59 protein-coding genes, 1 tRNA gene and 1 riboswitch are annotated in these 57179 nt (G+C 61.5%); all 60 genes read right to left on the bottom strand.

Going from position 1 to position 57179, the window contains the following annotated elements:
• Positions 1–141: 141 nt before the first annotated feature.
• Positions 142–465, bottom strand: a complete 324-nt coding sequence (locus tag HY737_07250) for a hypothetical protein (GenBank protein ID MBI4598175.1) — start codon at positions 463–465, stop codon at positions 142–144.
• Positions 417–1592, bottom strand: coding sequence for a putative DNA binding domain-containing protein (locus HY737_07245; GenBank protein ID MBI4598174.1), 1176 nt, complete (start codon positions 1590–1592; stop codon positions 417–419). Before HY737_07245 ends, HY737_07250 begins: the two co-directional genes overlap by 49 nt.
• Positions 1593–1732: 140 nt before the next feature.
• Positions 1733–1806, bottom strand: a tRNA-Gln gene (locus tag HY737_07240).
• A 114-nt stretch (positions 1807–1920) separates the two neighbouring features.
• Positions 1921–2295, bottom strand: a complete 375-nt coding sequence (locus tag HY737_07235; protein MBI4598173.1) for a PilZ domain-containing protein — start codon at positions 2293–2295, stop codon at positions 1921–1923.
• Positions 2261–3565: a glutamate--tRNA ligase gene (locus HY737_07230; GenBank protein MBI4598172.1), complete on the bottom strand. Its 1305-nt coding sequence runs from the start codon at positions 3563–3565 to the stop codon at positions 2261–2263. The genes HY737_07235 and HY737_07230 overlap by 35 nt, the downstream gene beginning before the upstream one ends.
• The gene (locus HY737_07225; protein MBI4598171.1) at positions 3562–5529 is read right to left on the bottom strand and encodes a 1-deoxy-D-xylulose-5-phosphate synthase; all 1968 of its coding nucleotides are present in this window, start codon (positions 5527–5529) and stop codon (positions 3562–3564) included. The genes HY737_07230 and HY737_07225 overlap by 4 nt, the downstream gene beginning before the upstream one ends.
• Positions 5530–5608: 79 nt before the next feature.
• A complete protein-coding gene (locus HY737_07220) occupies positions 5609–6493 on the bottom strand; it encodes a polyprenyl synthetase family protein (protein ID MBI4598170.1) in 885 nt (294 codons plus the stop codon).
• The gene (xseB, locus tag HY737_07215) at positions 6450–6704 is read right to left on the bottom strand and encodes an exodeoxyribonuclease VII small subunit (GenBank protein ID MBI4598169.1); all 255 of its coding nucleotides are present in this window, start codon (positions 6702–6704) and stop codon (positions 6450–6452) included. The genes HY737_07220 and xseB overlap by 44 nt, the downstream gene beginning before the upstream one ends.
• Position 6705: 1 nt before the next feature.
• Entirely contained in the window at positions 6706–8079 is a 1374-nt protein-coding gene (gene xseA, locus HY737_07210; GenBank protein ID MBI4598168.1) for an exodeoxyribonuclease VII large subunit, read from the bottom strand.
• A complete protein-coding gene (locus HY737_07205) occupies positions 8051–8857 on the bottom strand; it encodes a TIGR00282 family metallophosphoesterase (protein MBI4598167.1) in 807 nt (268 codons plus the stop codon). The genes xseA and HY737_07205 overlap by 29 nt, the downstream gene beginning before the upstream one ends.
• Positions 8857–10407, bottom strand: coding sequence for a ribonuclease Y (rny, locus tag HY737_07200; protein MBI4598166.1), 1551 nt, complete (start codon positions 10405–10407; stop codon positions 8857–8859). The genes HY737_07205 and rny overlap by 1 nt, the downstream gene beginning before the upstream one ends.
• A gap of 52 nt (positions 10408–10459) precedes the next feature.
• On the bottom strand, positions 10460–10984 hold the full coding sequence (locus HY737_07195; protein MBI4598165.1) for a 5-formyltetrahydrofolate cyclo-ligase: 525 nt from the start codon (positions 10982–10984) through the stop codon (positions 10460–10462).
• A gap of 33 nt (positions 10985–11017) precedes the next feature.
• A complete protein-coding gene (locus HY737_07190; protein ID MBI4598164.1) occupies positions 11018–11530 on the bottom strand; it encodes an Rrf2 family transcriptional regulator in 513 nt (170 codons plus the stop codon).
• Positions 11531–11590: 60 nt separating this feature from the next.
• Positions 11591–12193 (bottom strand): hypothetical protein, encoded by a 603-nt coding sequence (locus tag HY737_07185; GenBank protein ID MBI4598163.1) that lies wholly within the window; start codon positions 12191–12193, stop codon positions 11591–11593.
• Positions 12190–12741, bottom strand: coding sequence for a hypothetical protein (locus HY737_07180; GenBank protein ID MBI4598162.1), 552 nt, complete (start codon positions 12739–12741; stop codon positions 12190–12192). The genes HY737_07185 and HY737_07180 overlap by 4 nt, the downstream gene beginning before the upstream one ends.
• Complete coding sequence (locus HY737_07175; GenBank protein MBI4598161.1) at positions 12723–13922, bottom strand: pilus assembly PilX N-terminal domain-containing protein; 1200 nt, start codon at positions 13920–13922, stop codon at positions 12723–12725. Before HY737_07175 ends, HY737_07180 begins: the two co-directional genes overlap by 19 nt.
• Positions 13919–15574 (bottom strand): pilus assembly PilX N-terminal domain-containing protein, encoded by a 1656-nt coding sequence (locus tag HY737_07170; protein MBI4598160.1) that lies wholly within the window; start codon positions 15572–15574, stop codon positions 13919–13921. Before HY737_07170 ends, HY737_07175 begins: the two co-directional genes overlap by 4 nt.
• Positions 15575–15588: 14 nt before the next feature.
• Positions 15589–16143 carry a hypothetical protein gene (locus HY737_07165; protein MBI4598159.1) on the bottom strand — a complete coding sequence of 185 codons (555 nt, stop codon included), beginning with the start codon at positions 16141–16143 and terminating at the stop codon, positions 15589–15591.
• A gap of 8 nt (positions 16144–16151) precedes the next feature.
• On the bottom strand, positions 16152–16559 hold the full coding sequence (locus tag HY737_07160; GenBank protein ID MBI4598158.1) for a hypothetical protein: 408 nt from the start codon (positions 16557–16559) through the stop codon (positions 16152–16154).
• Positions 16560–16653: 94 nt separating this feature from the next.
• Positions 16654–16731: riboswitch (cyclic di-GMP riboswitch) on the bottom strand.
• A gap of 57 nt (positions 16732–16788) precedes the next feature.
• Positions 16789–17817 (bottom strand): zinc-binding dehydrogenase, encoded by a 1029-nt coding sequence (locus HY737_07155; GenBank protein MBI4598157.1) that lies wholly within the window; start codon positions 17815–17817, stop codon positions 16789–16791.
• Between the two features lie 24 nt (positions 17818–17841).
• A complete protein-coding gene (locus tag HY737_07150) occupies positions 17842–18231 on the bottom strand; it encodes an ACT domain-containing protein (protein ID MBI4598156.1) in 390 nt (129 codons plus the stop codon).
• A complete protein-coding gene (locus tag HY737_07145; protein MBI4598155.1) occupies positions 18228–18809 on the bottom strand; it encodes a PilZ domain-containing protein in 582 nt (193 codons plus the stop codon). The genes HY737_07150 and HY737_07145 overlap by 4 nt, the downstream gene beginning before the upstream one ends.
• Positions 18806–20002 (bottom strand): thioredoxin domain-containing protein, encoded by a 1197-nt coding sequence (locus tag HY737_07140; GenBank protein MBI4598154.1) that lies wholly within the window; start codon positions 20000–20002, stop codon positions 18806–18808. Before HY737_07140 ends, HY737_07145 begins: the two co-directional genes overlap by 4 nt.
• A 32-nt stretch (positions 20003–20034) precedes the next feature.
• Positions 20035–21144, bottom strand: a complete 1110-nt coding sequence (gene waaF / locus HY737_07135) for a lipopolysaccharide heptosyltransferase II (protein ID MBI4598153.1) — start codon at positions 21142–21144, stop codon at positions 20035–20037.
• A complete protein-coding gene (locus HY737_07130; GenBank protein ID MBI4598152.1) occupies positions 21110–22105 on the bottom strand; it encodes a glycosyltransferase family 9 protein in 996 nt (331 codons plus the stop codon). The genes waaF (HY737_07135) and HY737_07130 overlap by 35 nt, the downstream gene beginning before the upstream one ends.
• A complete protein-coding gene (gene waaF, locus HY737_07125; protein MBI4598151.1) occupies positions 22095–23144 on the bottom strand; it encodes a lipopolysaccharide heptosyltransferase II in 1050 nt (349 codons plus the stop codon). Before waaF (HY737_07125) ends, HY737_07130 begins: the two co-directional genes overlap by 11 nt.
• Before the next feature lie 25 nt (positions 23145–23169).
• Positions 23170–24306: a glycosyltransferase family 4 protein gene (locus tag HY737_07120; protein ID MBI4598150.1), complete on the bottom strand. Its 1137-nt coding sequence runs from the start codon at positions 24304–24306 to the stop codon at positions 23170–23172.
• A gap of 9 nt (positions 24307–24315) precedes the next feature.
• Positions 24316–26424, bottom strand: a complete 2109-nt coding sequence (gene waaF / locus HY737_07115) for a lipopolysaccharide heptosyltransferase II (protein MBI4598149.1) — start codon at positions 26422–26424, stop codon at positions 24316–24318.
• 16 nt (positions 26425–26440) lie between these two features.
• Positions 26441–28399 (bottom strand): mitochondrial fission ELM1 family protein, encoded by a 1959-nt coding sequence (locus HY737_07110; GenBank protein MBI4598148.1) that lies wholly within the window; start codon positions 28397–28399, stop codon positions 26441–26443.
• On the bottom strand, positions 28359–29498 hold the full coding sequence (gene lpxK / locus HY737_07105) for a tetraacyldisaccharide 4'-kinase (protein MBI4598147.1): 1140 nt from the start codon (positions 29496–29498) through the stop codon (positions 28359–28361). The genes HY737_07110 and lpxK overlap by 41 nt, the downstream gene beginning before the upstream one ends.
• A 75-nt stretch (positions 29499–29573) precedes the next feature.
• On the bottom strand, positions 29574–30866 hold the full coding sequence (locus tag HY737_07100; GenBank protein MBI4598146.1) for a 3-deoxy-D-manno-octulosonic acid transferase: 1293 nt from the start codon (positions 30864–30866) through the stop codon (positions 29574–29576).
• Positions 30867–30878: 12 nt separating this feature from the next.
• A complete protein-coding gene (gene xerC / locus HY737_07095; GenBank protein MBI4598145.1) occupies positions 30879–31748 on the bottom strand; it encodes a tyrosine recombinase XerC in 870 nt (289 codons plus the stop codon).
• Entirely contained in the window at positions 31748–33865 is a 2118-nt protein-coding gene (topA, locus tag HY737_07090) for a type I DNA topoisomerase (protein MBI4598144.1), read from the bottom strand. Before topA ends, xerC begins: the two co-directional genes overlap by 1 nt.
• A complete protein-coding gene (gene thiS, locus HY737_07085) occupies positions 33865–34065 on the bottom strand; it encodes a sulfur carrier protein ThiS (protein MBI4598143.1) in 201 nt (66 codons plus the stop codon). Before thiS ends, topA begins: the two co-directional genes overlap by 1 nt.
• Positions 34049–35182, bottom strand: coding sequence for a DNA-protecting protein DprA (gene dprA / locus HY737_07080; GenBank protein MBI4598142.1), 1134 nt, complete (start codon positions 35180–35182; stop codon positions 34049–34051). Before dprA ends, thiS begins: the two co-directional genes overlap by 17 nt.
• Before the next feature lie 69 nt (positions 35183–35251).
• The gene (locus tag HY737_07075) at positions 35252–35680 is read right to left on the bottom strand and encodes a hypothetical protein (GenBank protein MBI4598141.1); all 429 of its coding nucleotides are present in this window, start codon (positions 35678–35680) and stop codon (positions 35252–35254) included.
• Complete coding sequence (locus HY737_07070; protein ID MBI4598140.1) at positions 35680–36411, bottom strand: shikimate kinase; 732 nt, start codon at positions 36409–36411, stop codon at positions 35680–35682. Before HY737_07070 ends, HY737_07075 begins: the two co-directional genes overlap by 1 nt.
• Positions 36412–36498: 87 nt before the next feature.
• A complete protein-coding gene (gene aroC, locus HY737_07065) occupies positions 36499–37620 on the bottom strand; it encodes a chorismate synthase (GenBank protein MBI4598139.1) in 1122 nt (373 codons plus the stop codon).
• A 6-nt stretch (positions 37621–37626) separates the two neighbouring features.
• Positions 37627–38526, bottom strand: a complete 900-nt coding sequence (locus tag HY737_07060) for a prepilin peptidase (GenBank protein ID MBI4598138.1) — start codon at positions 38524–38526, stop codon at positions 37627–37629.
• Positions 38526–39353, bottom strand: a complete 828-nt coding sequence (locus HY737_07055) for a shikimate dehydrogenase (protein MBI4598137.1) — start codon at positions 39351–39353, stop codon at positions 38526–38528. Before HY737_07055 ends, HY737_07060 begins: the two co-directional genes overlap by 1 nt.
• A gap of 17 nt (positions 39354–39370) precedes the next feature.
• Complete coding sequence (locus tag HY737_07050; protein MBI4598136.1) at positions 39371–40918, bottom strand: 2-isopropylmalate synthase; 1548 nt, start codon at positions 40916–40918, stop codon at positions 39371–39373.
• A complete protein-coding gene (locus tag HY737_07045) occupies positions 40915–41163 on the bottom strand; it encodes a hypothetical protein (GenBank protein ID MBI4598135.1) in 249 nt (82 codons plus the stop codon). The genes HY737_07050 and HY737_07045 overlap by 4 nt, the downstream gene beginning before the upstream one ends.
• A 14-nt stretch (positions 41164–41177) precedes the next feature.
• Entirely contained in the window at positions 41178–41801 is a 624-nt protein-coding gene (locus HY737_07040) for a hypothetical protein (GenBank protein MBI4598134.1), read from the bottom strand.
• Between the two features lie 225 nt (positions 41802–42026).
• Positions 42027–43076: a ketol-acid reductoisomerase gene (gene ilvC / locus HY737_07035; protein ID MBI4598133.1), complete on the bottom strand. Its 1050-nt coding sequence runs from the start codon at positions 43074–43076 to the stop codon at positions 42027–42029.
• Positions 43077–43104: 28 nt separating this feature from the next.
• Entirely contained in the window at positions 43105–43521 is a 417-nt protein-coding gene (locus HY737_07030) for a hypothetical protein (GenBank protein ID MBI4598132.1), read from the bottom strand.
• Between the two features lie 63 nt (positions 43522–43584).
• Complete coding sequence (gene ilvN / locus HY737_07025) at positions 43585–44064, bottom strand: acetolactate synthase small subunit (protein MBI4598131.1); 480 nt, start codon at positions 44062–44064, stop codon at positions 43585–43587.
• A 107-nt stretch (positions 44065–44171) separates the two neighbouring features.
• Positions 44172–45929, bottom strand: a complete 1758-nt coding sequence (gene ilvB / locus HY737_07020; GenBank protein ID MBI4598130.1) for a biosynthetic-type acetolactate synthase large subunit — start codon at positions 45927–45929, stop codon at positions 44172–44174.
• A gap of 83 nt (positions 45930–46012) precedes the next feature.
• On the bottom strand, positions 46013–46276 hold the full coding sequence (locus HY737_07015) for a hypothetical protein (protein ID MBI4598129.1): 264 nt from the start codon (positions 46274–46276) through the stop codon (positions 46013–46015).
• Positions 46277–46418: 142 nt separating this feature from the next.
• Complete coding sequence (locus tag HY737_07010) at positions 46419–47258, bottom strand: DUF3800 domain-containing protein (GenBank protein ID MBI4598128.1); 840 nt, start codon at positions 47256–47258, stop codon at positions 46419–46421.
• Positions 47259–47489: 231 nt separating this feature from the next.
• Positions 47490–47969: a hypothetical protein gene (locus tag HY737_07005; protein ID MBI4598127.1), complete on the bottom strand. Its 480-nt coding sequence runs from the start codon at positions 47967–47969 to the stop codon at positions 47490–47492.
• A 178-nt stretch (positions 47970–48147) separates the two neighbouring features.
• On the bottom strand, positions 48148–48864 hold the full coding sequence (tsaB, locus tag HY737_07000; protein ID MBI4598126.1) for a tRNA (adenosine(37)-N6)-threonylcarbamoyltransferase complex dimerization subunit type 1 TsaB: 717 nt from the start codon (positions 48862–48864) through the stop codon (positions 48148–48150).
• Between the two features lie 26 nt (positions 48865–48890).
• Complete coding sequence (gene tsaE / locus HY737_06995) at positions 48891–49427, bottom strand: tRNA (adenosine(37)-N6)-threonylcarbamoyltransferase complex ATPase subunit type 1 TsaE (GenBank protein ID MBI4598125.1); 537 nt, start codon at positions 49425–49427, stop codon at positions 48891–48893.
• Positions 49427–50335, bottom strand: coding sequence for a thiamine-phosphate kinase (gene thiL, locus HY737_06990; protein ID MBI4598124.1), 909 nt, complete (start codon positions 50333–50335; stop codon positions 49427–49429). Before thiL ends, tsaE begins: the two co-directional genes overlap by 1 nt.
• Positions 50335–51384: a CPBP family intramembrane metalloprotease gene (locus HY737_06985; GenBank protein MBI4598123.1), complete on the bottom strand. Its 1050-nt coding sequence runs from the start codon at positions 51382–51384 to the stop codon at positions 50335–50337. Before HY737_06985 ends, thiL begins: the two co-directional genes overlap by 1 nt.
• A complete protein-coding gene (gene metG, locus HY737_06980; protein ID MBI4598122.1) occupies positions 51381–52973 on the bottom strand; it encodes a methionine--tRNA ligase in 1593 nt (530 codons plus the stop codon). Before metG ends, HY737_06985 begins: the two co-directional genes overlap by 4 nt.
• Positions 52973–53821, bottom strand: coding sequence for a hypothetical protein (locus HY737_06975; protein MBI4598121.1), 849 nt, complete (start codon positions 53819–53821; stop codon positions 52973–52975). The genes metG and HY737_06975 overlap by 1 nt, the downstream gene beginning before the upstream one ends.
• On the bottom strand, positions 53818–54486 hold the full coding sequence (gene tmk, locus HY737_06970) for a dTMP kinase (GenBank protein MBI4598120.1): 669 nt from the start codon (positions 54484–54486) through the stop codon (positions 53818–53820). Before tmk ends, HY737_06975 begins: the two co-directional genes overlap by 4 nt.
• Positions 54487–54554: 68 nt before the next feature.
• The gene (locus HY737_06965; protein MBI4598119.1) at positions 54555–55979 is read right to left on the bottom strand and encodes a cysteine--tRNA ligase; all 1425 of its coding nucleotides are present in this window, start codon (positions 55977–55979) and stop codon (positions 54555–54557) included.
• Positions 55980–55984: 5 nt separating this feature from the next.
• On the bottom strand, positions 55985–56662 hold the full coding sequence (cysE, locus tag HY737_06960; protein MBI4598118.1) for a serine O-acetyltransferase: 678 nt from the start codon (positions 56660–56662) through the stop codon (positions 55985–55987).
• 60 nt (positions 56663–56722) lie between these two features.
• A partial coding sequence (ispF, locus tag HY737_06955; protein MBI4598117.1) for a 2-C-methyl-D-erythritol 2,4-cyclodiphosphate synthase occupies positions 56723–57179 on the bottom strand: 457 nt, incomplete at its 5' end.

Here is a 57179-nt window from a genome sequence, read left to right as displayed (position 1 = left end):
TGGCTGCCCCGCCTGATGGCGGGCTAACCGAGATTGCTGTTCGGTAGCCGGTCTCCTCGGTATTCCATGTAACATCGTCATAACCTATTGATATGCATTGTGTTATGTTTCACTCGGAATGAAGCATTCGACGTACCAGGCTCAGGGGTTTTTCACCTCCTGAGCATCGGGCAACTTGTACTTCGTGCCACGCACGAAACCGCTGGGTGGAACGATCTTGATGAGCGAACCCTGAGCGACCCATTTTTTCAACATGTAACTCATCTTATCCCGTTGCACGACGCCGGTCGCCTGTCGCGCTTCCTCATTCGTAATGTATTTATGCTCCTTTAGATACCCGCTGATCTTTTCCCATTCGGTCGCACGGTACTCATTGAGCAGTACTACCCTGACCGAATCCGCCAGGATGGGATACGTCAGAAAGACCGGCGGGTAGAGATGTTTGTCGGCCATGTCATGCCGCATGGCGCGCACACCTTCGTTCTGATCGAGGTTGGGCGGTGAGGGAAACTCCCGCAGGTGTTTAACCAAGAGATCGTTGCGATAGCTCTCGGCGCGCACCCAACCGATATTCGTGCGGGTGATATTGGACGGGAATAACCCAGGGCTCTCGATTCCACGCGATCTTCGTAGATCTTAACCTCGATGTCCCGTTTCATGTGATAATCGCGGTGGATAACCGCATTGGTGATGGCCTCCTTGACGGCTCGTTCCGGAATCTGATAGAGCGCCCTGAACCCGGAGGACATCTTGATGCCGGCGCGCAGCAGGGTGAGCACATAGTCGTGGGCCTCGTGGATTTGTTGGATGAGCGGGCCGCCGATGGTCCTTGGCAGGCCGATCAAATTCGGGGTCTCGCCGATATTCTCAATGGTGCCGCGGTATTGAAAGACCCGGATGGTGCATTTGGTCTCCGTCAAATCGTTGGGGGAGTCGGCAAATAACAACACCGCCGCCAGCGTCGGTTGCAACATCCCGTGGTCGTCACGACGCGCCAGCCCCGTCTTTTCCAACACGGCGTCAAGCGCCCCCCCGTTGAGACGGCGGGCTTCCCTCCACTCATCGAAACACCTCGTCTTCAGCAGCGAGAACTCCACTGCCACCAGTTTCGTATCGGCCTTCTCAAAGCCTTTCGCGTAGGCAAATTTCACCACTTCATGCGCCGTCAATTGCTTGTTGCCCCGCTCGGCGCGGACATGCACGTGATTATTCACTGAATGGAAGTTGTCCACCGCTTTCGGGACAAACACCAGCCCGACCCGTGTGTCTCGCTGGGGCACAGGAAGGATGGCTGGCGGCCACACGCCGACCAGGGGTGGGACAATGCGCTGGATCTCTCGCCCGATGGCATCAAACATGTCGATGCCTTCCTCGATGCCGAAGATGCGATCAACACCTTTCAGCCGCGTCGTCACCGGGTCATCAATGCCCAAGATCACGACGCCGCCATCGGTATTCGTCATGGCCACAACCGTTTCCACCGTCTTGGATACTACTGCGTCGCCAGAAAGACGCTTGAACTCAATCGTCTGCGTCTCCACCGGAATATCTAAAATGTTCTTCAGTACGTCCTGCTGTTCTGCCAGCTCCATCGCCTACTCCAACTGACAAATTGTAGCAAGGGCGGTAGGACCCCGAAAGCGAAAATTCCCCTCAGAAAAAATTTCCTCAACGCTAGGAAACGACGACGCCACCCCGATGGGAATCGGAGCCGCTGTGGGAGACATCAAGTTGGCTGCCCCGCCTGGACTCGAACCAGGATAACGTGATCCAGAGTCACGTGTCCTACCATTAGACGACAGGGCATTGTCGCGAAGGCAATATCAGATATGATTGAGCCTTTTGATATCTGATATGGCTCTATCATAGGCAATATCAGATATGAAATGGGCTTTTCATATCTGATATCGGGTTAGTATATCACACGCGGCGGCGGAAGAGATCGAGGAGGTGGCGGTTGAGGCGCTGGCGGTCGGGATCCTCGATCCAGCGGAAGCGCACGCCTACCTCATACTGAATCTCCCCCAGGCGCGCCACTTCCCGGATCCACATGACCTCGCCGGTCGCGTGCATCGTCGCGTTCGAAAACGGCATCTGCAGGGCCAGGGGCAGCTGCTGCCCGACCGACAGTTTCACCGTCGTGGGAAACCGCAGGCCGGTTTCGCTCACATCCTGCGTGAAGCTGCGCTCGGTTTTCATGGTCGCGGGATTGGGAAATTCCACCATCACCGGAACCTGAATCCGAATGCTCGCGCGCCGCTCATCCATGTTCGAGTGCAAGGGTCGTGGCCGCATCGTCGAGTCGTTTGAGCACTTTGTCTTTCCCTAGCACGGCCATCACTTCAAACAGCGGCGGACTCACGGCGCGGCCGGTCACCGCCACGCGCACCGGATGGATCAGCTCCTTCGAGGCGAAGTGCTGCTCGGCAATCATCCCGCGCGTGGCCTGCTCGATCGACGCGGCGTCAAATGACGCCAGGCGGCTGAGGCGATCGCGCAGTGCGAGCAACCGGGGCCCAACACCGTCTTGGCGGAGGAATTGCGCCACCGCCTCCTCATGATACTGCGGCGGGTCCTGAAAGAAAAACACGTGCTCTTCTTCGATATCTTCGAGCACGCGCAGCCGATCATGGATGATCGCGGCAACCTGCTCAAGCCATGCGCGGTCATAGGCGGCCGGCAGCAGACCTTTGGCGATGAGCCGCGGAGCCAGCATCTCGGCGAGCTTCGGCACCGGTGTTTGCTTGATATATTGGCTGTTGAGCCAGTCCAGTTTTTTCAGATCGAAGTAGGCCGCCGATTTGCGCACCTTGGCCAGATCAAAGAGCTGGATGATCTCCGCAGGCGGCACGAACTCGCGGTTGCCGCCGGGCGCCCAGCCCAACAGGGCCAGATAATTAAACACCGCCTCCGGCAGATAGCCGGCCTGGCGATATTCCTCAACGGACGTCGCTCCCAAGCGTTTGGAGAGCCGCGCGCGGTCAGCACCCACGATCAGCGGAATATGGGCGAAGGCCGGCAGCGGAAATCCCAGGGCCTGATACAGCACCACCTGCTTGGGCGTGTTGGCGATGTGATCATCGCCGCGAATGACATGGGAGACGCGCATCAGCGCATCATCCACCACACACGCGAAATTATACGTCGGCGTACCGTCGGACTTCATGATGACCAGCGTCTCAAACAAGCTGGTGTCGACGGTGATATCGCCGCGCAGCGCATCCGTAAAGGTCACCTGCTGCGGCGGGATCTGAAAGACCACGGCCCCCTCGCGCTCGATGGCCGCACCGGCCGAGAGCATCTTCTTCGCGTGCTCCTGATAGATCGCCTGCCGCTGGCTTTGAAACACCGGCCCCTCATCGGCCTGAATGCCGAGAAACGCCAGGCTGGCGTAGATATCCTCGAGAAACGCCGGGTTGGAGCGCTTCTGATCGGTATCTTCGATGCGCAGGATGAAGGTGCCGTGGTGGTGTTTGGCAAAGAGCCAGTTAAAGAGCGCGGTCCGCGCCGATCCGACGTGAAGCTTTCCCGTAGGGCTTGGAGCAAATCGCACGCGCACGCTCATGTGAGCGAAGATTCAGGCAAGAGCGAGTCCGGGGTGGGAGCGAGCGTACGGTGCCACGCCTTGATGCGGACGGTGAGGCTGTGCGGATCCAACCCGCATTGGCGCAGGAGCTCATGGCGCTTGCCGTGCTCCACAAACCCATCGGGCAGGCCGATGCGCAGATGCGGGATGGCCGACGCCTGCAGCGCATCCAGCGCCTCGGAGACAGCGCTGCCGAAGCCACCGGCGATCTGCGCTTCTTCGAGCGTGACGAGGCGGCCGATCTGGGCGGCATGCTTGACCATCGCTGCATCCAGCGGTTTGATAAAGCGCGCGTTGATCACCGAGGCGTCAATGCCCTCTTCGCCGAGCCGCCGCGCCACCTCCAGGGCCGGATAGACCATGCTGCCCAGGGCGAGCAGTACAAGCTCTTTGCCCTGCCGCAGCGGCTCGGACTTGCCGAGGAGGAGCTTGCCCGGGCGGCCGAGCGGCTCCCCGCAGGTGATCCCTCCGCGGCTGTAGCGGATCGCCACCGGCTGATCCTGCTGCAGCGACCACTGCAGCATCAGTGATAACTCCGCCGGATCTTTCGGCGACAGCACCGCGATGTTGGGCAGCACCCGAAGATACGCGAGATCGAAGACGCCATGATGCGTGGGCCCGTCTTCCCCAACCAGGCCGGCGCGATCCAGGGCGAGGGTGACTGGAAGGTTCTGCAGGCACATCTCATGCATGATTTGATCAAACGCGCGCTGCATGAACGTGGAGTAGATGGCCACGACCGGCCGGGCCCCGCCGCGCGCTAAGCCCGCCGCCAATCCGACGGCGTGCTGCTCGGCCATGCCGACATCGACACAGCGCCCCGGGAAGCGCTTCGCGAATGCTGCGACACCGGTTCCCTCAGGCATCGCCGCGGTGATCGCCACCAACCGCTTGTTCGCCTCGCCAAGACGGACGAGCGAATCGCTGAAGGCCTCGGTAAACGTTGCTGGGGGCTCGGGGCTCCGGGCTGCGGGCCGTGCGTTTTTGCCCTGAGCCCTGAGCCCTGAGCCCTGAGCATCTCTTGGTTGTCCTGTGGCAATGTCAAACGGCTCGGTCTTGTGAAACCGCTCCGGATCCTCTTCGGCAAACCGGTACCCCTTGCCCTTCAGCGTCGAGACATGCAGCAGAATCGGCCCGCGGATCCGCTTGACATTCCGCAGGGTGCGGATCAGCTCCGGAAGATTGTGGCCGTCAATGGGCCCGATATAGCGAAAGCCGAGCTCTTCAAAGACGACGCCGGGGACGAGCATCCCTTTAAGGGATTCCTCAATCTTATCGCCCAGCCGCACCAGTGCGACGCCATGCGGCAAACGCTGGACCATCTCCTTCAGGTCGAGCCGCAGCCGATTGTAGGTGGGATTCGTGATCAGGCGGTTCAGGTAGCGGCTTAAGCCCCCCACCGGCTTGGCGATCGACATGCGATTATCGTTGAGAATCACCAGGAGATTCGGTTTGGCATGCCCGATATAGTTCAGGGCTTCCAACGCCATCCCTTCGCCTAAGCTCGCATCGCCGATGATCGCGATGACCTGGCGGCTGCCCTTGACCTGATCGCGCGCCATCGCCAGCCCCATCGCCGTCGACAGCGCGGTGCCGCCATGCCCGGTCGTAAACAGATCGTAGGGGCTTTCCTCTTTATTGTTGAATCCGGAGAGGCCGCCGAACTGTTTGAGCGTGTTGAAGCGGCTGCGGCGCCCGGTGATCAGCTTATGGGCAAACGCCTGATACCCCATATCCCAGACGAGCTGGTCATCGGGCGCCTCGAAGACGTAATGCAGGGCGAGGCACAACTCCACGGCGCCGAGGCTGGAGGCGAGATGGCCGCCGAGCTCGGCCACCGTCGCGATCAATGTGGCGCGGATCTCCTGCGCGAGCCGGAGGAGCTGGGGCGCGGCGAGCGCCTTCACATCCGCCGGCCGATCAATCGTCTCGAGCACACCCATCGAATGTTTCAGGTTTCATGTTTCAAGTTTCAGGTTCAGCGTCAACGTGAAACCTGAAACCTGGAACTTGAAACGGTTGTTATGCGGTGGAAGCCAGCCATAACGCGAGATCACGGAGCCCGTCCGCCCGAGTACCAAACGGCTCAAGGCAACACACCGCGCCGTCGATGGCGCGGTGGGCCTGGCGGAGGGCCGGCCCCATCCCCATGGCGCGAGCCAGCCCATCCTGATCGTGGACGTCATCGATCAGTTGAAATGCCAGCCCCATATTGTGCCCATACTTCCGCAGGCGTTGCAACTGTTTTGACGTCGCTCCGCCGGCCAATCCGCCCGCCTCAACGCTCGCGGTGATGAGCGCGCCGGTCTTCTGTCGTGCAATGGCTGTGAGTTGTCCCACTCCGCATTCCGCGCTCCCCCGACCCGACCCGTGCCGGGGCGGGCGCGCTCCGCACTGCAGATCTAGCACTTGACCCCCAATGAGTCCGGCCGTGCCGCATGCGCGGCTGATCGTGCGAATCACCGCCAGGCGATCCCCCCTCCCCTGCCGACTGAGCAGCTCAACGGCGTAGGTCAACAGCGCATCGCCGATCAAGATCGCGTGGCCTTCTCCGAATCGCCGATGACAGGACGGTTTGCCACGCCGAAGGGCGGCGTTATCCATCGCGGGTAAATCATCATGGACCAGCGAGTAGGTATGGATCAGTTCGATCGCGCACGCCGCCGGCAGGGCCCCAGCGGCTCGCGCGCCAACGGCTTCGCAGGCGGCCAGACACAACAACGGCCGAAACCGCTTGCCGCTGCCCATCACGCAGTAGCGCATCGCCTCATGGATGATCGCTGGCGATTGCGATCGCGGGGGCAACGCGCGATCCAAGGCGCGCTCAATGAGATGCGACAGGCGCGCGAGATGGGGTGGCGGTTTAGGAGGAGGGCTGATCCTCTGTTGACGTGTCGTCGTTTGCATCGTCATCAAAAGGGACGAGGGTCGCCTCACCGACGTTCGTTTTGACCAGCAGCTCGACTTTCTTCTGAGCCTGCTCCAATTTCTTCAGCAGCAGCCGGGCGAGCTTCGTCCCCTCTTCGAACCTCTTCAGCCGCGTTTCCAGATCGACGTCGGATTTTTCCAGCTCGGCGACGAGTTTCTCAAGCCGTTTCAGCGCGTCTTCATATTTCAGCTCATGGGTCTGAGACATCATCTGCTCCATTGTCGATTGTCGAATGTCGAATGTCGAATTGAGTGACCGCGCTTCGTATGCGACCTTTGGAGAGAATCGTCTCCATTTCATCACCGACCTGGACTTGCTCTGCGCTGGTCACCACACGATGCTCGGGAAACGTGAAGGTCACGCTGTAGCCGCGGGAGAGCACGGCGAGAGGGCTGAGGGCCTGCAGCGTGCCAGCCAATCCCTGAAGGCGCCGCGAGTGGCCGTTCAGCGTAAACCGCATGGTCGCCGTCAGCTGGTTCGACAGCTCCTGCGTGCGCGCGAGATACCGATCCATCTGCGCCCGCGGATGGAGCAATCGTAGCTGGCTCTGCAGCGCATCGAGCGCTTGCGACTGCTCATCCAGCCAGCCCTGCATCGCCTCGAGGAGCCGCTCCACCAATTGCTGCGACTGCTGGGCTCGCGTCTCCTTTTCCCTGACGAGCAGCTTGGCCGCGTCGGTCGGGGTGGAGGCGCGCAGATCCGCGACATAGTCGGCGATGGTCCAATCGTCCTGATGCCCCACGGCGGAAATCACCGGCGTGCGCGAGCGGGCGATCGCGCGGGCCACCGGCTCCTCGTTAAACGCCCACAAATCTTCCACGCTGCCGCCGCCGCGCCCGATGATGAGCACCTCGGCGAGGCGCAAGCGATTCGCCAGATCAATGGCGGCCGCAATTTCCCTCGAGGCGCCTTCGCCCTGCACCTTCACCGGCAGGATCACGACCCGAAACCACGGGCGGAGCTTGCTGACCATGTCGTGGATCGCCGAGCCGGTGGGCGAGGTAATGATGCCGACGCGCTCCGGCATGACGGGAATCGGCTGCTTACGCGCCTCATCGAACAACCCCTCGGCCTGCAAGCGTTTCTTGAGCTGCTCAAAGGCGAGCTGCAGCGCGCCAATACCGCGCGGCTCCACGCGCAGCACGCGCAGCTGGTATTGCCCTTGGCGCTCATACGTGGTCAGCTGGCCCAGGCAGAGCACCTTCATGCCGTCGGCGAGCTTCAGCTTGAGGTGCTGATTGGCGCCGCGGTAAAACGCGCACGGCAGCACCAGGCGCTGGCCGAAGCGATCCGTCGCCTGCTCATCGACGAGGCTGAAATAGATGTGGCCCGAGGCGGGATAGCTGCAATTGGACAGCTCGCCTTCGATCCAGAGGGGCCCTGGAAATTGCCGCTCAATCAGCCCGCGGATCTGGGTCACGACCTGGGCGACGGTGAGGGTCTTCGGCGGCGGGGCGAGACGTCGCGCGTCAATCGCCCCTCCGCCTTCGGCTACGGGATTCCTTCGCCCACCCAGCTTCGCTGGGTTCCCGGGCTCAGTCTCCGCTGCTTCGGACGGGTCCATCAAGGGTTCTCGTGAGCCGTTCAATGGAGAGGGCTTTGCCGGTCGTGGGATGGACCTCGACGATCAGGCCGCGGAGCTGGATATTCGCGTCGGCCACGTCGGATTTCATGGGAAGGCTGGAGAGGAACCGTTCCAAGATCTGATCCACGCGCCGCCCGATCACCGAATCATACGGCCCGGTCATGCCCACATCGGTGATGAACGCCGTGCCCTGCGGTAGGATCCGCTCATCGGCGGTCGGGATATGCGTGTGCGTGCCGAAGACCGCCGAGACCTTGCCGTCGAGAAACCAGCCCATCGCCACTTTTTCGCTCGTCGCCTCCGCGTGCATGTCGACGATAATGACGGGTGTGACCAGCCGCACACGTTCCAGCTCCTTCTCGGCGGTGCGGAACGGGCAGTCCAGCGGCTCCATAAAGACGCGGCCCATGACGTTCAGCACGCCGACTTTCTGGCCCGCGAGCGTTTCGACGATGGTGGAGCCGCTGCCCGGGGCTCCGTTGGGATAATTGGCCGGCCGGATCACGCGCGGATCCATCTTGAGCAGCTCGTAGGCCTCTTTCTTGCGCCAGACGTGATTGCCCGAGGTGAGGACATCGACGCCGGCGCGGAACAAATCATTCGCGATGTTCGGCGTAATGCCGGCCCCGCCCGCGGCGTTTTCGCAGTTGGCGATGACGCAATCAAGGCCGAGCTCCTCGCGGAGGGCCACCATCTGCCGCTCGATAATCGCGCGCCCAGGCCGTCCGACAATGTCTCCAATCAACAAGATTTTCATTACCGCGCGTATTCGATGGATCGCGTTTCACGGATGACCGTAATTTTAATCTGGCCGGGAAATTCAATGGAGCTTTCCACCTTGCGCTTGATTTCTCGGGAGAGCGCAATCGCCTCCAGATCGGTGACGCGATCCGGCTGCACGATGACGCGCACCTCGCGCCCCGCCTGAATCGCGTACGCTTTCGCGACACCAGTGAAGGAGTCGCAGATCGCCTCCAGCGCTTGCAGCCGCTTGACATAATTCTCCAGCGTGTCGCCGCGCGCCCCCGGCCGCGAGCCGCTGATGGAATCAGCGATGATCGTCAGCACGGCATAGAGCGTCTTGGGGGCGACGTCTTCGTGGTGCGCTTCGATGGCATGCACCACATCGGCGTTTTCATTGTATTTTTTCGCCAGTTCGCCGCCGATGATGGCGTGCGGGCCTTCGACTTCATGGCTGACCGCCTTGCCGACATCATGCAGCAGCCCGCAGCGACGGGCCAGCCGCTGATCCAAGCCCAGCTCCGCGGCGAGCATTCCGCACAGATACCCGGTTTCCTTCATGTGGATCAGCACATTCTGCCCGTAGCTGGTGCGATAGCGGGTGCGGCCCAGCAGCTTCACCAGCTCCGCATGCACTCCGGCAGCGCCCAGCTCGGCGATGGCCTTTTCGCCTTCCTGCACGAGGTGCTGATTGAAATCCTTGCGGACCTTCTCCACCACTTCCTCGATGCGGGCCGGATGGATGCGCCCGTCGGACATGAGCCGCTCCAGCGACTGCCGGGCGACTTCCCGGCGCACGGTGTCGAACGAGGAGAGGGTGACCACATCCGGCGTCTCATCGACGATCAAATCCACGCCGGTCGCCAACTCAAAGGCCTTGATGTTGCGGCCCTCCCGGCCGATGATCCGGCCCTTCATATCCTCGTTGGGCAGCGGGATCACGGCTGTCGTGGTCTCCACCGTGAACTCCGCCGCGAGCCGCTGCATCGTTTCCACTAAGATGCGCCTGGACACGGTCTGGGCGTCGCGCTTGGTGTCTTCCTCGACGTGCTTGATGATGTTGCCGGCCTCGGAGCGGCAATCCTGCTCCAGGCGCGCGAGCAACAGCTGCTTGGCTTCCTCAGCGCTCAAGCCCGCGACGGTCTTCAGCTTCTCTTTTTCCTCGGCGATGAGCTGGGCCAAATGGTCATCTTTGGCCTTCAGGCCTTGCTCGCGCGCCGCGAACTGCTTGTCGCGCTCGGAAATCTCCTTGTCTTTGCGATCCAGCACATCGATCTTCCGGTCCAGCATCTCCTCGCGCTGATGCAGCCGCTTCTCCAGCTGCGAGAGCTCGCCGCGGCGATCCTTCGTCTTCTCCTCGAACTCCTGCCGGATCGCCACGAGCTGCTCCTTCGCGTCAAGCTCGGCTTGCTTCTTGATCGCTTCAACCTTCCGGGTCGCCTCCTCCAACAACTGCTGAGATCGCTGCTCAGCGCCAGTCAGCGACCGGCGGCCCTGGGCCAGCCGTATCGCGTAGCCAACAGCCACACCCATCCCTAACGCAATGACACAGAAGAGAACGATCATGGTCTAGTCACCTCATCATCCGGGGACAGTCCCCGTAGGGGACAGTCCCCAATTAGGCGGCGAGGACGGTCGACACGGCGCAGTCGTGCGCTGCGGTTGGAAGGCGCTCGAGCAGTTGAAAGCGGTAGGCAAGCCCTACGGTGGGAATGCGTGTTCCGAGGCGCGCGAGGCAACGGTCAAAATAGCCGAAGCCATGACCCAGCCGGTGGCCCCGCCCGTCAAACGCCAGACCAGGCACCATCAGCAGGTCCAGCTGATTGACGGGAATTGGACGCCGGGCCGATGGACGAGGCTCCCACACCCGAAACGCGCCGGGGGCGAGGTCCATCGCCGGATCTCGCAGTTCGGAAAACATGATGCGCTTGGTCCGCGGTTGCACCCACGGCACGGCCACACGCTTGCCCTTGGCTAACATCGCTTCAATCAACTGCCACGTTTGCACTTCATACGGCAGGCCGACGTAACACCCGACCATCCGAGCCTTACGAAACGCCGCGAGGCGGAAGAGCTTCCGCCGAATCGCGCGGCTCTTTCGACGTCGTTCCTCCTCCTTCTGTCGCTTTAACCGACGTAACATCGTCGTCCGTAACTGATCCTTCGTCATTCCGCGCTAGATATGGAACACATACCGATGATCCAGCGGCTCGCCGGCGATCGCGCGCGCCTCATCGCACAGATGCTGCAGCGTGATCGCGCTCAGCGATTGCGTGATCCGCTCGTGCACGCACCGCACCACCGCCTGCGCGACCCACTGCGCATGGCGATCGTGGCTCACGCGAGATCGGCCGCGCTTCGCCTCAGGCCGACGGCCGTTGCTGAGCCATGCCACACCGCCGGCTGTGCCATGGCCGTTCGCGTCGTCGCTCGTCCCCTCGAGGATGCGCACGATCTCCGCCATCGTCATGGTCGATGGCGCTCTGGCCAGCGCATAGCCGCCGCGCGGCCCCCGCACGCTGCTGATGATGCCGCCCCGCTTGAGCCGATGCAGCAGCTGCTCAAGGTACGCGACGGACAGATGCTGCCGCTTGGCCACGACACTCGCCGACAGCGGCCCTCGGCCTGAGGCCAAGGCCAGCTCGACCAAGGCCCGCAGGCCATACGTCGATCGCGTGGAGAGTTTCATCCTGCCGTGTAGTATAGAATAACCCTACTAATCCTGTCAAGAATCATCTGGGGGCGGGCTCTAATTGCGGAGCTTGACCGTGGTGATGAGCGAGGTGGCCGGTGTGGGTGTGGTCCCCATCGAGCCGCCGGGGAGGAACGTGGAGGTCCGCCGCACATCGATCGTGATCCTGATGGTTCTCACCGCCCCGGGGGTGTAGGCAAAGGTCAGCTGTGTGACATCGTTGGCCAAGATCTGCTGGCCCTGCACGCCGGCACCCGCATCAAGGATTTCCCGCACGAGCTGCTTCTTCGGCGCGTCCAGGCGGTAGCGGATGCTCCAGCCGAATTGGTCTGCGCCGGCGGCATCCTGCGCCCCCCAACAGACGGCGCTGGGCGGGCACGGTAGGGCCAGGTTAAAGCCCAGCACGCGTTGAAACTGCAACCAGCCCGCCCCGGTGGCGATATTCCCGCCGGCGGCATGCAGCTCCTTCGTCATGGCATCCAGCGCTCGCCGCGCTTCGTCTTGAACGCTTAAGTACGCCTCTGATGAGGTGTAGGCGCGCTGGCTCGTCAGGAAGCTAAGCACGATCGCGCCCATCACAACGCTGAGCAAGGAGCCGACGACCAGCGCCTCAAGCAGCGTTAACCCCTGCGCCTGGCGGCAGCCGGTTGAGCGTCTCATGGGCGGCGGCACGTCATCACGGTAGAGAGCATGACGGGCGAGGTGATGATGAGATTGCCATCGGCATCCTGGGGCACTAATTGATTGCCGATCCATTGGCATTCGCCATAGACGCGGCTGCGCAGCCGCCAGCAAATCGCCACCGTGACCGTCAGCGGATCCACCCCCGATGAGGACATCGCCACCAATTCATTGGCGGGATCCGGCAGCAAGGTCTTGCCGCCGCCGCCGTTCGCCCCAGCATCGGCCAGCCACGCATCCCAGCTGACGAAATTACCACCGGGAGGATTGGGGGGAGGAGCAACCGATGGGGCGTTGCAGGCGGCATCCGTATTCTGCTGCCGCAGCCGTTCCATCACGCGGCTGGCATCGGTCATCGCCCAGGCCCGATGGCGCGATTGCTCATTCAAGAGGCTGCTGCCGCTGAAGACGCCGAAGAGCGAAATGATGGCGATGAGCAGCACCAGCACGCCCATCAATAACTCGACGAGCGTCATGGCCTGAAGCGGCCGCGGCCGCGGCAGGCGTCTTACTCGAGCTCTTGCCACGAGACCACCCTGCGCTGATAGATGTTGGTGATGGTCGTCAGATCGTTCAAACCTTCATCATAATGGATCAACGCGCTGCCGGTCACGTTCACGCTGCGCGCGACCACCGAGCCGAAAATTTCCGCATTGCCAAAGATGTTGATATCAGCACCGGGGCCGTAGATGGCGCCGTAAAAATCGGTCGTGCCGGCCAGCGCCGCATCTTCAATCACCGCGTTCGATTCCGGCGTCATCAGGATGAGCATGTCTTTCGGGGCCCCGCTGGTTCCAACCGTTGCAGAATTGCCCTTCGCCGTGAGTGTGCCGGTGATGTAGACTTTGACCGGCCCGCTTGAGGAGAAGGTCGAGCCGCCGGCGAGTTTTAGGTCATGAAAACAATACGTCCCGTTGCCCAGCGGCCCGCCGTCCGGGGTCAAGGTCACCACTTCATCATTGACGAGAGAGCGATCCTCGCACGGCAGCCCTGGCGGCACCGACACCGGCGGCAGGGGAAAGGTGTCGGTCGCCGAGATCACTTTCGGATCCGCGGTGATGAACGATGGGTCGTAGTCTTCCACAACCGAGGTGGGATCGGCAACGCCGGGTCCTACCACGAGCTGTCCGTCGACAAAGATGCTGCCGCCGAGATCAATCCCGCCCTCCGCGGTTGAGTTCGTGCCGATATCGCCGTTGTGGTCCTTATTATACCCCGGCCCAGGCTCATCGTTGTAGACGCCGATCCGGGAATCGTAACTGTCGGTTTCCGCGTTGCCGGAGACGGTGACGTTCAGATCCCCGAAGACGGCGAATTGAAAGACTGATTGCGGAATGAGCTGGTAGACGGCCTGGATGTCGCGTTGCTCTGATCCGCTGATGCCGTGGCTGGTCACCTGCCAGATGTTCACACCCATCGGCTGGGGCGGATCCAGATCGAATCGCCCGGTCGGAAGCGTCTGCGTGACGATATCATCCGCGACAATCCACTGCGGGTTTTCGGCCGGCGGCGGGGTCCGCAAGTTGATCGAGGCTTGATCCAAGCCGGCTTCCGCCAGGTAAAACGCGTCTTGGCGTGTGGCGCTGCGCTGCCCCACCAGATTCTCGTTGAGGCTGCGCATGAGGAGTGCCGCCCCCAGCGAGGTGAGCAGCATGACCACGGTCACTGACGTGATCAGCACGATCCCGCGTTGGCGATGAGTGTTCATTCTTTCCACCACGCTCCTCTCGTGATCTGGACGGAATACGGCGAGAAGGGCGGCAGCCGAGTCCCGTCGGAAAATGACGCGTCATACCCCCAGGAGCGATTCGGCGCCGTGTACTGGGGATTGCCGTAGACCCATCGTCCGGTGGCGATCTGGCTGTTCCACAGAGCGACGAACGATCCGGTGATGGAGAGCGTTTTCCCGCTCCAATGCTCGTGGAATCTCGGATAGTTCTCCAAGCCGCCGCTGTAGTTCGCGCCCTGCGTGGGCACGTTGCCGGCGATAAAGGCGGCGTTGATCGTCGTATTGGAGGCCACGCGGCTGTTGACGTTCAGGGTGCTGTTCGCGTCATTCCAGCTATTCGACAGCAGGTTGACCGCATCCCCGATGACCGCCACCGGCTTCTTATTCACCGCGTTGAAATCGCCTTTGACGTACACCGGATCGTTGGACACCACCGTCAGGCCATCCGCCCGGAAGACTTCGCCGCCGTTGACGAGGCGAATGCCCGGCTGCTGGCCTGCTGGAGCATCATTACGAGTGGCGTAGAGCAGGCCATTTCCTGGCAGCTGATTCTCATAGGGGTTGCAAGGCGTTTCGGGGGGATCTAAGATCCCGTCCGGGACGCCGCCAGGGCCGGTGCAGTCAAAATATCCTGCCAGTCTTTTCAGGTCGACCTCCGTCATCTTGATGAACTTGCCTTCCCGGTTGTTTTTGAACGTCGTCGTCGTCGTGATGGTGCCTGGCGGCACGACCAGCGGGGTACCGGCCGCATCGGTGATCGTGTCATTGACGATTTTCACCTGGGCGCGGGTGTCGTAAAAGCCGCCGGGTTGGATGGAGCCGACGACCGGGACCGACAGCTTGGTCACTCCGTGCGCGGAGGTTTGGGCGGTCCCCAGCCAGCGATTCGTGGCATCATCCTTCCACGTCGGCACATCGCTATCAAGACCGTTCATCGCGGCGTACTGCGGCGGATTCGTTCCCATCTTCTTGATGTTAATCTCCCCGGGCATCGTCGTGCCGTCATCCTTCCGCTGGTTGTAGAGGTGGCCTGCGGCGTGCAGGTAATCGCTGTTCAGGGTCAGGACGGCATTCGAGTCGAGGTAGATGTTCGCATTGCCATGCACGCGCCCCCACACGGTCATCGGGGGTCCTGGCAGCAGCTCCAAGTCCGTGTCGTGATAGAAGATGGCGTGTTGAAAGGTATAGACCAGGCGCCGGCTGATGATTTGATGGAGCGTGACGGAAATCGTGGGGTTGGAGGGATTGACGGCCGTCGTCGTCACCTCGTAGTTCTTCACAAATTCTGTGATGCCATCCTGCGCGACGATGGCGCGGGGCGCGGCTTCGGCCTGCGCGATCCTCGAGGCCGCGGTGCCGCCGGCGGTAAACGCCGTGGCGATCGGGTCGCTGCCTGCGGCCGGATACTGCGCCGTGTTGGCGTCGATCGTGAAGTCGGCGATGCCTTGGGCGAATTGCCTCAGGGCGTCTTCCAACCCTCCTTCGGCCAAGTAAAATGTCTCGGCTTGCAAGCGGTGATGCGCGCTGTTGCGGCTGGCCGTGAAACTCTGGTTGAGGAGTGCGGCCCCCAGCACGGTGATCGTGGCGATGGTCACGTAGGCGAGCAAGACGGCTTGGCCTCGTCGATCCATGCGCTTCCTCCGCGTTAATTTCTCAGCTTGACGATCTCGGTGGCGGATGCCGACAGTTGCCGCCCTCGCGACGTCCGGCGCTGCAGAGTGAGGGTCAGCTGCAGCTCGCTTGTATTGACGGCCGCAAACGCGACACTCGAAACCCCAGAGGCCAGCACCTGTGTTTGCGCCCCTTGCGCGCGGCGCAATTGCTGGCTGGCCGCATCCCATTGATACTCCACGGGTACTATGCCCCACTCGATGGCGCCGATGGCATCGACAATCTTGCCGTTTCCGTCGTTGTCAGCCGGCAGAGAAAACCGCACATGATCGGCGGCGATGATGTCGGCGTTGGGGGGGATGCCGGCGGCTGTCCGCGTCCCCTGCCGCAATTCGTTGACCATGCGGCTCATGGCCAGCTGCGCGTCCGAGCGCGCGGCGCTCTGCAGCGAGGTGGTCGACCACAGATCAATGGCATTGGTCAGCCAGAGGAACCCCATCAACGTGACGGACAGCAGCAGGCTGCCCGCCAGCAGCGTTTCAAGAAGCGTAAAGCCGCGATTGCCTCCGTTGCCGTGTCGATGCCTCATGGCGGCTCCTAGCTTGCGCTTTGCGATCTGACGGTTGAGAGCGAAGCGCGGTAGACCCGATGGCTATTCGTCCAACTGACGTCGACAATGAGCTCGCGCGGATCCGCGACCGCAGAGGGCTGATGCCGCACGGTCACCTGCTCCCCGCTGAGCGAATACCCGCCGATGATGGCCCCATAGGTATCCGGCGCGCCCCCGCCGGCCACGCCGTCAGGAAAACTGGCACTCAGCGCGAGAAACGGGGTGCTCTTGATCCGCTCCATGATATCTTTGGCGTCGCTCAGGGCCACGCTGGTTTGCTGGCTCACCTCGGTCAGCTGAAGCGATGCGTGATACGCCCCGAGCAGCCACACGCCGGCGATGATCATCACCACGATCGCCACCAGCAATTCGATAAACGTCATTCCGCGGCGCATCGGTATCGCTGCTCCATAAAAAAACACGAGTCTTGAAAAGAGACTCGTGTACGCAAGTGTTGATCTTTCGCCAACAATGTTGGCGGATCACTCCACCGGTAACCCCGCTGCCCAAGGTTCAGGGCCGGTAGCTTTGCGTCCCCCGCTTTCGCGAGGTTTGCTCTTTTCGGTGGTGCCTCTTTCAGGCACCATATGAGTATGCCCAATCTGAGAGGGGAAAACAAATCAATTAAGGCACTAACACGAGTTTTCCAAAGACGGTGCGGCGCAACAGGCGTTCATGGGCTTGTCGGGCATTGCGGAGCGGAAAGACCGTATCGATGATCGGTCGAAGAGCGCCTTGTTCGATCAGCTGGGTCACCTGCTGCAGTTCAGCCCGCGTCCCCATCATGGAGCCGAAGATCGAGAGTTGCCGAGAAAAGACATAGCGCAGATCAAGCGGCACGGTGGGGCCGGTGGTGGCCCCGCACGTGACGAGCCGGCCGCCTTTCGCCAGCACGCGGAGGCTGGCCTCCCACGTCTGCGGGCCGACGTGCTCGAAGACCACGTGCACGCCTTCACCGCCGGTCAGCGCCTTGACGCGTTCCTCAACGGATTCGCGCTGATAATTGATCACGGCATCCGCTCCCACGGCGCGCGCCTTGTCGATTTTCTCATCGGACCCTACCGTGGCATACACCGTCGCCGAGAGATGTTTCGCGATTTGAATGGCGGCATGGCCGATACCGCTGCCCGCGGCATGGATCAGCACGCGCTCGCCGGCGGTCAGCTTCGCGCGCCCCACTAGCATGTGCCAGGCGGCTAGAAACACGAGCGGATAGGCGGCCGCGTCTTCAAACGACAGCCCTCTCGGCAGGGGCAACGCATCGGAGGTCTTCGCGGTGACCAACTCGGCATATCCTCCGTCGGTGGCTGCCCCCCGGATACCAAAGGAGACGCAGACGTTGTCGAGGCCTTGCCGGCAGGGATCGCATTGACCGCAGCTTAAGCCCGGGGCCAGCACGATGGCATCCCCGGGCTTGACGTGTGTCACCCCGTCGGTCACGCGCTCCACCACCCCGGAAACATCGGAGCCTAAGATATGCGGTAGCGCCATGCGATAGGCGGGAATGCCCTGCCGGATCCACAGATCCAGGTGGTTAATCGAGCAGGCCTTGACGCGGAGGAGGAGTTCACCGGGTTGGGGGACGGGATCCGGCGCGTCGGTGTATTCCAGCACCTCCGGTTCCCCATGCTGCTTAAAGATAACCGCCTTCATCCAACTGGAGATTGTCCCCTCAGGTTAGCTGAGGGCGTTAATGGTGCCTTCGAGATCGTTGGTGCGCAGCACGAGGCCGCCGGGGCTGCCGGAGGTGGAACCGACGCAGTAGGCGTATTCCAGATTGATGCCGGCTTCCGCCAGCCGCTGGGAGATGCGGGCCAGCGCGCCCACTTCGTTGGGCACATCGAGGAAGACGACATCACGCACCTGGACCATCGCCGGCAGCTGCTGCAGGACGCGCTCGGCCTCCTTGGGTTTGTCCACCACCATGCGGATCACGGCGTGGTCGACGGTGTCCAAGACGGAGAGCGCGTTGATGTTGACGCGAGCCTTGGCCAAGGCCTCGCACACCCGTGCCAGCATTCCGGGGCGGTTTTCGAGAAAGACCGCAAGCTGAGTGTCGATCCTCATCCGATCGGTCCTCCGCGTTTGGCGTGCGCTCGCTTAAATGCCGCCCACGCCGCCAGGGCTTGCCGCTCAGACGCATAATGGCCGCTGAAACACGGCGATCCGTCGATGGCGACCACCAGGTGCCACGGCTGCGGGCGGCGGCTGGCCCGTTGCATCGACGGCATGTAGGTTCGGCCGCTGAAGACCCATGGCTGAAGCCCCCCCTTCGCGTTCTCCCCCCCCGCCTTGACGGCGGAGGCTGCCGGATGGCTGGGGAAGCGCTCGGCGAGCCAACGCCGCAGCAGCCTCGGCGGGTCGATGAACTCCACACCGACATCAAACATGAATGGGGGAGCAGGGCGCAAATCCAGCCGTTGGATCACCCACGCCACCCGTCCCGCGCACTCCACACCGCCAAGGTGCAGGTGGATGAGGGATCGGATCTCCAGCAGCTCTTGCAGGCGGACGCACAACCCTCCCTCGCTGACATTCACCGTTTCCGCCGGCAGCGAACGGTCGGCGGACCGCACGGCTACCTCAACGGATCCGCTGTGGAGGCGGGGAGCCCGCCGGCGCTCTTGCAGCAGCGCAGTCGTCATCGCTCGCGCAGCACCGAGAGAAATTCCTCAAACATCACCGGATTGAATCCTCCGGTGACGGGAACGCCATTGACGATATACGTCGGCGTGCTCATCACCTGCCTCGCAGCGCCTTCCTCGATGTCGCGCTTGACGGCCTCCAGCCCCTCGCCTGAGGCCATGCACGCGCGAAAACGCTCGACATCCAGCCCGACGCGGCGCGCGTCGTCATCGAGCGCCGTGGCCTTGTAGTCGTGGCCCTTCTCGAAGATCACGTCATGCAGCGGCCAAAACTTACCCTGCGCGTGGGCGCATTCGCCGGCCGCCGCCAGCTGGCACGCGCCTGGATGCGGGCTGCTTTGCACATGGCTGTTGCAGGCCGTGTCCAGCGGATAATTCTTGAACACGAACGCAATGTCCCGATGGTGGCCGGCTAACAAGACGGGATTCAGCTTCGAGGCCCGCTGGCAGGCCGGGCACATGAAATCGCTGAACTCGACCATTTGGATGGGGGCATTCGCCGGGCCTTGCATCGGATCATGATCGAGCGCGACGATCCCGCGGGCCGGCTGCCGAGCGATATAGTCCTGCAGCTGTTTGCGCATCGCGCCGGCGGGACCGCGCGTGATGAATTCGTTGGACGCATGGATGCCCGCCAGCCCCAGCGCGGCCACCGCCATGAGGCCCCAAAACAGCGCGGCCTGAGGGCGCGCGCGGGCGGGCATGAGCGCTCCGATCGCCTGACCGGCCGAGGCGAAGACGCGAAGCCATGGCCGTCCAAGCGCCTGGGCCGACGCGATGAGGATCAACAGATTCACGGCATACGTCAAGAGACAAAAGAGGCAATAGAAACGAATGACGAACGCCATGAGGCCGAAGAGTGCCACATCCACCGCCACCGCCAACAGTGCCAGCAGCGCGATGGCGGCCAGGGCGTGCCCTGCCCACTCCTCGGATTGATGGGCGAGGAGGGCCAGGCCGGCGAACGCCACGTAGGCGAGCGCGCCCCAGAGGGCCAAGGGGATGCCGAGGAACGATCCCCACGGGCCGGCGGTGACGGCATGACAATTGAACTGCCCCGCGCCGCTGCAGACCGCGCCCCCCAGCAGCTCGCCGCGGAGCAAACCCAGATGGATGTAGTAGAGGTAGCCGGCGAGGCCCAGGCCGATGAGACTCAGGATGAGGATGAGGCGAGCGGCGACTTGGGAACGCATGAATTCTATTTAATCTTGAATATTCCTGAAAGTCAATGAACCTTCTTTGGGGCTTCCCGCGAAAGAATTGAGACGGCGGCCTGGTACACCTCATCCACGGTCAATGAGGTCAAGCACAGAAACTCGATGTCGCAATTGTGGGCCAGGCAGGTGACGCAGCCGACCTCTTTATGGAGGATGACATGCCCCTCGCCGAGGGGGCCCCAGCGCCGGGGCGAGAGGCCGCGCTGGTTGCGGCCGAAAATATCGACCACCGGCGTGCCGACCGCGGCGGCGACATGCACCGGCCCGGAATCATTGGAAATGAGCAAGCGGCAGCGCCGCAAGAGTACTGCCAGCTCGGCAAGCGAAAGCTGTCCCGCGAAATTGAGGGCTGGCGACTGCAGGACCTGCTCTACCAGCGCCGCCTGAGCCGCATCTTCGGAGCCCGCGATGAGGCAGATGCGCACGCCGTGGTCTGCCGCGAGGCGATCCGCGACCTCGGCGAAGCGCTGCGGCATCCAGCGCTTCGAGGGGCAACTGGCTGAGGGATGCACCGCGATGAGCGCATCGGTCTCCGCGATGCCGGCGCTGCGAAGCAAGGCTTCGACGCGCGAGGCCGATGCGGCGTGAATCGGCACGACGGGGTGCGGCTCGGGAGGTGTGATACCTAAGAGACGCAACAGCTCTAAGGTATAGACGGCTTCGTGCCGCTCCCCTTCGTGCTTGCGATGCGGCATGCGGCGCGTCAACAACCAGCCGCATTTTCGGCGGTAGCCGATCCGCACGGGAATCCCGGCCAGCCACGCGATCCAATGAGACCGGTTGGTCGGATGGAGCACGATCGCCGTATCAAACTGCGCCTGGCGCAGCCTGAGGGCAAACCGAATCGTCGCCCACGCGCCGCGATGCCGCCCCTCCTTCTCATAGAGCATCACGTCGTTGAGATAGGGGTTGCCCTGCACCACATCGTTGCACGCCGGGCGCACCATCATGGCGATGAAGGCATGAGGATACTGGTGGCGGAGGGCTTGCAGCACGGGCGTGGAGAGCACGACGTCGCCGATCCGATCGAGCCTGATCACTAAAATCCGGCGCGGGTGGAAGGTGGAAGGTGGAAGGTGGAGGCTAGCCATTTGCCAGAAGGTCGCGAGCTGCTTCATAGACTTCATCCGGGGAAATGAATCGCATGCATTCGTGGTGAAAGCGACAGAGCGCTGCTTCGCACGGGGTGCAGAAGAGCCGCCGGCGGACTGTCCGGCGCTGCGAAGCGGTGGGGCCGTATTTGCGCTCATCGGTCGGCCCAAACATCGCCACCGTCGGCGCGTTGATGGCCGAGGCCAGATGGAGCGACGCTGAATCGTTGGTGATCACGACCCGCGCGCGCTGCATGAGCAGGGCGGCCTGCCGCGCCGTCGTCAGGCCTACCGCGTTGTGGGCTTTGTGCTTCATCGCCGCCAGCACCTCGTCCACAATCGATTGTTCAGCCGGCTCTCCCGAAAGAATCACCGCCGCGCGCTGCTCCGCCATGAGCCGATCGGCCACCTGGGCAAATCCTTCAGCCGTCCAGCGTTTAATATGACTGCGCGCCCCTGGACAGATGATCACCAGCGGCATCGTCCCGTTGATACTCCATCGTTTGCATAAACTATCAATGTGCGCTTTATCTTTCTCCGAGAACCACAGCGAACATTGGAAAAGATCCTCAATCACTCGGCCACTCGGCCACTCGGCCACTTGAATGCGCAGTTTCCACAAATGCCGGTCCCGCATGTGGACGATGCGGCGCGGAGGCGGCAGCACATACCGCCAAGCGGTCAGCGGGGTCAGAAAAAGCGGGAGCGCGGTATGGCGCAGATCGACGACGATCTGCGGATGAAATCGCCAGAGCGCGAGCCCAAGTTTCACGCGCCCTGCCCAACCGCTGAACGCGTCGGCGTCAACCAACGTGCGAACGCGCGGGTCATCCTGAAACAGCGCCGCGGCGCGCGCGCCGACCACGAGTGTTAGGTGCGCTGCGGGAAAACGTTCATGGAGGCGCGCGATGACCTCGCCGGCTAAGACCGCATCCCCGATGTTCGACGGGCCAATCACGAGGATTCGTTGGACGGTATCAGGAGACATGGGTGTTCTGCAAGAGCCGGTGGGCCGCCTCATAGACTTCATCAACGCTGATCGCCTGCATGCCCGGATGGGACGCGTGGTTGGGCGCATAACAGGGAATCTGGGGGCAACACTCGGGACGATGGATAACGGCTACTCGCTCACGATCACCGAGCGGGCCGGTGAGTGCCGGTGACGTCGGGCCGTAGAGGGCGACGAGCGGCCGGTGGAGTGCCGCGGCCAGATGCGCGATCCCCGTATCATTCGACACGACCAGATCGGCGTGTTCGAGAATCGCCGCCAGCTCACGGACGCTCGTTGCCCCTGCGAGCACCGTCGCAGGCCGCTGCATACTCGCCCGGACGGCCTGCGCGAGCGCGAGGTCCTCCGGCCCGCCGGTGAGCAGCACCTGCGCGCCGAAGGCCGTGCTGAGCCGATCCCCCAGGTCGCCGAATCGCTCCGGGGCCCATCGTTTGTGCGCCCAGTTCGCCCCAGGGTGCAGCACCACCAGCGGTTGTTCAAACGTGTCTGTCACTTTTTTTGGAAAAAGCGACAGGCACGTTTCTCTGGCGGCGCGGCGCTCCGCTTCGCTCACGACATACTCATACGGTTGGAGCGAGGCGGTGGCCCCGATGGCGGAGAGCAGCGGCAGGTACGACGCCGCTTTATGTTGAGGCGTCCGGGGCGCCGGGATGCGCGCGGTCAGCGCCCATCCGCTTTTCGAATTGTCGAACCCGATGCGGTGCGGGATGCCTGCCGCGCACAAGAGCAGCGTCCGGGACAAGCTCTTGCGTAAGATAAACGCCCGATCAAACCGCAGGCGGCGCAGCTCACGCGCAAGATGCCACCATCCGGCGAACCCGCGGGGCTCTCCGCGATCATCAAAGACGAGCACCTCATTGAGGCGCGGGTTGTGCAGCAGGATCTCGCGGGATTGCGGCCAGCCCAGGGTGGCGATCAACGCATTGGGACGATGCTGCCGCAGCGCCTTGAGAAATGGCGTGGCGAATAAGATCTCGCCGTACCAGTTAGGCAGCACGACCAGGATGCGTTCCATCATGAGGGATTTCGGATTGTGGATTGTGTCACTTTTCAACCCGCAATTCGCAATTCGTTGAAGTTACGTCGTGGTAGACCGCCTCGACCTGCTCCACCATGCGGGTCAGCGTATACCGTTCTTTCACGATGGCGCGGGCTCGGTCGGCTGCCCGAGACGCTGTCTCGCCATGTTGAAGCGTCTGCAGGATCGCCGAGGCTAAGCCGCGCGGATCATTTGGCTCGACCAACGTGCCGACCCCGCTCTGCTCCAGCACCCACGTTGAGCCTCCACCGCGGCGAACCGCCACGATCGGCCGAGCACTCGCCATGGCTTCCAGCAGCGAAAGCCCAAAACCCTCTTGCTCTGCCGGCAAAAACACGAACAGGTCCATGAGGCGCAAGGCGGCGGCGGTCTGCGGGAGCGCTCCGGCAAAATGCACCGCATCGCTGATCCTCAGCGCGTCGGCGAGCCGCTGCAGGCGTGCGCGATCTTCGCCATCGCCGATGATGAGCAGGCGCGCGTTCGGCATCACGGCGCGCACATGCGGGAGAGCCTCAAGCAATTGATGCACGCCTTTGCTCGGCACCAATCGAGCCACCGTGCCGATGACCGGCCCGCCGCTTGGCAATCCCACGTGCGCGCGCAGGCGCTGCAGCTGGGCCGGATCGATCGAGGCTTCAAACGGCGTTGGATTGATGCCGTGCGGGATCAGCCGGATGCGCGCCTCCGGAACATGAAAATCCTTGAGGAGATGCTGGCGCACCGGTTCGCTGATGGCAATCGTCAGCCCTCCGGTGCACGGCCAGAGCCACCGCCCGAGATTCGGCCGAAAAAATCCATGCCACGTCGTCACATACGGAATCGACAGCCGCCGTGAGAGCCGATCCGCCACCACGTGGGCCACGCGCGTGTGCGCATGAATCACGTCCACCGGCTCCTCCCTCCGCAGACGGCGGGTCAACTCGCGCGTGGCGCGACACACCTTCGGGCTGAACTCTACACTCGTGTGGAGTGGAACCGGCCACACCGCGGCACCGCGCTGTGAGGCCTCTGCCCCACAGGTGCCGGCATCGGCGGCGATCGCGACGTCATGCCCTCGCTGAATGAGCGCGCTCGACACCGAGAGGACGTAGCGTGTAATCCCTCCGACGTTGAGGTGCGAGGTGATCTGAAGGATCTTCATGGCTTACGACTAATCCTTCCCGCTCGCTTCAGCCATCGCTAATCGCCCAAGGACGACCTTCAGGACCTCCTCAACCGAGATGCGGTTCATGCAGGCATGCGTGAGGGTGCGGCAGCGCGGCGAATAACACGGGCTGCAGAAGACGTCTTTCTTGATCACCTCACCGAGAAAATTCGGCGGCAGATGACGGGCCGGATCGGTGGGCCCAAACAACGCGATGGTCGGCACGCGCATCGCCGCCGCCAGATGCAACGCCGAAGAATCGTGCGCGAGAAACAGATCGCAACGCTTGATTAGGCAGGCCAACTCCATCAGGGTTGTTTTCCCGACGACGATGTGGGGCAGCGGCGAGGTGAGTTGCGCCAGCGCGCTGGCGATGCCCTGCTCCTGCGACCCTCCGGTCACCACCACCCGAACGCCCTGCTTCGTTAAGGCGTTGCACACCGCGGCCCATCGGGCGAGATCCCAACGTTTGGTTTTCCACCGCCCGCTGCCGCCAGGCTGCATGCCGACCAGAGGTCGAAGGTGGAGGGTCGAAGGTGGAAGGGTCAGTAATCGCTCGGCGGTTTGTTCGTCTAGTGGGGAGGGCCACAGCTCAAGCTCCTCCCCGGCCGGCTCGATGCCAAGATGACGCAAGAGATAGTGCTGATGCGCCATCGGGGCCAAGATGACGCGCGGCAGCCGCACCGCCCGATTCAGGCACCCACCGCATTTACGGTTGTAGCCCATGCGCACCGGGATGCCGGCGAGCCACGCCAACAGATGCGTCTTGCGGCTATTTTGCAAATCGATCGACTGATCAAAACGTCCGGCGGCCAGACGCCGAAGCAGCTTCGCATGACCCAGCGGCCCGCGGTCCTTGCCGGCCTTGTCATAGATGATGACGTCATCGAGATAGGGGCAGCGCGCCACCACGTCATATGCCAAGCGGCCGACGATGAGGGTCAGATGCGCCGACGGCCATCGGCGACGGATGGCCCGCAAGCTGGGTGTGGAGAGCACCACATCGCCGAGCGCGCTCAGTTTCCAGATGAGGATGCGGGGGCGCGTGAGACACTCGTCATAGACCGCGAGTGTTCGCTCCACCATCCGCCCCGCAGGCCATTTCGCCTCAACCTGCGCGCGCCCCCGTGCCACGCATCGCTGGCGCAACGCCGGATCGTGAAGCAATCGCTCAATCGCATCGGCCAGCGCTTTTGGATCGCGCGGCGGCACCAACAACCCATTCTGCCCATCATCAATGAGCTCGGCGAGCGCGCCGATGCGGGAGGCGATCACCGGTCGGCCGACCGCTTGCGCTTCCACCACCCCGCGGCCAAAGGACTCGGGGTAGGTTGAGGGGACGAGAATCAGATCCATCGTGCCCATGAGCGCTGCCACATCATAGCGGATGCCGAGCCATTCAACGGCATCGTCAAGCTTGAGACTCTTGATGAGGGCGTCCAGCATCTGACGTGCCGGCGAACCTGGTGTATCGCCGGCCATGACCAGCCGAATGGGCAGGCCCTTCTGCTGAAGCTTCGCACATGCTCGGATGGCGACCTCGTGGCCTTTCGTCGCGGATAATCGCCCGAAGACGCCGACACGCCACGGGCCATCACGGGAAGGAGGCGATGGGCGAACAGAGAACTCCTCCAGATCAACGCCGCGAGGGATCACCCGCAGCCGCTCTTTGGGAACCCGGAAATGCTCCATGAGATACCGGGCGAGCGCCTCGGAAGGCACAATGACCGTGCGGCCCCACCCCATGACGCGAGACGCCGCGTGCGGCCGGTAAAATCCGTGCGCCGTGGTGATGAATGGCCGCTGGGTACGCCGGGCGGCCGCCCACCCGATCCAAGCCGGAATGCGGGAGCGCGCATGCACCACATCAACGCCTGTGCTGGTCATGATGTCCGCCACGGCGGGAATGCACGAGAGCATCCTGGAGAGGGATTTTTCATGCACGGGCAACGCATAGTGCACCGCGCCGAATGACGTCAGCGGCTCCACGAGTGGTCCGCCGGCGGAGATGACGCTGACGCGATGCCCGCGGGCGATCGCCCCCTTCGCGAGATCGAGCACGCCGCGCTCAACACCGCCGACCGCTAATGTCGGGACCAACTGCAGGATATGCATCTGATGGACGCTGGATTTAAATCAGTTTCTGGAGGGCGTGCCGGACGGCGCTGGCCGTGTCGAGGCGTTTGAACGACGCTGGCTCGCTCAGGGCCTGCTCGATCGCTGCCGCCACCTGATGCACGGGTACGATACGCACGTAGCCGTCGGCGGCCAAATCCTGAAGAAACCGACGGTGTTTGGTCCGCCGCCGGCACACGGTGGAGCGAAGCGGGGGTTCCACCACGATGACCGGACGTCCGCTCGCGCACGCTTCAGACACCATGGAAATGCTCTCGCCAGTCACGATGGCGACATCGGCAGCCCCCAGCATGCCTTCCATGGTCCCGTTGAGCGCATCCCGGCTGGCCAAGAGGAGCAACCGGCACCGCGGATCCTCGCTGAACCGCTGCGTGAGCATCGCGTCCACAGCGCGCGAGGTGCGGCGCGAGGTCGTGACCAGCATCGTCGCCTCACGCTGCCGGCTGGCGCGGGCCACCCCCTCCATCAGGGATGCCACAAACGGCTCCGACACGGCGTAGTGCGCCGTATCTCCGCCGAGAAACACGGCAATGCCCGGCCCGTGGAATGCGCCGGACCCTGCGCGAAATCGGGGATGGTGCTGCACGTGCGCGCGCGCGCAAGCCAAGGCGTCCTCGCCGAGCGTCGCGGCAACAGCGCCGTCCACCTGCACCACATTGCGCCGATGCGGCAGCCGGTCATGGCGCGGGGAAATGACCACATCGAATCGCGACAGCGGCAGCGGGGAGGGATTCATCAGCACCACCGACTTGGCTTGGTGCTCGGCCGCCCACAACACGTTGGGCGCCGAGAGCGAAGCCCCGCACGAAATGATGAGGTCGGCGTATCGGCCGCGCAGCGCCTTCCAGCTCTCAGGGGTGAGCGTCCATCGCAAACAGCGCGCTCCCCCCCACCCCTTCGGCATCCCCCAGCCCCATAGCAAGGCGATCCCGCGCGCCAGCCGGCTGCGGTAGCGAATCTCCACGGTCTGGCTGACGAGCTGCGGATGCTGCTCCTGCAGCGCGTGCACCACGGCATGGGATTGCTTGAGATGCCCAAGCTTGCCGTCGCTGAAGACCAGCGCGCGGCGGGCCGGGGTATACTTCCATTTCTTGTGCAACCAGAGCCATTGCGTCGGATCCTGCTCAATGTGTCGGGCGAGCACACTGGCAAACGCCTGAGCTCCCTGCCGCGCGGCCTCGTCTTCCGACGCCGGTGTGGGCAGCGCAATCGGGGGCTCAACAACAATACGGTGGTGCGGGCCGCGGATCCGATGGATGAACGCCGGAAGAATCAGCGCGCGCTTCTGATGCGCTAAGGCAAACGGCCCGGTGGCAAACAGCGCTGGCCGGCCGAAAAATTCGACGAAGAGGCCCTGGCGGCTGACTTGATCACCCACAATGCCGATGAGCTGCCGGCGCGAGAGCGCTTCGATCATCCGTTTCATCGCTCCGCCTTTGTGGATGATCGTGCACCCTTTTGATTCGCGGTAGGACACGAGCAACCGATACAAACGCGGCAGGCGCTTCTGAGCGCGCGCTAAGGCCATGATCGGATAGCCTCTGAGTGCTGCGACGATGGAGCAGAGTTCCCAATTGCCATAGTGGCCGGTCAACAGCACGATGGGCCGGCCAGAGGAGATCGCCGCTTCAAAATGCTGATACCCCTCGATCGTGATGTACCGCTCGACATAGCGCCGATCAATCACCGGCAGACGCAGCAGCTCCACCGCGCTCGCCCCAAGATGTCGACAGTAGGCGTGAATGATCCGGCGAGACGCCTCCGGAGTGATCCGCCCGTCGAAGGCCGCGCGGACGTTTCTGATCCCGACGCGGCATCGCTTGGGCTGCAGCCAAAAGATCAGCCCGCCCAGTCGCTGCCCGCACCACACCGCAGCCTCGGCCGGCATCACACAGAGGAGCCGGCTCATGAGCCTAACCGCAAGGCACGCGAGCCAATCGATCATCCAACTCATGCTCTCCGCTTAACACTTTCATGTGAACCCGAAGCACCCATAACGGCACAGATGACGAGCCTCCCGCGGCCACGAGCGGGCGGAGGCGGACCCAATCTTTTTCCGTGGTCACAATCGCATCCGGACGAACCCCGGATGAGGGTCGTGCCAAGGCCTTCCAATCCGCCAGGCGATACCGATAATGATCCGGAAAGGTGCGATGCCAGGCGATGGTCGCATGCAACTGTTTCACGGTCGCTTCAAACCCTTCCGGATCGCCGATGGAAGACAGCAGGCCCACCCGGGCGCCATCGAGCCGGGATAATTGATAGGGCTGCCGCGTCGTCACATCTTCCAGCCCAATCGGCTCATGCGCCGTGGCCACAATCGTCGCGGAAGGGGCCAGCGCATGCAGATGCTCCGTCAATGCGCCCACGGATTCCAGCGCTTCATCGGCCTTCGTAATGACAATGATGTCCGCTCGCCGAAGCGCTGAGATGTTTTCCCGCATCGGCCCGCGCGGAAACACCTGCCAGCCGCCAAAGGGCATCCGCGTGCGCACGAGCACGATGTCGCAATCGCGCGCAAGCCGCCGATGCTGAAACCCGTCATCGAGCACGATGACCTCAGCGCCAAATTGTGAGATCGCTCGCCGTCCGCTCTTCACCCGATCAGGCCCCACGAGGACGGGCACACCGCCCAAACGCTGAGCCAGCACCTGGGGTTCATCAGCCAGCAGCTCTGTGGGGGCCTGCGCGGTTCCATTGATCAGCAGCCCGCCGGAGCCCCAGGCCAAGACGTATTCCCTGCCGCCACCGCCATAGCCGCGGGACAGCACGGCCACCTGTTTGCGGCAGGCGATGAATTTCTTGGCCATGAGCTCCACACAGGTGGTCTTGCCGGTGCCACCGACGGTCAGATTCCCAACGCTGATGACCATGGCAGGCAGCCGAACTGAAGGAGCCCATCCATGATCGTAGGCCGCGTTGCGGGCAGCCACCGCCGCGCCATACACGACTGCGCCGGCGGAAAGGACGGCTCCGGCAAGGCTGTCGGAGCATGTGGATGGCTGGGATTGCGTGGCTATGCGCCACCACGCATCGTGGAGGGATCGCCACATGGTAATCTCTTATTGTACGTCGTCGGAGAGACAGAGTCTAGAACGACTCTCAAGGCGATATCAGATATGAAATGGTCATTTCATATCTGATATCGACTGGAAAATCGGCTGGAGCGCTTCGAGGGTGCGGGTGACGGCGCCGCGGGAGCGTTCGGCCAGCGCCTGGGCCCGACGCCCCATTGCCTCGGCGCTGGCAGGATTCGTGAGCAGGGCAGTGAGCGTTGCCAAGAGTTCTTCGGTTGTGGCAAGCTGTTTCGCCGCATCTGCAGCAAGCAACTGTTCGGCGATGTCGGCGAAGTTGTGCATGTGCGGCCCGAAGAACACGGGTTTGCCAAGGCTCGCAGCCTCCAGCGGATTTTGCCCTCCGTGCGGGATCAGGCTGCCGCCGATAAACACCACCGTGGCCAGCGCATAGTAGCGCGGCAGCTGGCCGAAGGTATCCACGATGCCCACGTCCCAGCCGCCGCCGCCGCGCGCCTGGGAAAACCTCAGCGAAATCAGTCCTGCCTGTTTAACCAACGACTCCACCTCGGCCACGCGCTCCAGATGCCGAGGAGCGATGATCAGCCGTATCGGCTGCTGCGCGCGCTTTAACTCGTGGATGGCCGCAAGCAGCGCGGCCTCTTCGCCTCGGTGCGTACTGCCGGCAACGATCAGCTGATCGCCGGGCAGCACCCCAATCGTTCCGGCGGTTTCCTGCGCCTGCTCGGGCGTTGGCCGCGCCGAGAGGCTGGCCTCCCATTTGAGATTCCCGGCCACGCGCACTTTTTCCGCGGTCACGCCAAGACTGGTCAGCCGATCAGCATCCTGCTGGCTCTGCATGCAGAAGAAGTCGATATGGCGGCTCAGCGCGCCTCCCAGCCATCGGCGGACCCACCGATAACGGCGAAAGGCTCGTGCGGAGATCCGCCCATTGACCACCGCAATCCGGCAGCCGCGGGCCTTCGCTTCTCGGATGAGAATCGGCCACAATTCTGATTCGATGAGGATCAAGACCCGCGGCCGAATCTGATCAAACGCGCGACGCACGCACCCCCGCAGGTCAAGCGGCAAGTAGAGCGGAATCGTTTGAGGGATGGCGGGCGTTGATGCCACGTCAAACCCGCCGCGGGTAATGGTCGAGAGGATCAGAGGATCCACACTCGCCTCCGCGATGGCTCGCACCAGGGGGCGCGCAGCCAGCACTTCGCCCACACTCACCGCATGCACCCAAATCGGCACGCCGCGGCGTAACACATCGCGCGCAGGCTGCGGGTAATACCCCAGCCGCATGGTCCAGCCGGGATGCGGCAGCCGCTTGCGCATCAGCGCCTTCGGCAGGTAGGCGAGGTAGCCGAGGATAAACAGCAGTTCGTACACCCACCACATTAGGACGCTAGTTTACGCCCTTGGATGGGCTTGATCATAGACTTTCTTCAGCCGCTGGGCGGTGACGTGCGTGTAGATTTGGGTGGTGGAGAGACTGGCGTGGCCGAGCAGCTCCTGCACGCTGCGCAGATCCGCCCCACGATCCAGCAGATGCGTGGCAAAACTATGGCGCAGGCTGTGCGGGCTGATGGTCGCCGGCAAACCGGAGAGCTTCACGTAGCGGGCCAGCAGCCGGTCGACCTGCCGAACGGTCAGCCGTGTGCCTTTTTGGCTCACGAAGAGGGCGTACGGCGCGCGCGGTGTTCGCGGCCGCTTCGCCACATAGCTTCGCACCACCTTCAGGGCTGTTTTCCCGATGGGACAGAGCCGTTCTTTCTTGCCTTTGCCTCTGACGATGAGCGTTTCGGAAATCTCATCCAGATCTTGCACATTAAGCCCTACCAGCTCGCTCGCGCGGATGCCGGTGGAATAGAGGGTTTCCAGCATCGCGCGATCCCGCCAGCCCTGCCATTTTTCCGTCGTCGGCGCGCCTAGCAGCTTGGTCATTTGCGGCTCATCAAGAAATGACGGCAGCCGCTTGTCCAACCGCGGCGTTGGGATCGACGCCGCCGGGTTATGCTCGAGCCCGCCTTCCCGGCACACAAAGCGGAAGAAACTGCGCAGGCACGACAGCTTTCTCGCAACCGTGCGACGCGCGAGCTGTTGGGTGCCAAGATGCGCCACGAAACGTCGGATCTCCAGCGGCGTGATCTCGTGGAGTCGCGCGTGCCCCAGGAAGGCGAAAAATTGCGCAAGATCGAGGGAATAATTCGTGCCGGTGTGCTCGGAGGCGTTACGCTCTGTTCGCAGGTACTGCAAAAATCGCCTCACCAGTGGCGGGATCACTCGTCAAGATCCTCGGAATCCTCAGCGGCTTTTTCTGCTCCGTTCTCGGTCTTGTCGAGCTTGCGCGCCGTGTACCGGCACGTCGGATAGTTTCCACACCCGTAGAAGATCCGTCCGCGGGAGCGACGCTCCACCAACTCTCCGCCGCAGGTCGGACACTTGACACCGGTCGGCACCGGCTTGGCGTTTTTGCACTCGGGGAATCCTGAGCAGCTTAAGAACTGGCCGAACCGGCCCCACTTGATCACCATGGGCTTGCCGCATTTTTCGCAGACATAGTTCGTGGGGATCACCTCGCGCTTGACCGCCTTCATCGTCTCCTGCGCATGCCCGATGCGCAGCGAAAACGGCGTGTAGAAGTGGCGCACCACCGAGACCCATTCCAGATCGCCCTCTTCCACGCGGTCCAGCTCTTCCTCCACTTCGGCGGTGAATTTCAAGTCCATCACCTCGGGAAAATATTCGATGAGCATGTCGGTGACGATGCGGCCTAAGTCCGTGGGAATGAGGCTGCCGCCGTTGCGGCGCACGTAATCCCGTGACACAATCGTCAGGATGGTGGGCGAATACGTACTCGGCCGCCCGATGCCGGCTTCCTCTAAGGCTTTCACCAGCGACGCATCGGTGTACCGGCGCGGCGGCTTGGTGAAGTGCTGGCTGTGCAGCAGGTTGAGCAGTGTTAAGGCATCACCCCGCGCCAACGGCGGCAAGGCGCCCTCAGGCAAAGCGCCCTCCTCCGCTTCCGGCTTCTCGCCTTCCTCATAGACTTTGGTCCATCCGGCAAAGAGATTCGTGCGGCCGTTGGCTTTCAAGTTAAATGTCCCGGCGGCGATTTGCACCGCCACCACCTGATCAATGGCGTCGGCCATCTGGCTGGCGACAAACCGCTGCCAAATGAGCTGATAGAGCGCGGCCTGCTCCTCGGTTAAATACGGCGCGAGCGACTCAGGCGTGTGGACGACACTCGTGGGGCGAATGGCCTCATGCGCTTCTTGCGCGGTCTTGCGGGATTTATACACGCGGGGCTCGGCCGGCACATAGTCCTTGCCGAACTGCTTGGGGATAAACCCGCGAAGGGCGTTCAACGCCTCATCGGCGATCCGCACCGAGTCAGTGCGCATGTAGGTGATCAGCCCCACCGCGCCCTCCTGGCCGATCTCGAGCCCCTCGTAGAGCTGCTGGGCGATGCGCATGGTGCGCGCGGAAGAAAACCTCAGCTTGTGGAACGCCTCTTGCTGCAGCGTGCTGGTGGTGAACGGCGGCTTCGGGTAGCGCTTTTGCTCCTTTTCCGTCACATCCGAAACGACAAAGGACTGCTCACGGAGTTCTTTCGCCAGACGCTCCGCCTCATCTTGAGTCTTCATCTCAACTTTTTTGCCATTCACTTTATCGAGCTGGGCTTTGAAGGCCGCGCCCCCTGCGGTCTTCTTCAGCTCAGCATCAATCAGCCAGTACTCTTGCGGTCTAAACGCCTCAATCTCTTTTTCTCGATCGACGATCAGCCGTAACGCCACCGACTGCACCCGGCCGGCGGATAAGCCGCGGCCGACCTTTTTCCACAAGAGCGGCGACAGGGAGTACCCGACGAGCCGGTCGAGAATCCGCCGCGCTTGCTGCGCGTTGACGAGCTTCAAATCGATCGCCGTGGGATGCTGGATGGCGGCCTTGATGGCTTGCGGGGTGATTTCATGAAAGGTGACGCGATAGATTTTCCGGCCATCCTGCGCAGCGCGCTTCGCCTTCGGACGTTTCTTGCCGCTGGCCGCCTCATCGTTGGCGCGCTTCGCGGCTTTCTTGGCTTGCGCCTCTTCATCGTCAAGCAGGAGCCGCTGCAAATGCCAGCTGATGGCTTCGCCTTCGCGATCCGGGTCGGGCGCTAAGTAGATGGCGTCACAGCCGCGCGCGTCTTCCTGCACCTGCTTGGCGATCTTGCGCCGCTTCTGAATCACGATGTACTGAGGCTCGAAGTTATGGTCGACATCAACGCCAAGCTTGCTCGCCGGCAGATCGCGCAGGTGGCCGAAGGAGGAGGTCACGTCAAAGTCCGACCCGAGGATCTTATGGATCGTCTTCGCCTTCGCCGGCGATTCGACAATGACGAGTTTCTTGGCCATCAGCCTCCACCCACGAACCGAACGATTTCCACCTGGTCCCCTTCCTTTAATACGGTGCCGGTGTGCTCGGCTCGCTTCAGAATCTTCAGATTCACTTCGACCACCACGCGCTCTGGCGCAATCGCCAGCGCCTCAAGCATCTTCGAAACAGTGGCCCCGTCCGGCAATTGGCGCGCTTGCCCATTAACGATGGCGTTCATAGGTATATCTGATAAAGTGCTTCCCTGGCAACTGTTTAATGATCTTTTTCAGTTCCAGCTGCAATAAGGCCGCTGAGACATCGGCTGTGGCCAGCCCGCAGCGTGCGGTAATCGCGTCAATGTAGAGCGGCTCCTTGCCCGTCATGCACGACGCGATACGGCGCTCCGCGTCACTGAGGTCTTCTTCACGCAACCCCTCAGGCCCCGCGGCCTGCTGCACCCTTGACGCTGCCACAGGCACAGGAAGCAGATGCAGTTCTTCTAGAATATCATCAACCGAGGTCACAAGGCGAGCGCCTTGTTTCAGCAGCTGATGCGTTCCGGCGGAAGTGCTCGCCGTAATCGCTCCTGGCACCGCGAACACCTCGCGGCCCTGCTCCAGCGCGGAGTCCGCGGTAATGAGCGCCCCGCTTCGCTCGCCGGCTTCCACCACCACGACGCCAAGCGACAAACCGCTGATAATCCGGTTGCGCCGTGGAAAATTGCCGGGATACGGCAGCATCTGCATGGGGTATTCCGACACCACCGCTCCGTGAGCGGCAATCGTGTCAGCCAACGGCGCATGTTCCGTTGGATAGACATGCGAAAATCCGCTGCCAAGCACCGCGATGGTCCGCCCGTGAGCCCTCAATGCCCCGCGATGCGCTGCCGCATCAATACCCAGGGCGAGACCAGAAACCACGGTCGCCCCGCGCAGGGCAAGATCATACCCTAATTGCTCAGCCACTTGCAAACCGTAGAGTGAGGCCGCGCGGGATCCGACAATGCCGAGTGCCGCATCATCCGCCTCGGTGAGCTCCCCGCGCGCGTAGAGTGCCACCGGCGGATCAGTAATCTCCCGCAGCCGCCGAGGGTAGGCGGCGTCGGCCAAGGTCACCAGGCCAACACCCTCCTGGTTGGCGCGCGCAAGCTCCTCCTTCAGGAGCCGAGGACTTCGCACGCTGCTCCTGATACGCTTCGCGATCGCCGCGTTGATTCCCTCAACCTGAGCCAACAGAGATTCATCGGCCGCACAGACCTGTTGCACGCTGCCGAAGGCCTCCAGCAGCCGCCGCATCCGCGCCGGATGCAGTTCGGGAATCAAATTGAGCACAATACACAGCTCGCGATCGGTCATGAGTTTTCCACAGGCGATATCAGATATGAAAAGGCCAATTCATATCTGATATCGAATTGCGGGTTCCCGCTAGAGGCGAGTGACGGTCAGGAGGCGGGCGTGATCGTTAAACGTCATTGAAAATCGGCTGAAAAATCCGGCGCGGCCCATCAGATTAAAGCCCATGTGCAGCGCATTCGAGAATCCGGCCGGCACGGAAAACTCGGCACCCGCAAACCGCACCTTAATCTGGGCCAGATAGACCGGCAGCACGCTGCCGTTGCTCAGCGACACATATCGGCGCTTGACGGTATTGAGCTTAATGCCTAAGAGCTGGGCCACATCCACGTGAAACACGCTCCACGACGCCCCGGAGTCGACGTAGGCCTGCAGGTAGAGCCATCGGTTGCCGGTCCACGCCTGCAGGTAGACAATCGGCGCGTAATGGCCGTGCGCGTCTTTCAGATACGGAAACTCAAACCGCCGCAGTGATGAGGCGGGCGCGTTCGACCGTCGCATTACGACTGCGCGCTTAATGCCGTCACAGCTTCTTCCGGCAGTGGAATATAATAGACGCCCGCTTGGCAGGTCTTCGTCAGCCGCGCCGACGCCTTCTGGTAGGCGGCGAGTTGCGTTTTGCCTGAAGCGATGATGCGGTCATCCACGACAACCACATACTGGCCGCCGTACCGCGGGGTCAGCTCGGCCAAATGATGCTGCAAATAATGCCACCCTTTGCACACATAGGGGCCAAGCTCCCGGCAAATGCGCTGCACCGTCTCTTCAGCCGAGAGATGGCTCGTGTCAATCGCGACATCCGCCTTGGCATACGCCGAAGCGCGCTGGGCGAGCAGTGTCTTGATGCGCGCCAAGGGATTCGCATGTCCGCTGAGCATCGGCCGCCGAGATAATTTCCTGCCGACTCTCGAGACAATCACCTGCGGGCTTGCGGTGAGGCACACCACCGGCCCGGTCACGCGCAAGTGGGCGCGCGTCTCGGCATCGACAAAGGCGCCGCCGCCGGTGGCAATCACTTGATGCCGGCCTCGCACCGCGCGGCTGATGCACCGCCGTTCCATCCGACGGAACACCGCCTCGCCGCGCTTCTCAAAAATCTCCGGCACCGACATGTTAGCACTGGACTCGATGAGCTGATCCACATCGACAAACCGCCAGCCCAAATGCTTGGCCAGTTTTTTGCCCACGCTGGTCTTCCCTGTCCCCATGAATCCTGTGAGCGTAATGTTCATGATGTCAGCAGATAGCAGATAGCATCCGCCACAACCCGTGGCGGACCCGCCATGATGTGTGGCGGGGATCGCACATAGATAATGCCCCTAAAACCTCTCTACTTGTTTGAGATAATTGCTATGGTTGCGTGTGAGCTCGCGTAAGGAATCGCTGCCGAATTTCTCAAGGATGGCGCGGGCCAGCTCAAAGGCGACCATCGCCTCGCCGATGACACCGGCCGCCGGCACCGTCGTAACATCCGACCGCTCGACGGTGGCGACGACCGGTTTCTTGGTATTGATTTCAACGGAGCGTAGCGGCTTGCGCAGCGTTGAGAGCGGCTTGAGGAATCCGCGCACGATGATCGGCTGGCCATTGGTCATGCCGCCTTCCAACCCGCCAGCGCGATTCGACGAACGGCTAAATCCCTGCCCCTTCTTGTAGAAGATTTCATCTTGAACCTTTGAGCCTGGCAGCGACGCTCCCAGGACCCCCTCGCCAAGCTCCACCGCTTTCACCGCATGAATCGAGAGAATTGCCCGGCCAAGAATTGCGTCCAGCCGTCGATCATAGTGGACATAGCTGCCCAAGCCCGGCGGAGCGCCCTCCACAAGCACTTCAAAGACACCGCCAAGCGTGTCGCCGACCTTTACGCACCGATCGATCAGCGCGATCATGTTCTTGGTCGCGGTCGCATCCAAACAGCGCAGCGGTGTTGGCTCAGCCTTTTTCCTCACGAGGGCCACCGTGGCATGTGCAGATGTCGCCCGGATGCCTCCCAGGGCAATCACATGGCTGGCGAGTTCGATGCCGAGCAGCGAGAGCAGCTGCCGGCACACCGCCCCGACGGCGACGCGCGCCGTGGTCTCGCGAGCGCTCGCCCGCTCCAAGACATTGCGGATATCGCGGTGGTCGTATTTCATCGCGCCGGTCAAATCCGCATGGCCTGGCCGCGGCTGGGTGACCACCGGCAGCCGGTCGATCGACGCGTCCTTGTTTTTAATCGCCAACGCCATCGGGCTGCCCAGTGTGACGCCGCGCCGGAGGCCGGAGAGGATTTCGGCGGTATCGGTTTCAAATTGCATGCGCGGGCCGCGGCCGAAGCCCAGCTGCCGCCGGCGCATCTGATGTTGGATCTCGTTGAGGTTAATCGGCACGCCGGAGGGCATGCCTTCCAGAATAGCCACGAGACACGGCCCGTGCGACTCCCCCGCTGTCAAAAATCTCAACATGGATTACCTCGATGGCCCATAGAAGCTCCACATCAGACGAATCGTCTCCTCAATGCCGCTGCTACGCAGCATCGTCTCCCCGTAAAACATCGCGATGACCAATCCGAGCGACAAAAATGGCCCGTACGGAATCACATGCGTCTTCCGGAATACCATCATAAACAGTCCGGGGACTAATGCCAACACCGGAGCGAAGAAAAACGCGAGGGTGACAATTTTCCAGCCGAGCAGCGAGCCGGCCATGGCCATGAGCTTGATGTCCCCGCCGCCCATCGAATCGCGCATATGGCGATAGCGGGCGAATCTCGCGCGCCACGCGGGATGATGCCGTAGCGCTACCCCAAGCCGCCGCAGGCCGTAGAGCATGACGTTGCCGGCCGAGCCGGTCACGTACAGGAGCCCGCCGCCGGTGAGCGCGCCAATGACGGAGCGCTCAAGCGACACCCAACGGTCGCCGGTATCATGTAGTGCTGGCACCAGCGCGCTCAGCGCCACACCGATCGCCAGGCCGCCGAGGCTGATTTCATCCGGAATGATTTGAAATTCCAGATCAATGAAGCTAGCGACAATGAGCGAGCACACCAACGCGGCGTAGATGACTCCCACAGCGGTCAGGCCGAATTGCCAGAGAACGGCGAGCAGCGAGGCGGCCGTCAGCGCTTCAACAATCGGATACCGCCACCGAATCGGCTGATGGCACTGCCGGCACTGAGCCCGCAACGCCAGAAAACTGAGCACGGGAATGTTGTCATACCACGCAATCGGCTTCTGGCAATGCGGGCAGCGTGAACCGGGCCACACAATCGATTCTTCCCGCGGCATCCGATAGATGCAGACATTGAGGAAACTGCCGGCACAAGCGCCGACCGCCACGATGAAGCCCCACACCAACCACGACGGCATCAGCGCGTAAGCGCTTCCTGCAGGGCGCGACGCATGGCTGCTAAGGGTGGTGGCCGATGCCACCACAGCCGGAAGGATTCCGCGCCCTGATAGAGGAGCATCGACGCCCCATTGGCCGCCACACATCTTCGACGGCGAGCCGCAGCCACAAGGGGTGTCGTCCGGTTGTACACCAGATCATACACCATGAGTCCTTGGCGCAGCTGGCAGGGGTCAATGAGCAAGCCGTCGCTTGGGCGCATCCCCACCGAAGTCGCATTGACGAGCAGATCGGCATCGTCCAATCGCACGCGAGAAAGACGTGTCGGGCACGCGCAAACACCGGGATGATGCTTGGTCAGCCACCGCGCAAGACGCCGGGCTCTGCCGAGGTGCCGATTGGCAATGGTCAGGCGGCTGCCTCGAATGCGCGCGAGTTCCCACGCGACCGCCTGTGCTGCGCCTCCAGCGCCAAGAATCACGGCGCGTGTTGCGCGCGGCCTCCACCCCAGCGCGATGAGCGCTCGCCGAAACCCGATCCCATCGGTGTTATAGCCGATCGTTCGGCGGTTGCTGATGACTACGGTATTGACCGCGCGCATCGCCGCGGCGTGAGGGTCCAGACGATCAAGCCACGGCGCAATCGCTTCTTTCAGCGGGACCGTCACGTTGAGGCCTTCGACTCCGGCGAGTGCGAGGGCTTGGAGCATGGGCCGCAGATGTTTCGGCGGCGCGTCGATGGCCGCATAGACCGCATCAAGCCGCAGCGCGTGAAACGCCGCCTCATGCATCGCCGGCGAAAGACTGTGAGCAACCGGATGGCCAATCACACCAAAGATACGAGTCATCCGCAGCTCCTAGCTGCTCATGGATGAAGCGCTTGGCGTCGTTTCACGTAGGATTGGCGGGTGCTCGACGAGACGAGCTTATTGACGGCGCTCAGATACGCCTTGGCCGAGGCTTCAATCACATCGGTCGAGGTGCCGCGGCCTGAGACCTCCACACCCTGGTGGCGCAATTTCACGGTCACCTCGCCCAACGCATCCTTGCCCTTGGTCACGGCATGCAAGCTGTAGTCAACGAGCTCAGGCGAGACTCCGGTGAGCCGGTCGATCGTCTTATAGCACGCGTCCACCGGGCCATCGCCGCAAGCCGCATCTTGCAGCGCTTTGCCGTCCTTGGTGAGCCGAATCGTCGCGGTCGGCACCGTGTCGCTGCCAGAGGCGGTATGGACATACGCCAGCTTGTAGACTTCCTGGGCCGCCGGCAGCGCATCCTCGACGATGGCCGCCAGATCCTCATCGAACACCTCTTTCTTCTTGTCGGCAAGAATCTTGAACCGCTCAAACGCGCGGTCCAGCCCAGGCTTCTGCAAACGAAATCCGAGATCGGCCAATCGCTTGGCAAACGCATGGCGCCCGGAGAGCTTGCCCAGCACGAGCTTGCTTCCCCCGACCCCGACGTCTTCCGGCCGCAGAATTTCGTACGTCGCGCGGTGCTTCAGCATCCCGTCCTGGTGGATGCCGGATTCGTGGCGGAACGCGTTGCCGCCGACGATCGCCTTATTCGGCTGGACGACGATGCCGGTCAGCGCGCTGACTAAGCGCGAGGCCTTGGCGATCTGTGTGGTGTCGATGCCGGTCGTGGCATGATAGAAATCCTGGCGGATTTTCAGCGTCATGACGATTTCTTCGAGCGAGGCGTTGCCCGCCCGCTCGCCGATGCCGTTGACGGTGCACTCCACCTGCCCAGCGCCGTTGGCAATCGCGGCCAGCGAGTTGGGCACCGAGAGCCCCAGGTCGTTGTGGCAATGCACGCTGATCACGGCCCGATCGATATTCGGCACGCAATCGACGATACTGTTAATCAATTCGCCAAACTGATCCGGAACCGCAAACCCGACGGTATCCGGAATATTCACCGTCGTCGCCCCTGCCGTGATGACCGCCTCCACCACCTGGTGCAGAAACTCCGGCTCGGTGCGCGAGGCGTCTTCCGGCGAAAACTCCACGTCGCGGCTGTACTTCTTCGCATACTTCACCGCCCACACCGCCTGGCGCAGAATCTCTTCTTGCGCTTTGCGCAGCTTGTACTTGCGGTGAATCGGGGAGGTGGCCAGAAACACATGGATGCGCTTCTTGCTAGCCGGGGCGACCGCTCTCGCCGCCGCATCGATGTCCGGACCGAGCGAGCGCGCCAGGGCCGCGATCGTCGGCCCTTTGACCGTCTCGGCGATCATGCGCACCGCCTTGGCATCCCCGGGCGAGGCGATGGGAAAACCTCCTTCAATGACGTCCACACCCAGCCGGGCTAAATGCTTGGCGATTTCCAGCTTCTCCTCAGGGGTTAAACTCGCCCCGGGACATTGCTCTCCATCCCGTAACGTCGTGTCAAAAATCGTGATGCGTCTCATTCTTCCACTCCGCCTTCTTCAATGTAGGGTTCGATAAGATCAATGAGCCGGTCAAGGGTTTCGAGCAGCTCATGCGCGCCGTCGTGGATCAGATGTTGGCGCACTTGGGCCAAATCAACACGCTTGGTGATAATCGCATCCGCGACCGTATTGGCCAGCGCCCCGCGCGCATTCGATGGGGCTTCATGATACTCGCGCAGCACCGTAATAAACACCTGCGGATCATGCACCTGGCCGTTGACCATCTATCTGCTATTTGCTATGCGCTATGTGCTGCACTTGCAAATTGGGCCTTGACCGATTCCCGATTGAAAAACCATATGATCACGCCATTCCATGCTAGGAGTAGGAGGAGTCCCACCCCTAGGCCGACGGCTTGCCCGATCTGCAGGCTCTGCCGCATCTGCGCAAGCGTGGCCGCATCGACCAAGCCGTTCATCGCCGCCATCATCTGCTCGGCAATCTGCCGCTGAGGCGAGACGAATAATTCCCACAAGCCCAGCAGGATTGAGGCACCAGCTTGGCCGATGGCCAGTGTTCTGGCCCAACCCTGCAGCATCAGCAGCCCGATGCCGGCAATGAGCGCAGCACTTCCCAACGCGCTCTTCGCCGCCGTGGCCATTCTGATCGCCGGAGCGCTGAGAATCTGCCGCACTGACTCTAAGGCTTGCCGCAATTGTCTCAGGGCGCGCTCCTTTTCTTCAGGCGGCAATTGGCCGGGCTGATCTCCGGTGGGGGCTGAATCCAGCTGCCGCAATTGCGCCTCGTAGACATCCAGCGCCCGAGGGCCGATCGCCAACGCAAAGAGCGATCCCGCCGCCGTCAAGGCTCCGATGACGATCAACACCATCGCCCACGCCGTCACGCCTCCTGATCGCTTCATCAGTCCTCCAATTCGATATCAGATATGAAATGGCCATTTCATATCTGATATCGCCTTAGGTTCCAAGCCGTCTTCCCTCACTCACTGACTCACCCACTCACTTACTCACTGCCTTTGAAAACTGCGCCTTCATCCCACCCCCTGCGAGGGCGCCAAAGGCGCTCGCCGCAATGCGGCGGTTGCTTTCAGCAACACTCGCAGGGGGTGGGATCACCCCCGTCCGCTTCACGATCGGCTGCGGGCGACTTGCCGCTTCTTGCTTCTATTCTGTCTTGGCTTTTGCTGGCTGCCTATCCACGGCATCATCGCCCGCAGCTTGCGCCCCACCTGCTCGATCTGATGCTGCTCATCCTGCGCCATCAGCTTGTTGAACATGGGCCGGCCGGCCTGATGCTCGGCGATCCATTCCTTGGCGAACTGGCCGGATTGGATCTCGCGCAGCAGCTGCTTCATGTTGTCCTTCACGCGCGCATCGATCACGCGCGGCCCGCACGCCACATCGCCCCACTTCGCCGTATCCGAGACGCGCTTGCGCATGCCCTGGATGCCTGAGGCCCAGAACATGTCGGTGATCAGCTTCAGCTCATGCAAACATTCAAAGTACGCCACTTCCGGCTGATAGCCGGCCTCGACCAGCGTCTCAAATCCGGCCTTGATCAGCGCCGAGGCTCCGCCGCACAGCACGGCTTGCTCGCCAAAGTTATCGGTTTCGGTTTCTTCCTTAAAGGTCGTCTCCAATACCCCGGCTCGCGTGGCCCCAATACCCTTGGCCCAGGCCAGGGCGAGCTGCTTGGCCTTGCCTGTCGCATCCTGATAGACGGCCACCAACGCCGGAACCCCTTTGCCTTCGAGATACTGCGAGCGCACCAAGCTGCCAGGACCCTTGGGCGCAATCAAGATCACATCGACGTTCTTCGGCGGATCGACCAGCTTGTACAGCACCGCAAAGCCGTGCGAAAATCCCAGCGCCTTGCCAGCCTTCAAGTTCGGTGCAATCGACTTGCGGTAGATCTGCCCCTGGAGCATATCCTGGGCGAGCATGATGATGACATCGGCCTTCTTGGCCGCCTCGGTCGCGGAGACTGGTGTCCAGCCATCGTGCTTGGCCAGATCGAAATTTGGCCCGCCAGGGCGCTGGGCAACAATAACTTTGACGCCTGAGTCGCGCAGATTGAGCGCTTGGCCCCGGCCCTGGATGCCGTAGCCAATGATCGCCACCGTCTTACCCTTAAGCGCTTTTACGTCTGCATCCTTCTCGTAATACATCTTCGCCATTGTCATCCTTTCCAATCGATATCAGATATCAAAGTTCACTTTGATATCTGATATCGCTCTGAAAGTACGCCTTCACCATCGGCCGCTGCAGATAGCGGATAACCACCCCATGCACGCCGGCCCCGCATGTCGCGATGATCGCGACACTAGGCTGGCCGCGCATCACCAACAGCGTTGCCAGCGATAAGGTAAACACCATCATCAATAACGACGCCGCCACGGCCAGCTTGCGCGCCCAAGGTTTGAGCAGCGGCAAACCGCACATCAGGCTCGCCGACAGCGCTAGCCACCCCAGCGGCAGCAGCATCGAGCGATCGGTCACATCAAAAAACATCTTCCACACCGTTGCGGCGGAGAGGGCCGCCATCGCGCCGTAGAAGAGTGTGAGCAAAGCTATGGGAACTGGAATCATTTCAGTGACGGCGACCCATGCCGCATGACTCACGACTCATGACCAAACGGTCTTCATCAAATGTCATGGGTCATGTGTCCTGGGTCGTCTTTTCGTCTATTTCTCAAGTGCTACACGGCCGGTGCGGACGAGCTTGGTGATGCCATGAGGCCGAAGCTTCTCCACGAGCTGATCCAGCCGCTTGGTGTCGCCGATCGCCTCAATCACGACGGAATGATCGGTGGTTTCCGCCAGCTTCGCGCCGAAACTCGCCGCGAGCGCTTCCAGCTCGGCCCGTTTTTTGCCACTGGCGGAAACGCGGGCCAGCAGAATTTCCCGGTCGATGAACTGGCCTTCCTTCAGCTCGCGCACCTCGATCACGTCGATGAGCCGGTTGAGCTGGTTCTTCACCTGCTCCAGTTTTACGGTGGTATCCGCATCCACCACGATGGTCATGCGCGAGATCGTGGGATCTTCGGTCGCGCTCACCGTCAGCGAATCGATGTTAAAGCCTCGGGCGCTGATCAGATTCGAAATCCTGGCCAGCACGCCGAAGTGGTTTTCCACTAAGCAAGAAATCGTATGTTTTTCACTCATTTTTGTGGGATTACACAGATTTTCAAATTGATTACACCGATTAAATCGCCTTAATCTGTGCAATCATCTTTTCATAATCTGTGTAATCAACGTCATGAATTTCTGTATTAGCCGAGGCTGAGTTTGGATTCGTCATCGGGATCAAGGCGCCTGTGCTGGGCTACTCCGCCTTCATTCTTGAGCGTTTCGTAGGTGCCCAAGAGCTGGTCATGCGGTTTGCCGGGTGCTATCATCGGCCAAATATTCTCGGTCTGCTCCACCATGAACTCAATCACCGTCGGACGGTCATTCACCTGCATCGCGCGGTCGATGGCCTGACGCACCTCATCCTTCCGTTCCACGCGAATGCCCACGCACCCGTTCGCCTCAGCCAGCTTCACGAAATCCACCGGGTTCAAGCGAGAGCTGGCATGCCGTCCCTCATAGAATAAATCCTGCCATTGCCGCACCATGCCGTGGTGCTGGTTGTTCATGATCGCCACCTTCAGCGGCAATTTGTGCTGAGCGGCCGTGGCGAGCTCCTGCGCGGTCATCTGGAAGCTGCCGTCGCCATCGATGTCCCACACGACTTCATTGGGCCGGCCGAATTGAGCGCCAATGGCCGCCGGCAGCCCAAAGCCCATGGTGCCTAAGCCTCCGCTGGTGATCAGCGATCGCGGCCGATTGAATTGATAGAACTGCGCGGCCCACATCTGATGCTGCCCGACCCCGGTCGCGATCACGGCGTTGCCCTTCGTCGCTTCGGAGATCTGCTGAATGATGTATTGCGGCAGCAGCTTGGTTTTTTCGCGGTAGACGAGCGGGTACTGCTTGCGCATCTCGGCAATCGTCTTGAGCCAACCGTTGGTGTCCGGGGCGTTCACGATGCGGTTGAGGGCCTGCAGCACGTGTTTCACATCGCCCACCACCGGATAGTCCACCACGACGGTCTTATTGATCGAGGAAGGATCCACGTCGATGTGCGCCTTCTTGGCATGGCGGGCGAATTCATCCGGCTTGCCGGTCACGCGGTCATCGAAGCGCGCCCCGATGCCGATGAGCAAATCGCACTGGGCCACGGCGTAGTTCGTGTATTCAAACCCGTGCATGCCCAGCATGCCCAAACTCAGCGGATCCGTCTCTGGAAACCCGCCCAGACCCAGCAGGCTGGTCGTCACGGGAATCTTGGTTTTATGGGCCAGCTCCATCAGCTCCGCGGTGGCCCCGGCTTGGATCACGCCGGCCCCGGCGTAGAGAATCGGCTTGTTGGCGCGCGCAATGACCTCGGCCAACTGTTCGATCGCTTTGGCTGAGGGCTTTGGAGCCTCGGTGGGCCGATAGCCGCGGATGTCCACTGTCTCAGGGTAGATGAATTCGGTCTCGGCCACCGTCGAGTCCACCGGCAGATCGATCAGCACCGGCCCTGGCCGGCCGGTCGCCGCGATGTAGAAGGCTTCGCGCACCACGCGGGCGATGTCTCGCACATCTTTGACGAGGTAGCTGTGCTTCGTCACCGGCCGGGTGATGCCGATCGTGTCCACCTCTTGAAACGCATCGTTGCCGATCACCGACGTGCGCACCTGGCCGGTCAAGGCCACGATCGGAATCGAATCCATGTACGCGGTGGCAATGCCGGTCACCAGGTTGGTCGCCCCAGGACCGGAGGTCGCCAGGCACACGCCGACCTTGCCGGTAGCGCGGGCAAAGCCGTCGGCCATATGGGCCGCGCCCTGCTCATGCACCGTGAGGATGACCTTGATCGACGATTGGTAGAGCGCGTCAAACGTGGGCAGATTGACCCCGCCAGGGATGCCGAAGACCGTCTCGACTCCCTCGCGTTTGAGGCACTCGACGAGGATTTGCGCGCCTTTGAGTTTTTGCGACATGGTAACCAAATATTATAGCTGGATTTTCTCGTCAGAGAAAGCAAAACCAATTCGGGGTAGTGTCCTAATTTGACCAACGAAAATTACTGGCATTCGCTGTAACCCAAGTCGTAGTAATAGCTATCAAATCGCTGCTTGGGTTCGCCTCCATCCGCGTGGGCGCAACCTTTGTTGTAATCAGCATAATCGCGTTCTCCTTGCTGATAACCACTCTGATATGCCCCGCTTAGCACATACATGAGGGGGTCTTTTCCACGCTCCTCCCAGACATCTTCGTAGCCTTTGTCATAGGCCGAACCGCAGCCTGACAGAAAGAGAGTAAACAAGATTAAAAACCACTTCTTCATTTTTCGGAAGGCCACTGCAAGGCTTCGTCTACGAGTTCTTCCAGCGTCCAGATATGATCTCTTATACCAGCCGCCATTGCCCGGTGTCATCGTGAGGGTTCGATGCCACCGGCAGAAGTTGTAGAAAAACTTGACAGGGGGGTTAGGGGGATGCCAAGCTAGGTGTGGAGGTTGGTGGGGGGCCCTCTGGTCCCCTCATAGGTTTAGGAATTCCGATTGGGGTTCTTAAATCGCCAGCCTCTTTATCTTTTATGATCTTGAATCCCAGCCAAGGGCGCTGAACCCCACTAACGTCACGAGTCAGTCTACTCTTGAACTCCATACTCTTTACCGTCTTAAAGAATTCACCGATGTTCTTGTCGCCAGTGAATCGTCCACCTAGCGTGTAAGCTACGATGTCAGCCACCTGAATCCCCACATTTTCCTTTGAGATAGCAAATAATGGAACCTTGAGAATTGAGTCAAACGAACGACCCGCTGAGCTTTTATGGAAGAAATTACTCACCGAGATTGATATTTTCTGATTTGTTTGGACGCCTCTGTCGTCAAAGATCAATTTTGCAATTAGTCCTGGATGGTTCTCTTTCATGAATAAATTGATTCTCTCGAACAGGTAAAAGAATGGCCGTTCGAGGTGCTGGGAGTCAGCGCAAGCTAAATCCATATCTTCCTTTGCGAACACGACTGAAGCAAACGCCGTCGTCCCTTTTGTCGCCATATACGAGAGTATTTCTCTAACAAGAGCAAGATCCTTTGAGCGAATCCCTCTTGACTCTAACCGAAATTGATACGCTCCCAAAACACTTTTTCCCTTCAATTCTATGTTACCGTTTTCACGTCCTAGATGGCTTGCCTTGATTGAATAAATGTCCTGCGAGCACTCGTTAAAGTCGTGGCTCTTAATCTGGACGGCAGCGAGCACCCCAGCCTTAAGCTTTTGGTCGTGTGTTGCCTGCCAACTTTCATCAATGAAGAAAAGCATCTTATTAAGCTACTCCTGCTGATTCAGGTATACAATTCCCTTGTCAAGTACCGAATATCTAAGCTAATATACTAGACGGGACTACCGCCCAAACGAGCAAGTAGCCCCGTCTAGGTCGTACATAGCTCGGACAAGGAGGCGGGTATCAGCTTAGCGGCGATCCCGCCTTCTTGCTTTATCTAGGGCTGCCGAGCCAGCCGCGTAATGGAGGCGGCATGGCTACACTCCATGTTAGGGGTTGCCCCCTTTTCGCTCAAGCATCTCAAGAATTATATTTTCTCCGCCAGTTGAAATTGTCCACTGACCATGACCTTTTCTCTCGATATATCCGTATTTTCTTTTGGCATCATTGAAAGCCACGCGCATGTTACTCGGCTTCTTGAAACCACATAACCCGAACCAGTCCTCCATTTCTTTAGGGGAGAATGAGGCTCGCCGCTCATGTTTAATTGCATGATAAGCGATAGCCGCTATGCGTTCGTAAAAGGTACTGACCGGAAGCTCTTTAGCGAATTCTCTCACTGTGGTTTTTCTACCGCTGGGACTAGTTATTCCACGAGCCTCCTCAGTGCTAGCTACCTCACCGTGAATGTTTACATCTTTAAAATGAGGAGCGACGGTCTTAGCCACCTGTAGAATCTCAATCAACTCCTTTTCGGCTCCCTCGATTACAATTTGCCCATCTCGTAGATCAAAAGTGATTTTTGCCATTGCGCCTCCTTTGGATAGCGATCCCAAGTATAGTGGAAATCTAAATAGCGGTCAAGAAAAAAGTGTGGATGATAAGCGTGGATTCTGTAAAGCGGGTCGCTGAGCAAGGTATTGCCTTTGGGTTTTCAAATTAAGACACGACCGGACTTGGATGGCCAGGGACCACTTGGCCACTTGGTCACACGGCCACGGTTTTTGGAATGACGGCGGTGGGACGGTCGGGGGAGCGGACCGAGCAGTCCATCGGATACAGGTAGAGCGGGACCAATGTCTGCGGATCATCCCGCTGCCCAGCACGAAACCGCTCCTGCCCAAGCCGGGCTAACGTGGCGGCGCGAGGCAGCCAGAAGTCGGAGGGGGCGAAGACCGCCTGTGGCACGCGCGCAAGAATCTGCTCGCGGAACGCCGCACAGCCATCGCCAACAAAGATCGCCGGCTCTGCTGATGCGGCCAGCGTCTGCTCAAGCGGGCCAAGCAGGTAGTCGCTGTCTTTGAGGATGCGCTGCCTGTCCCAGCGATACCGGGCCAGATACACGTTGCCCTGCCGCGCATCCAGCACCGCATAGATTGGAGATGAGGCATACGGCACGTGCGCCGCCAGCACATCCAACGAAGCGACGCCCACCACCGGAAGGGATTTGGGAAACACCAAAGCTTTCACAAACGCGAGGCCGATCCGCAAGCCGGTAAACGAGCCGGGCCCGATATCGACGACGATAGCCTCCACCCGGTTCAGCGGAGTGCGCGCGCTCTGAAGCACGCGCGTCACCGCATTCGGCAGCTCCACGGCATGGGGGTAATCAGCCAATAACTCATAGGATGCCAGCACCCGTCCTGCGTCAACGGCCGCGACTCCCAATTGCCTTGTCGATGTTTCAATGGCTAAGATTGTCATCGTATGTTCGTTTCAGGTTCCAAGTTTCAAGTTTCAGGTTCAGCCTTCGCAACAACCTGAAACCTGGAACCTGGAACCTGGAACTGACTCATTACAGCTTGCCCTCGTGCACCAGTGCCGCGGAAGGTAATGCGGCGGCGGTTGGTGCTGACATGAGCCAGCGATATCTCCACGTGATCCGACGGCAACACGCCTTCAAACCGTTCGGCCCACTCGATCAGCGTGATCTTTGAGGGCGAAAACATCAGATCCACATCCAGCCACGCCGCGGCCGGGGCTCCGGAGAGCCGGTAGCCGTCGATATGCACCACGGGTGCGGGGCCGGAATATTCACGCATGAGCACAAAGGTGGGGCTTTTGACGCGGTGCGGATCGCACCCGAGCCCCTTGGCGATTCCCTGAATCAGCGTGGTCTTTCCGCTGCCCAGCTCCCCGCGCAACGCCACCACATCGCCGGGCTGCAAGAGTCGACCGAGCTGCTCACCAAGAGCGTGGGTTTCCTCAACCGAAGCCGTGACAGCCTCGAATTGTCGATTGACGATTGGCGATTGGCGATGAGACATTAGAAGTGCCTGAATCCTGTCGGGATGAGTGGAACGATGCGGCCATCACGACGCTGCAACTCGACGCCGACGCCGCGGCGCACCACGCGACCGATCGACGTCACAGGACAGGAACCCATCCGCCGGGGCAATCGCGCCACGTCGCGCGCGGCGACGGCAAACAGCAGCTCAAAATCTTCTCCATCCATCAGCGCATGGCGCAACGTTTTTCCTGCCCGTGAAATGGGAACCTGCTTCGCCTCAATGCGCAGGATCGCACCGCTGGCCCGGCTCATCTGCCACAGATCCGATGCCAGCCCGTCGGAGAGATCCATCATGGCATGAATGCGCGCGCGCTTCAATAACGCCTGAGCCTCTGCGACTCTGGGGGTAAAGGCGGCGTGATGCCCGCTGAGGTAGGAGCCGCCTAACCGGCCGGTGACGCACAGCGTATCGCCGATCCGTGCGCCGCTGCGCCGAACCACTTGCGATGACGCCGCGTAACCGATGATCGCCACATCGACGATGACCTGCGGGGCTCGCACGGTATCCCCGCCGACGACGGCGCAGCGATTCCGCCTGGCACACCGTTCCAGTCCGGCATAGAGCCCATCGACGAAGGCGATTGGCGTGCGCGGCGGCAGGCCTAACGACACCACCGCCCACAACGGCGCGCCCCCCATCGCGGCGATGTCGCTGATATTGCACGCGAGCGCTTTCCAGCCGATGGCCGCAGGCGACAGAGCGTCTCGGCGAAAATGCGTCCCTTCCACCAGCATGTCGCTGGCAAAGAGCAGCAGCTCGCCGTGTTTCGTGCGCGCCACCGCCGCATCATCGCCGATCCCCGCCACAACAGACGTTGGTCGGTGGAGACGCCTTCGAATGCGATCAATCAACTTAAACTCACCAATCGCATGCACCGTCTTCATCACGGTGGGCTAGCGCTCATCATATGGCGAAAGACCATGGCGGTGCTGATCAAAAAGCTATTGTGCAGCACATGCACCGCCAGCGACGCGGCGAGCGATCCGGTCCGCTCATACAGATACGCCAGCACGCAGCCGAGCGCGACGATCGGCAAAAATCCCACCACGTTGGTGTGCAGCAGCGCGAAGATCGCCGCGCTCGCGAGCATCCCGATGAGGCGCGACGTCCGCTGGCGAATCGCGGTGTAGAGCACGCCGCGGAAAAACAGCTCTTCGACGATGGGGCCGACCGTGCAGGCGAGCACCACCGTCAAGCCCAGCACGAACGGACGCTGCTCGCGAAACACCAGCTCTTGGATGGGCTCAATCGGCTGCTTGATGCCGAGCGCTTCAACCACCTGAGCGACCAGCCAGAGCAACCCGAAGAGCCACGGAAACGCCGTCATGTAGCTGCGCAAGCCGATCGTCATGGCCGGGCCGGCGATCGGGCCGGTCAACCCGAAGGTGGCCCAGACCGAGCGCCCCTTGCCGGCGGCGAACGAGAGGATCATGAGGCCCACAAACACGTCAAGCAACAGCATGGCCACGGTCAACGCCACATGCGGATCAGGCAGGGGCAACAGCCCGGTCGTCACCAGCATCAGCTGGGCGGCGGATAACAGAAACGCCATGGCCACGGCCAGCATCATGATTCGGAAGAGCTCGCCGAAAGACCACGGGGGCAGCGCCGTCGATGATGCGGTCCACCACGACCGCCACGTGCCCTGCATGACGGCGCGAATCGCCAGCGCGATGCCGCCGCATGTCATGACGAGCGAGAACAGGCCGAGGATCACCAATGCGAGGGTGGTCGCCGGCTCATGGCGCACAACGCGTCGCCATGTCTGCGCATCGATCGTTTGCGGCATCCACTCTCGCGAGCGCTCCGGAAGCTCCCGGATGGCTTCCAGCGGCTCCGGCGCATTCGTCGGACGCCCCCACACGTACACCCCGATGATCAGGAGAGCCAACACGGCGTACAGCCATCGGCTGCGCAAGAAGGATCGCGTCATCCCACCTTGGCCCGAGGAAACAGCACAGGGTGCGCGCCGATGGGATGCGCCGAAGGCCACGACGCGGTGACGAGGGTGGGATCTGCCGTGTGCGACACGCCGGTGTAGCCGAGCTGCTCCCACATCGCGTCGGCGACCGACGGCATGAACGGCTGCAGCTGGGCGGCCAATGCCCGCACCACCGACGCCATTGTCACGAGGACGACGTGTAAGCGCCGAACGCTCTCAGGCTGTTTCGCGAGTTTCCAGGGGGCTGTGCGCTCGATATATTGATTGGTCTGGGTCACCACCGCCATGATCGCCTCGAGCGCTCCTGAAAAATCCACCCGGCTCATCGACGCATCCACCGCCGAGGAGACCTGCTGCGCTGCCGTCCACAGCGCCGCATCGTCCGATGAGGCGCCGACGCCATCCGCCTGCGGGATCACGCCTTGGCAATAGCGCTCCAGCATCGAGCAGGTGCGGTTGACCAAGTTGCCGAGGTCGTTGGCCAAATCGGCGTCAAGGCGCTTGAATAGGGCGTCTTCCGAAAAACTCCCATCCTGGCCGAAGGGGATTTCGCGCAGGAGAAAATAGCGGTAGATGTCCGCGGCATACGGCTGATCCTTCAGCAGCTGCGTGACCACGGCCGTCGGATCGACGATGTTGCCCAGCGTTTTCGACATCTTCTGTTCGCCCACCTTCCACCAGCCGTGGGCGAAAATCGTTTTCGGCATCTGCGCATCAGGCAGGCCCAGCGCATGCAGCAGCACCGGCCAGTACAGCGCGTGGTGCCGCAGGATATCTTTGCCGATGACATGCATCGCCGCCGGCCAGAGCGCGTCGAACCGTTTCGGGTTCTCGAGGTAGCCCGCCACGGTGATGTAGTTCAGCAGCGCATCGATCCACACATAGGTGACATGGTCCGGGCTGAAGGGCACCGGAATGCCCCAACTGACCCGCTGGCGCGGGCGGGTGATGCACAGCGACTCCGGCAGCGGCTGCTCCAAGAGGCTCGCGAGCTCGTTATAGCGGCTGGCCGGCTTGACAAAATCCGGGTGAGTCTTCACAAAATTTCGCAGCCAGTCTTGGGACGCGCGCAGCGGCAGGTGCCAGCCATCCTCTTGAACGGGCTCCAACGCCCGCTGGCAGGAGGGGCACAGCGGTTTTCCGTCGACGCGGCCGGTCGCGGCCAATTCCGCCTCTGTCCAGAACGTTTCATCCGGAGTGCAATACCACCCCTGATACTCCGCGTGCACTAACTTCTTCTCGTCGTACAATTTCGTCAGAATCGCCTGCACCGCTTTCTCATGCCGCGGCTGGGTGGTGCGGATGAAATCGTCATACGAAATGTTGAGCAGCTTCCAGAGTTCCAGGAAGCGTTCGACGACGTCATCGACGTAGACCTGCGGGGTTTTGCCGGCGGCCGCGGCGGCCTGCTCAATCTTTTGGCCGTGCTCATCGGTCCCGGTGAGCAGGAAGACTGATTCGCCTTTCAGGCGGTAGTAGCGAGCCAGCGCATCGGCCGCGATCGTCGTGTACGAGTGGCCGATGTGCGGTGCCGCATTGACGTAATATAGCGGGGTTGTGAAATACAATGTCTTAGACATCACCGTAGGGTGGCCGGGTGGGTGTTTGGCCACATGGCCACCTGGTCACGTTGTAGTGTGAGCCATTGCTCTCTCGCCAGGGCCGCGACGAGGCGCGGGCTGACGAATTGCTCCAAGGATTCCTGCAAGTCAATGAGCTTCAAGGCGGCATCGACGTACCGCTGTGCAGATGCTGCGCGGTTGGCTTCGGCGGCACGCGCGGCCTGTTGATGAAACGCCGCCATCATCTCCTCCAGGAGCTGTGCCACCGACTCGCGCGCATCCGGCAGCGGTTGGGTCAGCCACGGCAGCGGCGAAGGATCCGCCAGCTGCGTCCTCCAGCGTTCCGATGTCGGCCCTGATGTGGGCGACGGACATCGCACCAGTTGGCAGCGCGAGACGATTGTCGGCAGACACTGCGGCAGCGCCGACGTGGTGAGGAAAAATTTCGTCGAGGCAGACGGCTCCTCTAATGCCTTCAGCAGCGCGTTCGCGGCTTCTTCGGTGAGCCGCTCGGCCCCGTCGATGATCACCACCTGGCATGCGGCGCTATACGGCCGCAGGGCCACACGGCTCAGCACCTGCCGGATCGTTTCGATTTTGATGCGGTCTGCCGGGCCTTCCGGCAGCAGCACATGCAGATCCGGGTGCACGCCTTTCGTCATCTGCGCGCAGGTCCGGCATTGATCGCATGGCCGCCCTGTACGCTCGGTGCAGTTAAGAGCTTTTCCCATTTCTATGGCGAGTTGCCGTGTGCTGGTCTCGTCTGAGCCGATCAGCAAATAGGCATTAGCCACCCGACCCGTAGCCAGATGCCCCTGCAGATACGTCTTGGCGAACGCTTGTCCCTGAATCTCGTCCCAGCTCATCTGAGTGGCCCGGTGGCCGGGTGGCCAGGTGGCCCGGTGAGTGTTTGGCCACTTGGCCAGTTGGCCACTTGAGCAACTCGTTTGCCCGCCAGTGCCGTGATCCGGTTTCGCACCCGCTGAGCGGGCGGTGTCGCATCGACGACGTTGATGCGCAACGGCTCTCGACGAGCGAGTGCCAGATAGCCGGCGCGCACGCGGCGGTGATACGACAGCGGCTTGCGCTCCATGCGATCGCGAGAACGCTTCAGCCGGCTAAAGCCAATACGCGGCGGCACATCCAACACTAGCGTCAGATCCGGCATCGTACCACCGATCGCGCGCCGCCCAAGCTGCTGCAGCCACGGCACGTCTAGCGTTCCAGCATACCCTTGATAGACTATCGTCGCATCATGAAACCGGTCGCAAACGACGACGCGGCCTTTGGCCAGCGCTGGCCGGATTTTTTCCTCAACGAGCTGGACCCGCCCTCCGATAAAGAGCAGGGCTTCCGCCAGCGGCGACAGCGGTGCGGTTGAATGGAGCAGCACCTGCCGCAGCGCTCGTCCCAGCGACGTCGAGCCGGGATCGCGCACGAACGTCACGCGATAGCCTTGCCGCTTCAGCCACTGCACCAGCCATCGCGCCTGCGTCGACTTCCCCGACCCCTCCGGTCCGTCCAACGTAATAAAAAATCCTCTTAATCCCATCGCGAGCAGATAGCAGATAGCAGATAGCAGATAGCGTACAACATCGCTTATTTGAGGCGACGCCACAGCGTTCCAGCCGCAGTGTCCGCGAGCATATAGCCTTCCTGGCGTAGTTGCTCGCGGATCAGATCCGCCCGCTTGAAATCCTTGGCTTTTCGCGCCGCATCGCGCTCAGCAATCACCGCTCGAAGATGGGAAACCGTGTCCATCCCTTCTTCGCTCAAGCCTTGTTGAAACAACCCGAGCGCCGTGCCGCATCGCGTCAGCACTTCAAACACGCCGCGAAGAGCCACGCGGGCTTCCGCATGGTCCGACGCCAGCAGACGATGCCCGGCATTCACAAGGTCGAAGAGCGCGGCGAGCGCTTTGGGGGTATTCAGATCATCATCCATCGCCGTCTCAAAGGCCTGCATGGCGGTCGCCGCTTCGGGAATGGCTCGGCCGCTCCTGACGGTATCCGTATCCAGCTGCTGCTGGTAGTAATGTTGAAAAAATCTGGAAAACTCCTCCCAGTTCTTCTTCGCTTCTTCCATCCGCTCAGGTGAATAATCAATCGGGGAGCGGTAGTGCGCTTTGAGGAAAAAGATTTTCAGATAATCCGGATGCGGATACTGATCCAAGACCTGCTGCAGCGTCAAGAAATTCCCGAGCGATTTGGACATCTTCTCGCCCTTCACCGTCAGCAGGCCGTTGTGCACCCAGGTGCGGGCGAAGGGTTTGCCGGCGGCCTGGGCTTGGGCGATTTCATTCTCATGGTGCGGAAACACCAGATCCACCCCTCCGCCATGGATGTCAAACGTATCGCCGAGGTATTTCGTGCTCATCGACGAGCATTCGATGTGCCAGCCTGGGCGGCCCGGCCCCCACGGGCTGATCCAGGAGGGTTCCTCCGGCTTGGCATGTTTCCAGAGTGCAAAATCAAGCGGATCGTGTTTATGCTCGCCAGGCTCCACACGCGCCCCGGCGCGCAGCTCATCGACGCTGCGCTTGGAAAGCTGGCCATACCGCTCGAATTTGCGCACGGAAAAGTACACGCCGTCTTTCGCTTCATACGCCGTGCCCTTGATGAGCAACTGCGAAATCAGATCCGTCATCAGCGGCACGACATGCTCGGTCGCCTTGGGCTCTTGCGTCGGCGTTCCGACGCCGAATCGCGCCAGCGTCTCGTGATAACTCTTCAGGTATTTCTCCGCCACCGCCGCGCATGCGGCCTTAAGATCGCTTGCGACCAACTCTTGTTTGGCCTTCTCGATGATCTTATCGTCGACATCGGTGACGTTTCGCACAAACGTGACCTGGAACTTTTTGTATTCGAGGTAGCGCCGCAACACATCAAACACGTAGGCGCTGCGCGCATGGCCGATATGGGGATCGTCGTAGACGGTCGGGCCGCAGACGTACATCGACACCTTCGGCGGAGCGATCGGCGCGAACTCTTCCAGGCGTCTGGTGAGCGTGTTGTACAGCCGCATGCCGGCTATGGGGTGGGAGAAGACGGCGGCGGGTTCTTGCGCTGCTCTCGGAAATGGTGCTCTAGCGCATCGATTTCATGCTGCAGTTTTTCCAACCGATCGGTGAGCGGATCCGGCAGGTGCGAGTGATCGAGCTTCACCCCGGGAAACGAACGGTCTTTGATTCGCGTAATCCGCCCCGGCACGCCGACGACAGTGGAATGCGGCGGCACATCGCGCAGCACGACGGCGTTGGCCCCAACCATCGAGTCGTTGCCAATCGTGATGTTGCCCAGCACCTTCGCCCCTCCACCGATGACCACGTTATTCCCGATCGTGGGGTGGCGCTTGCCCTTCTCTTTGCCTGTACCACCCAAGGTCACCCCTTGATACAGGGTGACATTCTTGCCGATCACGGTGGTTTCGCCGATGACGACCCCCATGCCGTGGTCGATGAAGAGCCCTCGCTTGATCTTGGCCGCCGGATGAATTTCAATACCCGTGAGCCAGCGCGCCACCATCATGATCCATCGAGGCAGCACGGGAATGCGCAGCCGCTCCAGCGCATGCGCGATGCGATAGGCGATGACCGCGTGCAGTCCGGAATAGGTGAGCAGCACCTCGATGAGGTTGCGGGCGGCCGGGTCGCGCTCAAAGCACGCTTTCACCTCTGGCGCAAATGCCACGCGCACGACGATGAGCATGCCGACAATACTCGCTGCCGCAACAAGCCATGACATGGTGCTGTGAACCTTCTTTTACTTTTACCTTTTACCTTGTACTTTTTCCTTTTGCCTTTTGCCTTTTGCCTTGTCCAATAATACCACCGCCTGAGCGGCAATCCCTTCTTTGCCCGGGCAAAACGCCTCGGTGGTTTTCGCTTTCACGGACACGTGGCTCGGGGCAATCTTGAGCATCCCGCTGATAGCTATGGCCATCTTCGTTTTGTAGCCGACGAGCTTCGGCGTATCAGCGACCACGGTGGCGTCGACGTTGGCGACCGCAAATCCCTTGCGCCGCACCTGGCGGATCGCGGCATCGACAAACATCCGGCTCTCCGTGTTGCGCCACTTGGAATCGCTCGACGGAAACTGTTCGCCGATATCGGGTGCCCCGATCGCGCCGAAGAGCGCATCGGCCACGGCGTGCAGCAACACGTCGGCATCCGAATGACCGGACAATCCCCGCGCGGACGGAACCGTCACCCCGCCGAGCTTCAGC

The organism is Candidatus Omnitrophota bacterium (assembly GCA_016209275.1).
GTDB lineage: Bacteria > Omnitrophota > Gorgyraeia > Aquiviventales > Aquiviventaceae > JACQWM01.
Note: the sequence above shows the minus strand (reverse complement) of the source record. Positions and strands in the feature narration are given on the sequence as shown.

Coding starts and splice junctions, on each gene's coding strand:
- HY737_06985 (MBI4598123.1), bottom strand. CDS start 51,384: ATGACGCGATCCTTCTTGCGCAGCCGATGGCTGTACGCCGTGTTGGCT.
- HY737_07150 (MBI4598156.1), bottom strand. CDS start 18,231: ATGAGGATCGACACTCAGCTTGCGGTCTTTCTCGAAAACCGCCCCGGA.
- HY737_07055 (MBI4598137.1), bottom strand. CDS start 39,353: ATGACTCGTATCTTTGGTGTGATTGGCCATCCGGTTGCTCACAGTCTT.
- HY737_07185 (MBI4598163.1), bottom strand. CDS start 12,193: ATGAGACGCTCAACCGGCTGCCGCCAGGCGCAGGGGTTAACGCTGCTT.
- HY737_07160 (MBI4598158.1), bottom strand. CDS start 16,559: ATGCGCCGCGGAATGACGTTTATCGAATTGCTGGTGGCGATCGTGGTG.
- thiL (MBI4598124.1), bottom strand. CDS start 50,335: ATGAAGACGGTGCATGCGATTGGTGAGTTTAAGTTGATTGATCGCATT.
- metG (MBI4598122.1), bottom strand. CDS start 52,973: ATGTCTAAGACATTGTATTTCACAACCCCGCTATATTACGTCAATGCG.
- HY737_07190 (MBI4598164.1), bottom strand. CDS start 11,530: ATGAAACTCTCCACGCGATCGACGTATGGCCTGCGGGCCTTGGTCGAG.
- ilvC (MBI4598133.1), bottom strand. CDS start 43,076: ATGGCGAAGATGTATTACGAGAAGGATGCAGACGTAAAAGCGCTTAAG.
- dprA (MBI4598142.1), bottom strand. CDS start 35,182: ATGACCGATCGCGAGCTGTGTATTGTGCTCAATTTGATTCCCGAACTG.
- HY737_07070 (MBI4598140.1), bottom strand. CDS start 36,411: ATGAACATTACGCTCACAGGATTCATGGGGACAGGGAAGACCAGCGTG.
- thiS (MBI4598143.1), bottom strand. CDS start 34,065: ATGAACGCCATCGTTAATGGGCAAGCGCGCCAATTGCCGGACGGGGCC.
- waaF (MBI4598151.1), bottom strand. CDS start 23,144: ATGATGGAACGCATCCTGGTCGTGCTGCCTAACTGGTACGGCGAGATC.
- cysE (MBI4598118.1), bottom strand. CDS start 56,662: ATGCTCATCGTCGTGCGCGTGGCATTTGCGCCAGAGGTGAAAGCGTGC.
- tsaE (MBI4598125.1), bottom strand. CDS start 49,427: ATGTCTCATCGCCAATCGCCAATCGTCAATCGACAATTCGAGGCTGTC.
- HY737_07120 (MBI4598150.1), bottom strand. CDS start 24,306: ATGAAGATCCTTCAGATCACCTCGCACCTCAACGTCGGAGGGATTACA.
- ilvN (MBI4598131.1), bottom strand. CDS start 44,064: ATGAGTGAAAAACATACGATTTCTTGCTTAGTGGAAAACCACTTCGGC.
- lpxK (MBI4598147.1), bottom strand. CDS start 29,498: ATGTGGCGATCCCTCCACGATGCGTGGTGGCGCATAGCCACGCAATCC.
- HY737_07005 (MBI4598127.1), bottom strand. CDS start 47,969: ATGGCAAAAATCACTTTTGATCTACGAGATGGGCAAATTGTAATCGAG.
- HY737_07010 (MBI4598128.1), bottom strand. CDS start 47,258: ATGCTTTTCTTCATTGATGAAAGTTGGCAGGCAACACACGACCAAAAG.
- HY737_07040 (MBI4598134.1), bottom strand. CDS start 41,801: ATGAAGCGATCAGGAGGCGTGACGGCGTGGGCGATGGTGTTGATCGTC.
- HY737_07230 (MBI4598172.1), bottom strand. CDS start 3,565: ATGAGCGTGCGCGTGCGATTTGCTCCAAGCCCTACGGGAAAGCTTCAC.
- HY737_06975 (MBI4598121.1), bottom strand. CDS start 53,821: ATGAGCTGGGACGAGATTCAGGGACAAGCGTTCGCCAAGACGTATCTG.
- HY737_07165 (MBI4598159.1), bottom strand. CDS start 16,143: ATGAGGCATCGACACGGCAACGGAGGCAATCGCGGCTTTACGCTTCTT.
- xseA (MBI4598168.1), bottom strand. CDS start 8,079: ATGGACCCGTCCGAAGCAGCGGAGACTGAGCCCGGGAACCCAGCGAAG.
- HY737_07130 (MBI4598152.1), bottom strand. CDS start 22,105: ATGTCTCCTGATACCGTCCAACGAATCCTCGTGATTGGCCCGTCGAAC.
- HY737_07220 (MBI4598170.1), bottom strand. CDS start 6,493: ATGCAAACGACGACACGTCAACAGAGGATCAGCCCTCCTCCTAAACCG.
- HY737_07155 (MBI4598157.1), bottom strand. CDS start 17,817: ATGAAGGCGGTTATCTTTAAGCAGCATGGGGAACCGGAGGTGCTGGAA.
- HY737_07100 (MBI4598146.1), bottom strand. CDS start 30,866: ATGTGGTGGGTGTACGAACTGCTGTTTATCCTCGGCTACCTCGCCTAC.
- HY737_07015 (MBI4598129.1), bottom strand. CDS start 46,276: ATGAAGAAGTGGTTTTTAATCTTGTTTACTCTCTTTCTGTCAGGCTGC.
- topA (MBI4598144.1), bottom strand. CDS start 33,865: ATGGCCAAGAAACTCGTCATTGTCGAATCGCCGGCGAAGGCGAAGACG.
- HY737_07195 (MBI4598165.1), bottom strand. CDS start 10,984: ATGTTACGTCGGTTAAAGCGACAGAAGGAGGAGGAACGACGTCGAAAG.
- ilvB (MBI4598130.1), bottom strand. CDS start 45,929: ATGTCGCAAAAACTCAAAGGCGCGCAAATCCTCGTCGAGTGCCTCAAA.
- HY737_07045 (MBI4598135.1), bottom strand. CDS start 41,163: ATGGTCAACGGCCAGGTGCATGATCCGCAGGTGTTTATTACGGTGCTG.
- HY737_07235 (MBI4598173.1), bottom strand. CDS start 2,295: ATGCGGCCACGACCCTTGCACTCGAACATGGATGAGCGGCGCGCGAGC.
- HY737_07170 (MBI4598160.1), bottom strand. CDS start 15,574: ATGGATCGACGAGGCCAAGCCGTCTTGCTCGCCTACGTGACCATCGCC.
- HY737_07145 (MBI4598155.1), bottom strand. CDS start 18,809: ATGACGACTGCGCTGCTGCAAGAGCGCCGGCGGGCTCCCCGCCTCCAC.
- HY737_07075 (MBI4598141.1), bottom strand. CDS start 35,680: ATGCGACGGTCGAACGCGCCCGCCTCATCACTGCGGCGGTTTGAGTTT.
- waaF (MBI4598153.1), bottom strand. CDS start 21,144: ATGAAGCAGCTCGCGACCTTCTGGCAAATGGCTAGCCTCCACCTTCCA.
- HY737_07205 (MBI4598167.1), bottom strand. CDS start 8,857: ATGAAAATCTTGTTGATTGGAGACATTGTCGGACGGCCTGGGCGCGCG.
- HY737_07250 (MBI4598175.1), bottom strand. CDS start 465: ATGCGGCATGACATGGCCGACAAACATCTCTACCCGCCGGTCTTTCTG.
- HY737_06965 (MBI4598119.1), bottom strand. CDS start 55,979: ATGCGGCTGTACAACACGCTCACCAGACGCCTGGAAGAGTTCGCGCCG.
- HY737_07140 (MBI4598154.1), bottom strand. CDS start 20,002: ATGCGTTCCCAAGTCGCCGCTCGCCTCATCCTCATCCTGAGTCTCATC.
- HY737_07050 (MBI4598136.1), bottom strand. CDS start 40,918: ATGAGACGCATCACGATTTTTGACACGACGTTACGGGATGGAGAGCAA.
- rny (MBI4598166.1), bottom strand. CDS start 10,407: ATGATCGTTCTCTTCTGTGTCATTGCGTTAGGGATGGGTGTGGCTGTT.
- waaF (MBI4598149.1), bottom strand. CDS start 26,424: ATGCATATCCTGCAGTTGGTCCCGACATTAGCGGTCGGCGGTGTTGAG.
- HY737_07225 (MBI4598171.1), bottom strand. CDS start 5,529: ATGGGTGTGCTCGAGACGATTGATCGGCCGGCGGATGTGAAGGCGCTC.
- HY737_07175 (MBI4598161.1), bottom strand. CDS start 13,922: ATGAACACTCATCGCCAACGCGGGATCGTGCTGATCACGTCAGTGACC.
- tsaB (MBI4598126.1), bottom strand. CDS start 48,864: ATGACAATCTTAGCCATTGAAACATCGACAAGGCAATTGGGAGTCGCG.
- HY737_07110 (MBI4598148.1), bottom strand. CDS start 28,399: ATGAGTTGGATGATCGATTGGCTCGCGTGCCTTGCGGTTAGGCTCATG.
- HY737_07245 (MBI4598174.1), bottom strand. CDS start 1,592: ATGGAGCTGGCAGAACAGCAGGACGTACTGAAGAACATTTTAGATATT.
- HY737_07060 (MBI4598138.1), bottom strand. CDS start 38,526: ATGCCGTCGTGGTTGGTGTGGGGCTTCATCGTGGCGGTCGGCGCTTGT.